63 protein-coding genes and 2 tRNA genes (2 of these 65 only partly in view) are annotated in these 53,087 nt (G+C 68.1%); 36 read left to right on the forward strand and 29 right to left on the reverse strand.

The window, feature by feature from the left end:
* From parC to ACK4I0_RS00350, 10 genes are all read left to right on the forward strand, one after another.
* Nucleotides 1–893 carry the final stretch of a DNA topoisomerase IV subunit A gene (gene parC, locus ACK4I0_RS00305; protein ID WP_409606921.1) on the forward strand. The gene continues 1,309 nt to the left of window position 1, outside the view, so 893 of the gene's 2,202 nt are visible here — the last part of the coding sequence; its start codon lies off the left edge, out of view; the stop codon is at nt 891–893.
* Between the two features lie 69 nt (nt 894–962).
* Nucleotides 963–2,246 (forward strand): serine hydroxymethyltransferase, encoded by a 1,284-nt coding sequence (gene glyA, locus ACK4I0_RS00310; RefSeq protein WP_409606922.1) that lies wholly within the window; start codon nt 963–965, stop codon nt 2,244–2,246.
* Nucleotides 2,247–2,253: 7 nt separating this feature from the next.
* Nucleotides 2,254–2,721, forward strand: coding sequence for a transcriptional regulator NrdR (gene nrdR / locus ACK4I0_RS00315; protein WP_409606923.1), 468 nt, complete (start codon nt 2,254–2,256; stop codon nt 2,719–2,721).
* Nucleotides 2,721–3,341, forward strand: a complete 621-nt coding sequence (locus ACK4I0_RS00320; RefSeq protein ID WP_409606924.1) for a RibD family protein — start codon at nt 2,721–2,723, stop codon at nt 3,339–3,341. Before nrdR ends, ACK4I0_RS00320 begins: the two co-directional genes overlap by 1 nt.
* A gap of 1 nt (nt 3,342) precedes the next feature.
* Nucleotides 3,343–3,933, forward strand: a complete 591-nt coding sequence (locus ACK4I0_RS00325; RefSeq protein WP_409606925.1) for a riboflavin synthase — start codon at nt 3,343–3,345, stop codon at nt 3,931–3,933.
* Entirely contained in the window at nt 3,933–5,066 is a 1,134-nt protein-coding gene (gene ribB / locus ACK4I0_RS00330) for a 3,4-dihydroxy-2-butanone-4-phosphate synthase (RefSeq protein WP_409606926.1), read from the forward strand. The genes ACK4I0_RS00325 and ribB overlap by 1 nt, the downstream gene beginning before the upstream one ends.
* The gene (gene ribH, locus ACK4I0_RS00335) at nt 5,063–5,536 is read left to right on the forward strand and encodes a 6,7-dimethyl-8-ribityllumazine synthase (protein WP_409607305.1); all 474 of its coding nucleotides are present in this window, start codon (nt 5,063–5,065) and stop codon (nt 5,534–5,536) included. Before ribB ends, ribH begins: the two co-directional genes overlap by 4 nt.
* The gene (nusB, locus tag ACK4I0_RS00340; protein ID WP_135063725.1) at nt 5,533–6,060 is read left to right on the forward strand and encodes a transcription antitermination factor NusB; all 528 of its coding nucleotides are present in this window, start codon (nt 5,533–5,535) and stop codon (nt 6,058–6,060) included. Before ribH ends, nusB begins: the two co-directional genes overlap by 4 nt.
* Before the next feature lie 5 nt (nt 6,061–6,065).
* The gene (gene thiL / locus ACK4I0_RS00345; protein ID WP_409606927.1) at nt 6,066–7,049 is read left to right on the forward strand and encodes a thiamine-phosphate kinase; all 984 of its coding nucleotides are present in this window, start codon (nt 6,066–6,068) and stop codon (nt 7,047–7,049) included.
* Complete coding sequence (locus tag ACK4I0_RS00350; RefSeq protein WP_409606928.1) at nt 7,042–8,040, forward strand: NAD(P)/FAD-dependent oxidoreductase; 999 nt, start codon at nt 7,042–7,044, stop codon at nt 8,038–8,040. Before thiL ends, ACK4I0_RS00350 begins: the two co-directional genes overlap by 8 nt.
* Here the strand turns inward: ACK4I0_RS00350 and ACK4I0_RS00355 are convergent.
* Nucleotides 8,037–8,705: a TonB family protein gene (locus ACK4I0_RS00355; RefSeq protein WP_409606929.1), complete on the reverse strand. Its 669-nt coding sequence runs from the start codon at nt 8,703–8,705 to the stop codon at nt 8,037–8,039. The two genes, ACK4I0_RS00350 and ACK4I0_RS00355, sit on opposite strands and share 4 nt — an antisense overlap.
* Nucleotides 8,706–8,941: 236 nt before the next feature.
* Between ACK4I0_RS00355 and ACK4I0_RS00360 the strand changes: the two genes are divergently transcribed.
* Together ACK4I0_RS00360 and ACK4I0_RS00365 are read left to right on the forward strand one after the other, a co-directional pair.
* Nucleotides 8,942–9,739, forward strand: a complete 798-nt coding sequence (locus tag ACK4I0_RS00360) for a transglycosylase SLT domain-containing protein (protein ID WP_409606930.1) — start codon at nt 8,942–8,944, stop codon at nt 9,737–9,739.
* A gap of 74 nt (nt 9,740–9,813) precedes the next feature.
* Complete coding sequence (locus ACK4I0_RS00365) at nt 9,814–10,950, forward strand: DUF2336 domain-containing protein (RefSeq protein WP_409606931.1); 1,137 nt, start codon at nt 9,814–9,816, stop codon at nt 10,948–10,950.
* Nucleotides 10,951–10,956: 6 nt separating this feature from the next.
* Here ACK4I0_RS00365 and ACK4I0_RS00370 read toward each other — a convergent pair whose 3' ends face one another.
* From ACK4I0_RS00370 to ACK4I0_RS00380, 3 genes are read right to left on the reverse strand one after another with little or no spacing between them, the layout of a single operon-like run.
* Entirely contained in the window at nt 10,957–12,039 is a 1,083-nt protein-coding gene (locus ACK4I0_RS00370) for a L,D-transpeptidase (RefSeq protein WP_409606932.1), read from the reverse strand.
* A 38-nt stretch (nt 12,040–12,077) separates the two neighbouring features.
* The gene (locus ACK4I0_RS00375; protein ID WP_409606933.1) at nt 12,078–12,827 is read right to left on the reverse strand and encodes an SGNH/GDSL hydrolase family protein; all 750 of its coding nucleotides are present in this window, start codon (nt 12,825–12,827) and stop codon (nt 12,078–12,080) included.
* The gene (locus tag ACK4I0_RS00380; RefSeq protein ID WP_409606934.1) at nt 12,824–12,994 is read right to left on the reverse strand and encodes a hypothetical protein; all 171 of its coding nucleotides are present in this window, start codon (nt 12,992–12,994) and stop codon (nt 12,824–12,826) included. Before ACK4I0_RS00380 ends, ACK4I0_RS00375 begins: the two co-directional genes overlap by 4 nt.
* Nucleotides 12,995–13,121: 127 nt before the next feature.
* Between ACK4I0_RS00380 and ACK4I0_RS00385 the strand changes: the two genes are divergently transcribed.
* From ACK4I0_RS00385 to ACK4I0_RS00395, 3 genes are all read left to right on the forward strand, one after another.
* On the forward strand, nt 13,122–14,261 hold the full coding sequence (locus ACK4I0_RS00385; RefSeq protein ID WP_409606935.1) for a GNAT family N-acetyltransferase: 1,140 nt from the start codon (nt 13,122–13,124) through the stop codon (nt 14,259–14,261).
* A complete protein-coding gene (locus ACK4I0_RS00390) occupies nt 14,258–15,169 on the forward strand; it encodes a transcriptional regulator (RefSeq protein WP_409606936.1) in 912 nt (303 codons plus the stop codon). The genes ACK4I0_RS00385 and ACK4I0_RS00390 overlap by 4 nt, the downstream gene beginning before the upstream one ends.
* An 89-nt stretch (nt 15,170–15,258) precedes the next feature.
* Complete coding sequence (locus ACK4I0_RS00395) at nt 15,259–16,119, forward strand: hypothetical protein (protein WP_409606937.1); 861 nt, start codon at nt 15,259–15,261, stop codon at nt 16,117–16,119.
* A gap of 3 nt (nt 16,120–16,122) precedes the next feature.
* Here the strand turns inward: ACK4I0_RS00395 and ACK4I0_RS00400 are convergent, their stop codons facing one another.
* On the reverse strand, nt 16,123–17,553 hold the full coding sequence (locus tag ACK4I0_RS00400; RefSeq protein ID WP_409606938.1) for a serine hydrolase: 1,431 nt from the start codon (nt 17,551–17,553) through the stop codon (nt 16,123–16,125).
* A 264-nt stretch (nt 17,554–17,817) separates the two neighbouring features.
* On the opposite strand from ACK4I0_RS00400, the gene ACK4I0_RS00405 reads away from it, so the two are divergent.
* Nucleotides 17,818–18,288, forward strand: coding sequence for a phasin family protein (locus tag ACK4I0_RS00405; protein ID WP_409606939.1), 471 nt, complete (start codon nt 17,818–17,820; stop codon nt 18,286–18,288).
* A 53-nt stretch (nt 18,289–18,341) separates the two neighbouring features.
* On the opposite strand, the gene ACK4I0_RS00410 is transcribed toward ACK4I0_RS00405, so the two are convergent.
* Complete coding sequence (locus ACK4I0_RS00410) at nt 18,342–19,031, reverse strand: HAD-IA family hydrolase (protein ID WP_409606940.1); 690 nt, start codon at nt 19,029–19,031, stop codon at nt 18,342–18,344.
* A gap of 72 nt (nt 19,032–19,103) precedes the next feature.
* Here ACK4I0_RS00410 and glmU point away from each other — a divergent pair, with 72 nt between their 5' ends.
* Both glmU and rpiA read left to right on the forward strand, forming a co-directional pair.
* On the forward strand, nt 19,104–20,450 hold the full coding sequence (gene glmU / locus ACK4I0_RS00415; RefSeq protein ID WP_409606941.1) for a bifunctional UDP-N-acetylglucosamine diphosphorylase/glucosamine-1-phosphate N-acetyltransferase GlmU: 1,347 nt from the start codon (nt 19,104–19,106) through the stop codon (nt 20,448–20,450).
* The gene (rpiA, locus tag ACK4I0_RS00420; protein ID WP_409606942.1) at nt 20,447–21,130 is read left to right on the forward strand and encodes a ribose-5-phosphate isomerase RpiA; all 684 of its coding nucleotides are present in this window, start codon (nt 20,447–20,449) and stop codon (nt 21,128–21,130) included. The genes glmU and rpiA overlap by 4 nt, the downstream gene beginning before the upstream one ends.
* Here rpiA and ACK4I0_RS00425 read toward each other — a convergent pair.
* The 4 genes from ACK4I0_RS00425 to ACK4I0_RS00440 are packed head-to-tail and all read right to left on the reverse strand — an operon-like array spanning nt 21,127 to nt 24,039.
* Nucleotides 21,127–21,483, reverse strand: a complete 357-nt coding sequence (locus tag ACK4I0_RS00425; RefSeq protein WP_409606943.1) for a hypothetical protein — start codon at nt 21,481–21,483, stop codon at nt 21,127–21,129. The two genes, rpiA and ACK4I0_RS00425, sit on opposite strands and share 4 nt — an antisense overlap.
* A complete protein-coding gene (locus tag ACK4I0_RS00430) occupies nt 21,446–22,117 on the reverse strand; it encodes a hypothetical protein (protein WP_409606944.1) in 672 nt (223 codons plus the stop codon). Before ACK4I0_RS00430 ends, ACK4I0_RS00425 begins: the two co-directional genes overlap by 38 nt.
* Nucleotides 22,118–22,142: 25 nt before the next feature.
* Nucleotides 22,143–23,081, reverse strand: a complete 939-nt coding sequence (locus tag ACK4I0_RS00435) for a hypothetical protein (RefSeq protein WP_409606945.1) — start codon at nt 23,079–23,081, stop codon at nt 22,143–22,145.
* A gap of 28 nt (nt 23,082–23,109) precedes the next feature.
* Complete coding sequence (locus tag ACK4I0_RS00440) at nt 23,110–24,039, reverse strand: hypothetical protein (RefSeq protein WP_409606946.1); 930 nt, start codon at nt 24,037–24,039, stop codon at nt 23,110–23,112.
* A 135-nt stretch (nt 24,040–24,174) separates the two neighbouring features.
* On the opposite strand from ACK4I0_RS00440, the gene gor reads away from it, so the two are divergent.
* Nucleotides 24,175–25,560: a glutathione-disulfide reductase gene (gene gor / locus ACK4I0_RS00445; protein ID WP_409606947.1), complete on the forward strand. Its 1,386-nt coding sequence runs from the start codon at nt 24,175–24,177 to the stop codon at nt 25,558–25,560.
* A gap of 4 nt (nt 25,561–25,564) precedes the next feature.
* Here gor and ACK4I0_RS00450 read toward each other — a convergent pair whose 3' ends face one another.
* From ACK4I0_RS00450 to ACK4I0_RS00465, 4 genes are read right to left on the reverse strand one after another with little or no spacing between them, the layout of a single operon-like run.
* On the reverse strand, nt 25,565–27,151 hold the full coding sequence (locus tag ACK4I0_RS00450; RefSeq protein WP_409606948.1) for an EAL domain-containing protein: 1,587 nt from the start codon (nt 27,149–27,151) through the stop codon (nt 25,565–25,567).
* Nucleotides 27,152–27,186: 35 nt separating this feature from the next.
* Nucleotides 27,187–27,618: a flagellar basal-body protein FlbY gene (locus tag ACK4I0_RS00455; RefSeq protein ID WP_135063679.1), complete on the reverse strand. Its 432-nt coding sequence runs from the start codon at nt 27,616–27,618 to the stop codon at nt 27,187–27,189.
* Nucleotides 27,615–27,914 (reverse strand): rod-binding protein, encoded by a 300-nt coding sequence (locus ACK4I0_RS00460; RefSeq protein WP_135063677.1) that lies wholly within the window; start codon nt 27,912–27,914, stop codon nt 27,615–27,617. The genes ACK4I0_RS00455 and ACK4I0_RS00460 overlap by 4 nt, the downstream gene beginning before the upstream one ends.
* Nucleotides 27,914–29,017, reverse strand: coding sequence for a flagellar basal body P-ring protein FlgI (locus ACK4I0_RS00465; protein WP_409606949.1), 1,104 nt, complete (start codon nt 29,015–29,017; stop codon nt 27,914–27,916). Before ACK4I0_RS00465 ends, ACK4I0_RS00460 begins: the two co-directional genes overlap by 1 nt.
* 136 nt (nt 29,018–29,153) lie before the next feature.
* Here ACK4I0_RS00465 and ACK4I0_RS00470 point away from each other — a divergent pair, with 136 nt between their 5' ends.
* Together ACK4I0_RS00470 and dksA are read left to right on the forward strand one after the other, a co-directional pair.
* Nucleotides 29,154–29,624 carry a flagellar assembly protein FliX gene (locus ACK4I0_RS00470; protein ID WP_409606950.1) on the forward strand — a complete coding sequence of 157 codons (471 nt, stop codon included), beginning with the start codon at nt 29,154–29,156 and terminating at the stop codon, nt 29,622–29,624.
* A gap of 163 nt (nt 29,625–29,787) precedes the next feature.
* Nucleotides 29,788–30,222, forward strand: coding sequence for an RNA polymerase-binding protein DksA (gene dksA / locus ACK4I0_RS00475; protein WP_409607307.1), 435 nt, complete (start codon nt 29,788–29,790; stop codon nt 30,220–30,222).
* Nucleotides 30,223–30,225: 3 nt separating this feature from the next.
* Here dksA and alr read toward each other — a convergent pair whose 3' ends face one another.
* From alr to ACK4I0_RS00515, 8 genes are all read right to left on the reverse strand, one after another.
* Complete coding sequence (alr, locus tag ACK4I0_RS00480) at nt 30,226–31,260, reverse strand: alanine racemase (protein ID WP_409606951.1); 1,035 nt, start codon at nt 31,258–31,260, stop codon at nt 30,226–30,228.
* A gap of 149 nt (nt 31,261–31,409) precedes the next feature.
* Nucleotides 31,410–31,622 (reverse strand): cold-shock protein, encoded by a 213-nt coding sequence (locus tag ACK4I0_RS00485; RefSeq protein ID WP_003164457.1) that lies wholly within the window; start codon nt 31,620–31,622, stop codon nt 31,410–31,412.
* Between the two features lie 171 nt (nt 31,623–31,793).
* The gene (locus ACK4I0_RS00490) at nt 31,794–33,287 is read right to left on the reverse strand and encodes a replicative DNA helicase (protein ID WP_409606952.1); all 1,494 of its coding nucleotides are present in this window, start codon (nt 33,285–33,287) and stop codon (nt 31,794–31,796) included.
* A 108-nt stretch (nt 33,288–33,395) separates the two neighbouring features.
* The gene (locus ACK4I0_RS00495; RefSeq protein ID WP_409606953.1) at nt 33,396–33,776 is read right to left on the reverse strand and encodes a hypothetical protein; all 381 of its coding nucleotides are present in this window, start codon (nt 33,774–33,776) and stop codon (nt 33,396–33,398) included.
* Between the two features lie 128 nt (nt 33,777–33,904).
* Nucleotides 33,905–34,489, reverse strand: a complete 585-nt coding sequence (gene rplI / locus ACK4I0_RS00500) for a 50S ribosomal protein L9 (RefSeq protein ID WP_135063669.1) — start codon at nt 34,487–34,489, stop codon at nt 33,905–33,907.
* A 1-nt stretch (nt 34,490) separates the two neighbouring features.
* Nucleotides 34,491–34,766, reverse strand: coding sequence for a 30S ribosomal protein S18 (gene rpsR / locus ACK4I0_RS00505; protein WP_135063668.1), 276 nt, complete (start codon nt 34,764–34,766; stop codon nt 34,491–34,493).
* An 11-nt stretch (nt 34,767–34,777) separates the two neighbouring features.
* On the reverse strand, nt 34,778–35,164 hold the full coding sequence (gene rpsF, locus ACK4I0_RS00510; RefSeq protein WP_409606954.1) for a 30S ribosomal protein S6: 387 nt from the start codon (nt 35,162–35,164) through the stop codon (nt 34,778–34,780).
* A 182-nt stretch (nt 35,165–35,346) separates the two neighbouring features.
* Complete coding sequence (locus ACK4I0_RS00515) at nt 35,347–36,912, reverse strand: carboxylesterase/lipase family protein (RefSeq protein WP_409606955.1); 1,566 nt, start codon at nt 36,910–36,912, stop codon at nt 35,347–35,349.
* Nucleotides 36,913–37,066: 154 nt separating this feature from the next.
* Here ACK4I0_RS00515 and clpS point away from each other — a divergent pair, with 154 nt between their 5' ends.
* Together clpS and clpA are read left to right on the forward strand one after the other, a co-directional pair.
* Complete coding sequence (gene clpS, locus ACK4I0_RS00520; RefSeq protein ID WP_409606956.1) at nt 37,067–37,396, forward strand: ATP-dependent Clp protease adapter ClpS; 330 nt, start codon at nt 37,067–37,069, stop codon at nt 37,394–37,396.
* Between the two features lie 13 nt (nt 37,397–37,409).
* A complete protein-coding gene (clpA, locus tag ACK4I0_RS00525) occupies nt 37,410–39,719 on the forward strand; it encodes an ATP-dependent Clp protease ATP-binding subunit ClpA (protein WP_409606957.1) in 2,310 nt (769 codons plus the stop codon).
* Between the two features lie 80 nt (nt 39,720–39,799).
* Here the strand turns inward: clpA and ACK4I0_RS00530 are convergent, their stop codons facing one another.
* The 5 genes from ACK4I0_RS00530 to ACK4I0_RS00550 all read right to left on the reverse strand — a co-directional run bounded on the left by ACK4I0_RS00530 (nt 39,800) and on the right by ACK4I0_RS00550 (nt 43,418).
* Nucleotides 39,800–40,105 carry a CsbD family protein gene (locus tag ACK4I0_RS00530; RefSeq protein WP_135063658.1) on the reverse strand — a complete coding sequence of 102 codons (306 nt, stop codon included), beginning with the start codon at nt 40,103–40,105 and terminating at the stop codon, nt 39,800–39,802.
* 107 nt (nt 40,106–40,212) lie between these two features.
* Nucleotides 40,213–41,217 carry a cobaltochelatase subunit CobS gene (gene cobS, locus ACK4I0_RS00535; RefSeq protein ID WP_409606958.1) on the reverse strand — a complete coding sequence of 335 codons (1,005 nt, stop codon included), beginning with the start codon at nt 41,215–41,217 and terminating at the stop codon, nt 40,213–40,215.
* A gap of 123 nt (nt 41,218–41,340) precedes the next feature.
* On the reverse strand, nt 41,341–41,646 hold the full coding sequence (locus tag ACK4I0_RS00540) for a hypothetical protein (protein ID WP_409606959.1): 306 nt from the start codon (nt 41,644–41,646) through the stop codon (nt 41,341–41,343).
* A gap of 81 nt (nt 41,647–41,727) precedes the next feature.
* A complete protein-coding gene (locus ACK4I0_RS00545) occupies nt 41,728–42,156 on the reverse strand; it encodes an organic hydroperoxide resistance protein (RefSeq protein WP_409606960.1) in 429 nt (142 codons plus the stop codon).
* Between the two features lie 56 nt (nt 42,157–42,212).
* Nucleotides 42,213–43,418 (reverse strand): pyridoxal phosphate-dependent aminotransferase, encoded by a 1,206-nt coding sequence (locus ACK4I0_RS00550; RefSeq protein ID WP_409606961.1) that lies wholly within the window; start codon nt 43,416–43,418, stop codon nt 42,213–42,215.
* A 138-nt stretch (nt 43,419–43,556) separates the two neighbouring features.
* On the opposite strand from ACK4I0_RS00550, the gene ACK4I0_RS00555 reads away from it, so the two are divergent.
* The 3 genes from ACK4I0_RS00555 (at nt 43,557) to ACK4I0_RS00565 (ending at nt 46,161) form a co-directional block, all read left to right on the forward strand.
* Nucleotides 43,557–44,279, forward strand: a complete 723-nt coding sequence (locus tag ACK4I0_RS00555) for a TVP38/TMEM64 family protein (protein WP_409606962.1) — start codon at nt 43,557–43,559, stop codon at nt 44,277–44,279.
* A gap of 36 nt (nt 44,280–44,315) precedes the next feature.
* Nucleotides 44,316–44,933: a glutathione S-transferase family protein gene (locus tag ACK4I0_RS00560; RefSeq protein WP_409606963.1), complete on the forward strand. Its 618-nt coding sequence runs from the start codon at nt 44,316–44,318 to the stop codon at nt 44,931–44,933.
* 193 nt (nt 44,934–45,126) lie between these two features.
* On the forward strand, nt 45,127–46,161 hold the full coding sequence (locus ACK4I0_RS00565) for a rod shape-determining protein (protein ID WP_409606964.1): 1,035 nt from the start codon (nt 45,127–45,129) through the stop codon (nt 46,159–46,161).
* 73 nt (nt 46,162–46,234) lie between these two features.
* On the opposite strand, the gene ACK4I0_RS00570 is transcribed toward ACK4I0_RS00565, so the two are convergent.
* On the reverse strand, nt 46,235–46,696 hold the full coding sequence (locus tag ACK4I0_RS00570; RefSeq protein ID WP_409606965.1) for an RcnB family protein: 462 nt from the start codon (nt 46,694–46,696) through the stop codon (nt 46,235–46,237).
* Between the two features lie 156 nt (nt 46,697–46,852).
* Nucleotides 46,853–46,927 (reverse strand) — tRNA-Thr (locus ACK4I0_RS00575).
* A gap of 98 nt (nt 46,928–47,025) precedes the next feature.
* On the opposite strand from ACK4I0_RS00575, the gene ACK4I0_RS00580 reads away from it, so the two are divergent.
* From ACK4I0_RS00580 to ACK4I0_RS00625, 10 genes are all read left to right on the forward strand, one after another.
* The gene (locus ACK4I0_RS00580) at nt 47,026–47,211 is read left to right on the forward strand and encodes a hypothetical protein (protein WP_409606966.1); all 186 of its coding nucleotides are present in this window, start codon (nt 47,026–47,028) and stop codon (nt 47,209–47,211) included.
* Between the two features lie 102 nt (nt 47,212–47,313).
* Nucleotides 47,314–48,603, forward strand: coding sequence for a UDP-N-acetylglucosamine 1-carboxyvinyltransferase (murA, locus tag ACK4I0_RS00585; RefSeq protein WP_409606967.1), 1,290 nt, complete (start codon nt 47,314–47,316; stop codon nt 48,601–48,603).
* Nucleotides 48,593–49,078 (forward strand): DUF2948 family protein, encoded by a 486-nt coding sequence (locus tag ACK4I0_RS00590; protein WP_409606968.1) that lies wholly within the window; start codon nt 48,593–48,595, stop codon nt 49,076–49,078. Before murA ends, ACK4I0_RS00590 begins: the two co-directional genes overlap by 11 nt.
* Complete coding sequence (locus ACK4I0_RS00595; protein WP_409606969.1) at nt 49,075–49,539, forward strand: UPF0262 family protein; 465 nt, start codon at nt 49,075–49,077, stop codon at nt 49,537–49,539. The genes ACK4I0_RS00590 and ACK4I0_RS00595 overlap by 4 nt, the downstream gene beginning before the upstream one ends.
* A gap of 102 nt (nt 49,540–49,641) precedes the next feature.
* On the forward strand, nt 49,642–49,860 hold the full coding sequence (infA, locus tag ACK4I0_RS00600; RefSeq protein WP_003164348.1) for a translation initiation factor IF-1: 219 nt from the start codon (nt 49,642–49,644) through the stop codon (nt 49,858–49,860).
* 13 nt (nt 49,861–49,873) lie between these two features.
* Complete coding sequence (locus ACK4I0_RS00605) at nt 49,874–50,452, forward strand: Maf family protein (protein ID WP_409606970.1); 579 nt, start codon at nt 49,874–49,876, stop codon at nt 50,450–50,452.
* Nucleotides 50,449–51,456: an RNA-binding protein gene (locus ACK4I0_RS00610; RefSeq protein WP_409606971.1), complete on the forward strand. Its 1,008-nt coding sequence runs from the start codon at nt 50,449–50,451 to the stop codon at nt 51,454–51,456. Before ACK4I0_RS00605 ends, ACK4I0_RS00610 begins: the two co-directional genes overlap by 4 nt.
* Nucleotides 51,457–51,458: 2 nt before the next feature.
* Nucleotides 51,459–51,635, forward strand: coding sequence for a DNA gyrase inhibitor YacG (locus ACK4I0_RS00615; protein WP_409606972.1), 177 nt, complete (start codon nt 51,459–51,461; stop codon nt 51,633–51,635).
* 63 nt (nt 51,636–51,698) lie between these two features.
* A tRNA-Phe gene (locus ACK4I0_RS00620) sits at nt 51,699–51,774 on the forward strand.
* Between the two features lie 408 nt (nt 51,775–52,182).
* Nucleotides 52,183–53,087, forward strand: partial view of a MotA/TolQ/ExbB proton channel family protein gene (locus ACK4I0_RS00625; protein WP_409606973.1) — the 5' portion only. It continues 1 nt past the right edge of the window; the window shows 905 of its 906 coding nt (coding positions 1–905); the start codon lies at nt 52,183–52,185; the stop codon is cut by the window's right edge — 2 of its three bases fall inside, at nt 53,086–53,087.

Raw genomic sequence — 53,087 nt, forward strand, 5'->3', positions numbered from 1 at the left:
GGATCGAGGAGATGGCGATCGAGAACGAGTTCAAGGCGCTTTCCGAGGAGCTGGCCCAGCTGAAGGCGCTGACGTCGTCCGAGGGCAAGCAGTGGAAGGCGATCGGCAAGGAGCTGGAGGCGGTGCGCAAGGCGCTGGTCTCGCCGCGCCGCACCACCATCGGCGAGGCCGTCGACGCCTCGAACTTCGCGCCGATGGAGGCCTTCATTCCGCGCGAGGCGATCACCGTCATCCTGTCCGAGCGCGGCTGGATCCGGGCCGCCAAGGGCAAGGTGGACGACCCCTCCGAGCTGAAGTTCAAGGAGGGCGACAGCCTGGGCTTCCTCGTGCCGGCCTACACGACCGACAAGCTGCTGGTCGGGGCGTCGGACGGGCGGATCTTCACCATCGGGGCCGACAAGCTGGCTTCGGGCCGGGGGCATGGCGAACCGCTGCGGCTGATGATCGACCTGGACGAGAAGGCCGAGATCATCAACGTCGTGGCGCATGAGCCAGGCGCCAAGCTGCTGGTGGCGTCCAAGGCTGGCTACGGCTTCGTCGCGCCCGAGAACGAACTGCTGGCCCAGAAGCGCGGCGGCAAGCAGGTGCTGAACGGCGAGATGCTGGCCATGTGGCGGGTGACGGGCGACCACGTCGCCACCATCGGCGAGAACATCAAGGCGCTGATCTTTCCAATCGCCGAGCTGCCCGAAATGGGCCGCGGCAAGGGCGTGAAGCTGCAGAACTACAAGCAGGGCGGCCTTGCCGACGTGGCGATCTTCAACGCCGAGACCGGCCCGGAGTGGGCCGACGGCGGCGGGCGTCGCCGCAACTGGCCCGACTGGAAAGACTGGCTGGGCAAACGCGCCGGCGCCGGACGGCAGGGGCCCAGGGGCATGCGCAAGTTCCGCTAGGCACAAGATGTTGTGGTGAAGCGCCCCGAGGCCTAGAACGAGCCTCTATCTAGAGTCTCGGGGACGCCAGTGACCGCCTTCACCCACGACGCCTTCTTCGCCAAGACGCTTTCGGACGCCGATCCCGACATCTTCAGGGGCATCCAGGGCGAACTGGGCCGCCAGCGCGAGCAGATCGAACTGATCGCCTCGGAAAACATCGTCTCGCGCGCCGTGCTTGAGGCGCAGGGCTCGGTCCTGACCAACAAATACGCCGAGGGCTATCCGGGCCGTCGCTACTACGGCGGCTGCGAGTTCGTGGATGTCACCGAGGACCTGGCGCGCGAGCGGGCCAAGCAGCTGTTCGGCGCGGCCTTCGCCAATGTGCAGCCGCACTCGGGCGCCCAGGCCAACCAGGCGGTGTTCATGAGCCTGCTTCAGCCCGGCGACACCTTCCTGGGCATGGACCTGGCCTGCGGCGGCCATCTGACCCATGGCTCGCCGGCCAATCAGTCCGGCAAGTGGTTCCGGCCTGTCACCTACAAGGTGCGCGAGGAAGACCACCTGATCGACTACGACCACGTCGCCGAAATGGCCGAGCGCGAGAAGCCCAAACTCATCCTCGCCGGCGCCTCGGCCTACAGCCGTCACATCGACTTCAAGCGGTTTCGCGAGATCGCGGATTCGGTCGGCGCATATCTGATGGTCGACATGGCCCACTACGCTGGCCTGATCGCCGGCGGCGCCTATCCCGATCCGGTGCCGCACGCCCACGTCGTGACCACCACCACGCACAAGACCCTGCGCGGCCCGCGCGGCGGCATGGTGCTGACCAACGACGGCGACATCGCCAAGAAGATCAACTCCGCCGTCTTCCCCGGCCTGCAGGGCGGCCCGCTGGAGCATGTCATCGCCGCCAAGGCCGTCGCCTTCGGCGAGGCGCTGAAGCCCGAGTTCAAGGCCTATGCGGCCCAGGTGGTGAAGAACGCCCAGGCCCTGGCCGGGGTCCTGGTCGAGCGCGGCCTGGCGATCGTTTCGGGCGGCACCGACAGCCACCTGATGCTGGTCGACCTGCGCCCCATGGGCGTGACCGGCAAGGCGACCGAGCACGAGCTCGAAAAGGCGCTGATGACCTGCAACAAGAACGGCGTGCCGTTCGACACCGCGCCTTTCACCATCACCTCGGGCGTGCGCCTGGGGACGCCTGCGGGCACCACGCGCGGCTTCGGCGAGGACGAGTTCAGGCAGATCGGCCACTGGATCGCAGACGTGGTCGCCTCGATGAAGGGCGGTGACGAAGCCGATCCGGCCGTGGCGGCGGGCGTCGCGGCCCAGGTGCGCGAGTTGACGCACCGCTTCCCGATCTACGGATAAGCTGCTGATGAAGTGCCCCTTCTGCGGAAATCAGGACACTCAGGTGAAGGACAGCCGGCCGTCGGATGACGGCGCGGCCATCCGGCGCCGTCGGTCCTGCCCGCAATGCAACGGGCGCTTCACCACCTTCGAGCGGGTCCAGCTGCGCGAGTTGGTGATCCTGAAGCGCAACGGCCGGCGCACGCCGTTCGACCGCGACAAGCTGGAGCGATCGCTGGGCATCGCCTTGCGCAAACGCCCGGTCCAAGCCGAGCAGGTCGAACAGCTGGTCAGCCGCATCGTTCGTCAGTTGGAAAGCCTCGGCGAAACCGAAATCCCATCCAACGTCGTCGGCGACTTCATCATGAAGGCGCTGAAGTCGGTCGATGAGGTGGCGTACGTCCGCTACGCCTCGGTCTACAAGGACTTCCGCCACACGGGCGACTTCGCCAAGTTCCTGGGCGACGAAGGGCTGGACGAGCCCGGACGCGGCTGATGCGCGTCACCCTGAAACTGGCCACCTCGCTGGATGGCCGCATCGCCACGGCGAGCGGCGAATCCAAATGGATCACAGGCGAGGCGGCGCGCGCTGAAGGCCACCGCCTGCGCGCTGAACACGACGCCATTCTTGTGGGGGTGGAGACGGTGTTGGCCGATGATCCCGAGCTGACGGTTCGGCTCTCGTCGCCAGCTGCGTCCAGAAATCCGTTGCGCGTCATCCTCGACAGCCGTCTGCGCACGCCTGACAGCGCCAAGGTCGCCGCCGCGAACACCCTGATCTTAACGACCGCCTCCCCGCGATCCGTCGGCCAGGCGGAGGTCGAGCGCGTGGCCGACGCAGGCCGCCCAACCCCTGAGGCCGCGCTCGCCGCCTTGTCGCGCAGGGGGCTGACCTCGGTTCTGATCGAAGGCGGCGGCCAGGTGGCGGCGTCTTTCCTGCGCGCAGGACTGGTCGACCGCATCGAGTGGTTTCGAGCGCCGATCCTGCTGGGCGGCGACGGGCGACCCGGCGTGGCGGGGCTGGCGCTTGCGAAACTGGCCGCTGCCCCCAAGTTCCGGCGTCTGTCGGTCGAAGCCCTCGGCCACGACCTGTGGGAACGCTACGAGAGGATCTGACGTGTTCACAGGCATCGTCACCGACATCGGCCGCGTCCGCAGCGTGCGCCAGACCGAGCGCGATCGGCGCTACGAGATCGAAACCGCGTGGGACACCGCGACCATCGACCTGGGCGCCTCCATCAGCCACGCCGGCTGCTGCCTGACGGTGACAGAGACGGGCCCCGGCTGGTTCGCCGTCGAAGTGTCCGGCGAGACGCTGTCCAGGACCACGCTGGGCGATTGGGCTGAAGGCGGGCGCGTCAATCTGGAGCGGGCGGCGCGGCTGGGCGACGAGATGGGCGGCCATGTCGTCTCGGGCCACGTCGACGGCCTGGGCCGCATCGTCTCGATCACGCCGGAGGGCGGCTCGCACCGCGTCGAGATCGAGGCGCCGGAGCCTCTGCACCGCTACATCGCGCCTAAGGGGTCCATCACCGTCGACGGCGTGTCCCTGACGGTGAACGGCGTCGAAGGCCGCCGTTTCGGGGTCAACATCATCCCGCATACGTGGACGGCGACCACGCTGGGCGCGCTGAAGGCCGGCGATCCGGTCAATCTGGAGATCGACATGCTGGCGCGATACCTCGCCAGATGGCAGGAGACCGCGTGATGCAGCTCGCGGCGAACATGAACGACAGTCCCATCAGCCCGATCGAGGATATCCTGGAGGACGCCCGCAACGGGCGGCCCTATATCCTCGTGGACGCCGAGGACCGGGAGAACGAGGGCGATGTCATCATCCCCGCCCAGTTCGCCACCCCCGACCAGATCAACTTCATGGCCCGCCATGCGCGCGGCCTGATCTGCCTGGCCATGACGTCCGAGCGCGCGCGTCAGCTGCGCCTGCCGCCCATGGCCGCCGAGAACCGCACCTCGATGGGCACCGCCTTCACCGTCTCGATCGAAGCGCGCGAGGGCGTGACCACCGGCATCTCGGCCGCCGACCGGGCGCGCACCGTCCAGGTCGCCTCCGATCCGACCAAGGGCGCCGACGACATCGTTTCGCCGGGACACATCTTCCCGCTGGTGGCGCGTGACGGCGGGGTGCTGGTCCGCACCGGCCACACCGAAGCGGCGGTCGACATCAGCCGCATGGCCGGGCTGACGCCGGCGGGCGTGATCTGCGAGATCATGAACGAAGACGGCACCATGGCCCGCCTGCCGGACCTGGTCGCCTTCGCCCAGCTGCATGGGCTGAAGATCGGAACCATCGCCGACCTGATCGCCTATCGCCGCCGCACCGAGCGGTTTGTGGAGCGGGTCATGGACACGCCCTTCGACAGCGTCCACGGCGGGCCGTTCCGCCTGATGCTGTACCGCAACGCCATCGAGGGCGCCGAGCACATCGCCCTGGTCAAGGGCAAGGTCGAGCCGGGCAAGCCGACCCTGGTGCGGATGCACCAGGTCGACTTCGCCGCCGACATCCTGGGCCATGTCGAGGCGCGTCAGGACTATGTGCCGCGCGCCATGCGGTCCATGGCGGCCCATGACGGCCCCGGCGTGGTCGTCTTCCTGCGCGACCCGGACCTGCACGGCCTGGCCGAACGGCTGGCCGGCGGCGACAAGCCGCGCGGGGGTGAGCGCGTGCTGAGAAACTACGGCGTGGGCGCCCAGATCCTGCTGGACCTGGGCGTGCGCGACATGATCGTGATGAGCTCGACGCGACCCGAGCCGACCGCGCTGGAAGGCTACGGCCTGCGCATCGTCGGCTGGCGCGACATGGACGGAGAAGACCAATCCTGACCGACCCCCACCGCGTCCTCATTGTCGAGGCGCGCTTCTATGACGATCTGGCCGACGCGCTTCTGGAAGGTGCGAAGGACGCCCTGCGCGCGCGCGGCGTCCAGTTCGACGTCGTCACCGTGCCCGGCGCGCTGGAAGTGCCGACAGTCATCGCCCTGGCCGAAGAGGCCGGCCGCTATCCGACCGCGCCGCGCTATGACGGCTATGTCGCCCTGGGCTGCATCATTCGCGGCGAAACCTACCATTTCGAGATCGTGGCCGATCAGTCGGCCGCCGGCCTGCGCAACCTGGGCCTCAAGGGCCTGTGCATCGGCAACGGCATCCTGACCACCGAAGACGAGGACCAGGCCTGGGCCCGCGCGCGCCTCAGCGAAGGCGACAAGGGCGGGTTCGCCGCGCGCGCCTGCATGGACCTGATCAATCTCAAGAAGCGCCTGCGGCACGGCCTGGGTGAAGGAGCGTCGGCATGACCGAACCCAACAGCCTGGCCTCGGTCATCGCCCAGCTGGAAGAGGCGGACAAGGCCCGCCGCGAGCCCCAGCTGAACAGCCGCCAGCGCCGCGCCCGCACCGTCGCGCGCCTGGCCGCCGTGCAGGCGCTGTACCAGATGGAGCTGGCCGGCGAGGGGGTCGACACCATCATCCGTGAGTTCCAGAACCACCGCTTCGACGGCGACATCGACGGCGAGATGCTGGCCGAAGCCGACGAAGCCTGGTTCGCCGAGATCGTGCGCGGCGTGGTTGAAGGGCAGCAGTCCATCGACGCCGCCATCAAGGCGCGGCTGGCCTCGAACTGGCGCATGGAGCGGCTGGACGCGACCCTGCGCGCCCTGCTGCGCTGCGGCGCCTATGAGCTGCGCGAACAGCCCGACACCCCGCGCGAAGTGGTGATCGACGAATACGTTGAGCTGGCCAAGGCCTTTTTCGACGAGGCCGAGGCCAAGTTCGTCAACGCCGCCCTGGACGGCGTGGCCCGCGACGCGCGGGACGCCTGACGACGGTGGTCGAGCCCGCGGGCGAGTTCGAAACGATCCGCGAGCTGTTCGCGCCGCTGGCCCATCCTGACTGGGGCCGAGGCCTGGTGGACGACGTCGCCGTGGTGCCTTCGCGCCCGGGCTTCGACCTGATCGCGACCAAGGACGCCATCGTGGAGGGCGTCCACTTCCTGCCCGACGATCCGATGGACACGGTGGCGCGCAAGCTGCTGCGGGTGAATCTATCGGATCTGGCGGCCAAGGGGGCCGAGCCGTTCGGCTATCTGCTGGCCTGCGGCTGGTCGCCCCGCCTGGACTGGCCCGAGCGCCAAGCCTTCGCCGACGGGCTGAAACAGGATCAGGCCGCCTTCGGCGTGCATCTGCTGGGCGGCGACACCGTCTCCACGCCCGGACCTGCCAGCTTCTCCCTGACGGCCTTGGGTTGGGCTCCGGCGGGCGCGGCGGTCTCCCGCGCAGGGGCGCGGCCGGGCGATGTGGTCGTGGTCACGGGCCAGATCGGCGACGGCTGGCTGGGACTGAAGGCGGCAAGAGGCGGCCTCGTCCTCGATCCTGACCGGCTCCAGGCGCTGACCGCCCACTATCGCTCGCCGGAACCCAAGACGGCGCTGGCGGACCTGGTGCTGGCTCACGCCACGGCGTCGGTCGATGTATCCGACGGTCTGCTCGCTGATCTGACCCATGTGCTGGAGGCGTCGGGCGTCGGGGCCGACCTGGCGCTGGAGCGGCTGCCCCTGTCGCGCGCGGGTTCGGCCTGGATGGAGGAGCGGGTCGATCCCGAGGCCGCCCTGTTGGATCTAGCCACGGGCGGCGACGACTATGAGATCCTGATGACGGTGCGGCCGGGCGCGGTCGAGGCCCTGCGCCGCGAGGTCGAACGCCGCCACGACCGATTAACGGTGCTGGGCGAGATCACCGCCCGGCGCGGTCTGCGTGTGAGCCACCAGGGCCAGCCGGTCGCCGTCGGCCGCACGGGCTGGCGTCATGGCTGAGATTGACGTGCTGGTGATCGGGGCAGGCGTCCTGGGCCTGTGCTGCGCGGTGGAGCTCGAGCGTCGAGGTCACGGCGTCCAGGTCGTCGATCCGGGCGGGCGCAACGCCTCCTGGGTGGCGGCGGGCATGATCGCCCCGGCTCTGGAGTCCGCGATCGAGGACGTGACCCCGGCCCGCGCCGCCCTGCTGCGCCGCGCGCGCGACCTCTGGCCCGACTTGGCGGAAGCGAAGGGGATTGAACTCCACCGCCGCCCGGCCGAATGGCGCGGCGAGGGCGCGGATGTGATCGCGGATCGCCTGGCGGCTCTGGGCTTCTCGGTCTGCCATGAGCGCGGCCGCGTCGTGACCGACGACGACTGGCAGGTCGACTGCCCGGCCGCGCTGGACGCCCTGCGCAAGGCGCTGGGCCGCCCCGTCATGGCCGCGAAGATCGAGGCCCTGGCGGCTCATGACGGCGGCTGGAGCGCAACTCTTTCTGACGGCGGGTCGCTGGCGGCGCGAACCATAATTCTGGCGACGGGCGCGGCCGAGGCAATCCGCGGTCTGCCCGCCCGCGTGGCGGCTCTGGTCTCCGCCGTCGAGCCGGTTCGGGGCCAGATCGGATGGACGGCCGCTGCGCTGGCGGACCATGTCGTGCGCGGTCCCGGCGGCTATCTGGCGCCGCAGGGGGGCGGAACCCTGATCGGCGCCACCATGGATGCCAGACGGCGCGATCAAGCGCCGGACGCCGCCTCGAGCGAAGCCCTGGTAGCCGCCGCGGCTCGCCTAGCCCCCCTCGATCCGGTCGCACCGATTGACTGGCGCGTAGGGGTTCGCGGCGCCACCTCGGACGGCCTGCCTCTGGCCGGGCCGAGCGGCGAGCCCGGTCTGCACCTGGCCCTGGCGCCCCGTCGCAACGGCTGGCTGCTGGGTCCGCTGGTCGGCCGAGTGGTGGCCGATGGGATCGAGGGTCGGCCCGGTGAGCCCGCCCTCGATCCGCTCAGGTTCTAGTCCGCCAGGGCGAAGCGCACGCCGAAGGTCACGCGCGCGCCGTCGACAGCCTGACCGTCCACGGTCTGCGGGCTCATGCGGAAGTAGCGCCCCAGACTTTGGGCCGCGCGGCCGAACCCGCGCCCCGCCGGCGTCTCGGACGCCACGGTGCAGCCTGTCAGGGTGCCGTCAACCCGCACGCGGCATTCCAGCATGGCCAGGCCGGTCTGTCCGCGTTCCAGGGCCGCCGACGGATAGGCCCGCATCAGTTGATCGCCCGATGGCCGGCTGACCCAGTCGGGTTGGGTGATGACGGGCGGCCCGACCGGCGCCGCCTCGACAGGCCGTGTCTCGGTTCCGTTGGGCACGGCGTGCGGCTGTGGCGTGGCGATTGTGATTGGCCCAGGCGTCGAGATCGGATTGTCGCTGAGGGGCGCGATGAGGGGCGGGACGGGGCTCGGCAGGGGGATCAGACGGTTAAGCGGAGGGTTGGGCGCCGGCGGCGTCGTGCTGACCACGACCGGCGGCTTGGGACGCGGTACGAAGGTCAGCTTGGTGACGGGCGGTTCCGGCGCGGGCGGCGTGAGAGCGACCGGCGTCTCGAACTTCTGATAATAGAGCCAGGCCGCGCCGCCGGCGTGCACCAGCACCGACACGCCGATCGCGGCCAACATCCAGCGAGGCATCGGCCGCCTACGGTCCGAATAGTCCAGCGGAGAACCATGTCCCGGGCCGCCCGCGGTCTGCATCATCATCATCGCCGTCTCTCCCTTTTTGGGCCCTCCCCAGACCCCAAGGCGAAGCTTGCCGCTTCCGTTGCGGCAACTTTAGGGCGTAACCGCGAGCGTTGAACCTTGCTCGATCTGTGGAGCGCCGGCGCGGCGTTAAGGCTACGTTAACCGCGATTCACAAAGGTTAACGCATGTCCATAGGTGCGATTCCCTCGGCGGGCGGCGTGGAGGCGGCGATACGCCGAGCCTCCAGCGCGACCGGCGTGGACTTCGACTTCCTGATGAAGACGGCGCGTCGCGAGAGCGCCATGAATCCCCTGGCCAAGGCACGCACTTCGTCCGCGGCGGGCCTGTTCCAGTTCATCGAGCAGACGTGGCTGGCGACCGTCAAGCAGCACGGCCGCAAGCATGGCTATGGACAGTACGCCGATCTGATCCAGCGCGGGTCTGACGGCCGCTGGCGCGTCGAGGGGTCGGCCCGCAACATGGTTTTGGACCTGCGCTTCGATCCGCAGGCGGCCTCGACCATGGCGGCGGAATTGGCGTCGTCGAACGCCGCCTATCTGCGCGGCCGCACGGGCAAGGAGCCGGGCGCGGGCGATCTGTACGCGGCGCACTTTCTGGGGCCGGCCGGCGCAGCGGGATTGATGGAGGCCATGGCCACCCGCCCAGGCGCCAGCGCTGCGAGTCTTTTTCCCGAGGCTGCGCGGGCAAATCGACCGATCTTCTATCGCGAAGGCCGCGCCGCCACCGTGGCCGAGGTGCACGCCAATCTGCAGCGCACGGCGGGAGCCGGCCCCGCGATCGGAGCTCCATCTCAGCCTCCTTCGGCAGGGCTGCCGGAACTGAGCGAAAAGGAACGCATGCTGGCCGCTCGGCTGGACCGGCTGAAACAGGACCAGAGTCTGCTGGCCTTGCTGCTGGGCCAGGACGGCCAAAGCTCGGGCGGCGGCTTCGGAAAGGCGTTTTCGCCGGGGGATGCGGCGTGATGGTAAACCGGACGTTAAGCATGTCAGGCTGATGGTCTGGGCGCTTCCAGCTTCGGAACCGCCGAGATCCGCCTATGACCGCCCACCGCGCTCGATTGACCGAAATGGACATCCGTCGGCTGATCAAGGCGGACGACGAAGACGAACGCGCCTCGGCTGCGCACAAGCTGTGCCGCAGCATGGAGCGCCTGCCTCTGGACGAAGAGGGGCGTGCGGCCGCCGAAAAGATTTTGCGTCTGCTGGCCGAGGATTCGGCCGAAATGGTCCGACGCGCCATGGCGGTCACCTTGAAGTCGTCCGACCTGATCCCCCGCGACCTGGCCCGGCGCCTGGCCGCCGACATCGAGACGGTTGCCCTGCCGATCATCGCTTGTTCGCCCGCCTTCCACGACGAGGACTTGATCGAGATCGTAAGGGCGGGCTCGGCGGCGCGGCAGGTCGCGGTCGCTGGTCGGCCGTCTGTCTCGCGCGATGTCGCGGACGCGGTGGCCGAGCATGGCGCGCACGAGGCGGTGCGCACCTTGGCGTCGAATGACAACGCCGACCTGTCCGAGCGCGCCCTGGAGCGTGCGGTCGAGCGGTTCGGTCGGGTGGACGACGTCGTCGCCGCGCTCGCCTACAGGCAGGTGCTGCCATTGCACATCACCGAACAGCTTATCGAGATCGCCTCGGAAACGGTGCGCGAGCACCTTGTCAGCCGACACGCAATAGCGCCGGAAACGGCTGTCCGCCTCACCCAGTTCGCGCGCGAGCGGGCGACGGTGGACCTGATAGACCAGGCGGCCGGTCAGGCGGACTTGGCGGACTTCGTCGCCCAGCTGAACGCTCGCAAAGTGCTGAACGCCTCGCTTCTGCTTCGCGCACTTGCGCGCGGGCGCATGACCCTGTTCGAGCATGGTCTGGCTGAACTGGCGCAGACGCCGCACCAGCGGGCCTGGCTGATGGTGCACGACGGCGGCCCTCTTGGGCTGAAAGCCCTCTATGACCGCGCTGGACTGCCGCCGCGCCTGTTCGCGGCCTTCAGGGCTGGGGTCGACACCTGGAAGGCCTTGCAGGGGGAGGGGGCGGACACGTCGGGCGAGGCGTTCCGCGAGCGGATGCTGGAGCGGTTTCTAAGCCAGCGCCCCGCCGTGGCGCGCGAGGACCTCGCCTATCTGATGGAGCGCCTGGACCGGCCTATGGCGACAAGCGAGCATCAACGCGCCGCCTGACGCGCGTCAGCCGACGAAGCGGACCTCGACGCCCGGCTTGACGGCGGCCGCCAACTGCTCGGCATCCCAATTCGTCATGCGCACGCAGCCGTTCGACGCCGTTTTGGCGATCTTCGACGGATCCGGCGTGCCGTGAATGCCGTAGGTGTCACGCGACAGGGCGATCCAGACCGAGCCCACCGGATTGTTCGGGCCGGGCGGCACCAGGATGCGGCGCGGGCCCCGATCGTACGTCACGCGCGAAGGATCGTAGGCGTAGTCGGGGTCATTGGCGACGCCCACCACCGTCAGGGTTCCCGACGGCGCCGGCCGCTCGGTCGACCCGATGGTGGCCGGGTAGAAGGCGATCAGCCGATCCGAACCGTCAAAGGCGCGCACCGAACTCTCGGTCTTGTCCACGACGACGTAGGCGACTTCGGAAGGGAGCTCGCGCGCGCCGACTGCGGCCACCACCAAGGTTTTGCCGACCAGCCCTTGCGCCGTGCCAAAATCGACACCGGGGTTCAGTGCCTGAAGCAGAGCCTCGGTCATCTGGAAGCGCTCGGCCAGACCTTCCAGAGGCGTGGCGTAGCCGACCCGGTCCAGTTCCGACATCGCCTCCAGATCGGTCGGCACCGTGCCTATGAAGGGGCCTTCGACGTCCTGGGCGGTCACGACGTGATCCGCCAGGACCGGGCTGCTGTCGCCTGAGGTGAGGCGGTCGAAGACCTGCTGATCCAGGACGCCGTCTTCGGTCAGACCCGCGGCCTTTTCAAAGGCGGCGATCGCTTGGCTGGTGTTTTCGCCGCCAAGACCGTCGATGATGCCCGGTGAGAAGCGGGCGCGGCCGAGCAGGATCTGAGCGCGGATGACGGCCGGATCGGGCTGAGCTTGCAGGGGCGGCGCAGCTTGGCCTTCCACGGCCGCGGGCGCTGGCGCGGGCTGGGTGAAGACGGCCCGTTCGATGGCGTCGCGTGACAGTCCGCCCTGGGCGGATTGGCGGCTCTCCGCCGGCGCCTGCGGCTGTCCGCGATCACAGGCGGCGATGGTGAGGGGAAGAAGCAGGGCGAGGGCGGGGGCGACGTAACGCGCCGTACGGCTAAGGCTCATGACCGGCTCAATGCCTTGATCCGGCTTGTGTTCCGAAGTCAGCGCAGGGCGGCTGCGAGACCTTCCGCAGTATTGGCCGACCAGCAGGCGTAGCCAGGGTCGTTCAAATGCAGATCGTCGGGACCGACGCCGCCGCGATCCAGGCCGGACCAGCCGCTCATGGCCGCAAACCGGTGCTGAACGCCATAGCCGACGCGCCCGCCTTCAAGAGCGATCAGGCGCGAAATCTCGGACAAGGCCGGGTTGCGCCCCTGGAAGGCCGGATTGCGCGCATTGTCCGGCAGGCGCTGCGGGTCGATCAGGACGACGTCGACGCCGGCCTCGTCCAGCACGCCCTGACCCCGACGGAAGTCGGCGAAGAAGTCGTCCATGGAGCGATCGCGCAACACGTCATTCGTGCCCAGCTGCCACAAGACAAGATCGGGCCGACTGGCCACGATCTCACGCTCCAGCCTGTCCGCGGTCTCCTTGGCGGTTTCTCCGCCTATGCCCTTGTTGACGACAGTGATTTCGACGCCTGGCAACCGCTCGCGAAGGCCCTGTTCAAGCAGCGGAACAAAGCCCAGCTCCCGGCGGCTGGCGCCGATACCCTCGATGCTGGAAGAGCCCATGGCCAGCACGGTCAGGCGGCCTTCCCGCACGGCGGCGCGGGCGCGCGAAAGTCCGTCGTTGGAAACGATGTTCTCGGCCTTCACCGGGCAGGCGGCAGGAACCGTCTGGGCTTGCGCCGCCAAGGGGGTAGCAAGCGTCAGGCTGGCGGCGGCGAAGGCGAGAACTGCGGATTTCACGGATTAGGTTCTCCGGTTGCGGGGTCGGTTTCGGTGTCGCCGGGGTTGGATGAGCCCTCGGAGCCCGGCGGCTCGGTGGCCGGGCGCGGCGGTTCGCCGTCGTGATCCGGCTGACGCTGCTGCTCGGTTTCGGTCTCGCGGGTCGGTGGGCGGCGGGGGTCGGTCATGTTCTGGCTCCGGTCTATGAGGCGGTAGAGCCAGGATCAACGCACGGCCTGTTACAGGGCTCCCGCACGCTTTGTTCACCATGACGCTAAACGTCGATGCAAGGCGGACCCCCTTAACCTCCAGACCATGCACACGACCGCCGATCTGATCGCGCCAGAGGCGCTGACGCCCGAGATGCTGGCCCTGTGGCGGGCCATGGTCGCGGCCGATCCTGTGTTCGACAGCCCCTATTTCGATCCGCGTTTCACCCAGGCGGCCGGCCGGGTCAGCCCTGGCGCCAAGGTGGCGGTTTTCCAGCGCGGGGGTCGGATCGTCGGCTTCCTGCCCCATCAGACGCGCGGTGCCACGGTCCAACCTCTGGGCGCGCCGATGAGCGACTATCACGGCGTGATCGCCTTCGCCGGCGAGGGGCCGGATTTGGAAGAGGCGGCGCTGCTGCTGCGAGCGCCGCGACTGGCCGTCGGCGGCTGGGTCGGTCCCAGCCGCACGGCGGGACAGCGCCCGACGGTGCGCGCCGAGCTGAATGACGATGGCTTTGAGCCCTGGTACGCCGAGCGCCGCGCGACATTCGGCAAGTTCTTCAAGGACAAGGAGAGGGCGCGGCGCAGCATGCAGGCCGAGTTCGGCGATTTGCGCGTCGAGGTGGGGATGAACGATCCGGCCTTGCTGGCCTGGATTTTGAGCATGAAGAGCGAGCAGTATCGCCGCTCGGCCCGCCACGATGTCTTCGCCTGCGGCTGGACGCGCGACCTGCTGGCGGATCTGATGCGCGACGCGGACGCCGACTTCGGCGGCTCCATCGCGGCGTTGTGGGCGGGCGACAATCTGATGGCGGCCGAATACAGCCTGCACGCCGGCTCGAGCCTGCATTTCTGGTTTCCGGCCTATACGCCAGGTTTGGCGCGCTGTTCGCCGGGTATCCTGCTGACGCTGGACACCATTCGGCAGGGCGCGGATCGCGGCTGGAAGGTGTTCGACTTTGGCGTGGGCGAAGAGGGCTACAAGAAATACTTCAACACCGGCTCGCGCATGGTGGGCGAGGCGGTGGTCAATCGGCCCGGCCTGCGGTCGGCGTTGAGCGGCGCCGCCGTCGCGGCGGTGAACCTGGCTGGCGAAGGCCGGGGCGAGCGCCTGCGCCTGAGCGTGCGCCGCCGTCTCGGGGCCATCGAGGCCTGCGAGATCGACGCCCTCAACCAGCTCAAGGGCATGGCGGCGGCGGCCGGGGCCGCGGTGGGAAAGCTGTCGCGCGACCGGGCACCGGCATGAGCCCTCCGGCCGGCACGCGCTATCCAGGGCCGATCCGCCTAGCCGAGGTGCATTCTCATGGCTTGGTCGAACAGGGCTTCGCCGCAGACGAGGCCCTGGCGGAGCTGCTCGACCGCTATCCGGCCGAACTGTTCGACATCAACCTTTACGATTTCGACGATGAGGGGCAGGTCTCGATGCGCACCGGTGCGCGTGGCCGGCTGTCGGGCGCGGACCTGCTGGAGGCGATCAAGCAGGGTCGTCTCTGGGTCAATCTGCGTGAGGTCGAGCGCGGCTGGCCAGAGCTGTGGGGCTCGGCCATGACGGACTTTCATCGCATGCAGGCGGCCTATCCGGGCCTGAAGGCGGCCGGGGCGAGCGGCCAGTTGATCCTCTCGTCGCCCAAGGCGCGCGTGCCCTATCATTTCGACGCGGCGGGGGTGGCCCTGTTCCACCTGCGTGGGCGCAAACGGCTGTTCGTCTATCCAGGCGACGAGGCGCACTTGCCCGAAGCTGCGATGGAGAAGGTCGTATCGCGCCAGACGACCGAGGAGACGCCCTATCGCCTGGCGTTCGAGGCCGATGCGCAGGTGCTCGACTTGGAGCCCGGTCAGATGGCGACCTGGCCCTTCTACGCTCCGCACCGGGTCGAGAACCTGGATCGGTTCTGCGTGTCGCTTTCGATCGAATATCAGACCTGGGGCACGCGGCTGCGCAACGGGGCGCTGTATGTGAACGCCTGGCGTCGTCTGAACGGGGCGCGGCCTGCGCCGACGGATCGCCTCAGCCGTCCGGCCATGGCCGCTCGCTGGGCCGGATCGCTGGCGCTGAAGCGGATGGGTGTTATCGAGAACCGCATCGCCGGCTTGGCGCGGGACTTCGAGCCCGAGATCGGCGCCGCCGATGGCGCAGGCACGCTGAAGAGCTAGAGATTACAACGAGGTCATGACCTCGTTTTAAAGTGACTTGGTCCAGGCCCGGCCGCACCCTTCGATCAGCAATCGAGGGAGACAAGCCGATGAAGACCGCCCTGTTTATCGCCGCATCCGTCGCCGGCCTGACCGCCGCCTTGCCCGCCGCCGCTCAAAGCGTGGAGGTGCGCGACGCCGTGGCTCGTATGGTGGTGATCCCCGAGGATCGCACGGACATCGCCGTGGAGATCGAGCCGGGCCGGGCGGGCCTGCCCATGCCACGCGTCGCGCGGCGCGGCGATGACGTCCGCATCTTCGGCGAGATCGGCCGCAATCCCGTCCGCAACTGCACGTCCGCGTCGTCAGACGCCCGCCAGCCCGGCGAGGGCGCCTCGGTGGAGGTGCGCGGGCATGGGAGGGTCAATATGGAGGACGCGCCGCTGATCGTTGTCCGCACGCCCCGTGATGTGGAGGTGTCAGCGGGCGGGGCGGTGTTCGGCTCGGTCGGCCGTGGGGCGAACTCGCTTGAACTGGCCTCGGGCGGATGCGGCGGCTGGACGGTGGCCAATGTCGCGGGGCCGGCGGCGCTGAACGTCGGCGGGTCAGGCTCCATCCGCGCTGGAGCAACAGAGTCCCTGAAGGCCAACATCGGCGGCTCCGGCTCGGTGCGCGCCGGCGCAACCCGGAGCCTAGACGCCAACATCGGCGGCTCTGGCAGCGTGCGCGTGGCTTCGGTGCAGGGCGACGTCGCGACCGCTATCGGCGGCTCTGGCGGCATCCGCATCGACGGCGGCCGGATCGGTCGACTGACCGCCGCCATCGGCGGCTCGGGCAGCGTCGACGCCAATGCGCCCGTCGGCGATGTGTCCGCCAGCTTCGCCGGATCCGGCAGCGTGCGCGTTGCCAGCGTCAGCGGAAATGTGACCCAGAACAGCTTCGGTTCCGGCCGGGTCGTCGTCGGCCGGTAGCCGTTAGGCCGGTCGGATCACCATGCAGGTGACGCGCCGCTCGGACAGGGCGGCGCAGGCCGCTTCAGCAGCGTCCCGGCTTAGGCCCACGAAGCGGGAGCGATACCATTCGCCTGCGACCTGAACATCGCGGTCGGCCCCATTGAACTGGCTGCGGAAGCGGCGCGCCACCTCGGCCAGCCAGTCGTCCGCCACCTTCTGATCCTTGAAGGCCCCGACCTGGACGGCCCAGCCCCCGGACGATGCCCGCGACGCGGTCTGGCGGTTCAGCGATTCGCGGGGCGTGACCGCGCCGCCGTTCAGAGAGGCGGTCAGCCCTTCCGGCGTCCGCGGGGCCGGAGCCTCCGCGCGAACGACGGGCCGGGCCGACGGCGCGGGCGCGACGCGGTTGGGCAGATTGGCGGGCGCCGGGCCCGAAACGAGAGCCACGCCGGCGCCGATTGGCGCTGACGCGGCGGCCCCGCCGCCGTCCTCGTCCTCGTCGCGCTGCAGGCTTGCGTAGGCGATCGGCGCGGCGTTGTCGGGATTGGAGCCGATGCCGAAGCCACGCTGTTCGAAGAAGGCCTGGGCCACCTGAAGACGCTCGCCACGCTCGCGCCGGCGTTCGACCTCGAACCCGGTGTTCATCAGCTCGGCGACGTGCGCGTTGCGGCTGGCGCTGGAGCGTCCGCCCAGCACGATGGTGATCAGCCGCTTGCCGTTCTCGACCTTCGACGCCGCCAGATTGTAGCCCGAAGCGTTGGTGAAGCCGGTCTTGATCCCGTCATAGCCCGCCATGTTCAGCAGGCCGTTGGTGTTGCGGTAGTCGCGGCCGTTGTAGGCCCAGTCGTGCAGGCCGAAATAGCGATAATACTGCGGATAGTCGCGCATGACGGCGCGGGCCAGGACGGCCAGGTCACGCGCGGTCGTCAGTTGGCGCCCGTCGGGCAGGCCGTGCGGATTGACGTAGCGCGTCTGGGTCATGCCCAGTTCTTCGGCCTTGCGCGTCGCCATGGCGGCGAACCGAGCTTCTGAGCCCCCGATGTGCTCGGCGATCGCCAAGGCCATGTCATTGGCGCTGCGCACGGCGGTGGCGCGCATCGCATTGTCCAGCGTGATGGTCTGGCCCGCCGCAAGGCCGAGCTTTGACGGCGGCTGAGAAGCGGCGCGGGGCGAGACGGTGATCACGTCGTCCAGGCTGACCTTGCCCTCCGACAGCGCCTCGAACGCGAGGTACAGCGTCATGACCTTGGTCACCGAAGCGGGGTAGCGACGGGCGTCCGCGTGACGGGCGAACAGCACTTCGCCGGACGCAGCATCCACCACGACAGCGGCGTAGCGGGCGTTCTCGTTGGATTGCGCGACCGGCGCCGGCCCTGGATTGGGCATGAGTGCGACAAGGGCGGCTGCGGCCAATGCAGGCGCGAAGCGGGCGAGCTGGGCGGGAGTCTTCAAGGTGTTGACCCTCATTCATACTGTGCGCCGGCTGCCCCCGACGCTACGCCATCAAACAGCTAGCATGCCCCGAGGGCGTTTCGTCGCGGTTAACGGGCTGTCAACGTAGATTTGAAGACACGAGCCTGACGGTTTTGTGCGGCGCACAATAAACCTTGACGTGCTTTCGCACTTGCACCATATAGCTTCCATCGCGCCGGAATCGCCTGGTGCGGAAATCATAACGCGGACCACCCGCGAGCCTCGCTTTCAGGAGATCCCGACATGGCTGACGCCAACGAAACCGTGAAGAAGACCGTCGAACAGACCGCCGCCAAGACCAAGGCCCAGGCCGAACAGTTCCAGGCCGCCGGCGCCCAGGCGTTCCGCGAAGGCGTGGACAAGTCCGTCGCCGGCTTCAGCGAAATGAACGCCCAGAGCAAGCGCAACCTGGAAGCCATGGTCGAGTCGGCCTCGGCCGCCCAGAAGGGCGCCGAAGCCCTGTCGCAACAGGCCCTGGCCTTTGGCAAGAAAAGCTGGGAAGACAACATGGCCGCCGCCCAGTCGATGGCGACCGCCCGTTCGATCCAGGAACTGGTCGAGCTGCAGACCTCGTGGGCCAAGTCGGCCTCGGAGGCCTACCTCTCGGAAATGACCCGCATGACCGAGACCCTGACCGCCTCGGTCAAGGACAGCTTCAAGCCGATCAACGAGCGCGTCACCGCCTCGGTCGAGACGCTGCAGGCCGCTCGCTAAATCGGCGATTGACTGAGAAGTTGAAGAGCCCCGGCGGAGACGCCGGGGCTTTTTCATGTCGTGATGGTCAGCCGGTCGATGACAGGCTCCAACTCATCGAAGCGGTCGATGACCGCCTCGACATCCAACTCTCGAACCGGAATGTCGGTGTAGCCGAAGCTGACCAGAACGCAGGGCATGGACGCGTCGCGCGCGGCGCGGGCGTCGGTCGCGCTGTCGCCGATCATCAAGGCGCGGGCCGGATCGCCGCCGGCCTTGAGCACGGCTTCACGCAGATGCGCGCCGGACGGCTTGCGGGCGCTGACGACATCGGGGCCGACGATGGCGGCGAAATGGTGCGTCAGGCCCAGGGCCTCGATCAGGGCGACCGACAGGTCGGTGCGCTTGTTGGTCGCCACGCACAGGATCGCGCCGCGCGCCGCCAGCCGACCCAGCGTCTCGACCACGCCGTCGTAGAGGCGGCTTTCGTCAGCGATGTGGGCCAGATAGTCGTCGATGAAGGCGTCGAACAGAGCGGGCGACGCCGCCTCGTCCCAGGTCGCGCCCGCCTCCTGAAAGCCGTGCTCCAGCAGCGCTCGCGCCCCGTGCCCGACCAGGTGCCGCGCCGAGGCCAGCGGGACTTGGGGCAGGCCACGCTGGGCCAGCAGGCGGTTCAGCGTGCCGATTAGATCGGGCGCGGTCTCCACCAGGGTGCCGTCCAGGTCGAAGGCCAGGGTCCAGCCGGTCAGTTCGTGGCCGCTCATGGGCTCTCCTTGCTCGCGATGCGCAGGCCGTTAGGCTAGATCGCAAGCGCCGACCACCCGCAGGAACGATTCATGACCACGCCGACACGCGCCCGCGCCGCCGTCATTCTGGCCGCCGGGCAGGGCACGCGGATGAAATCGCCGCTGCCGAAGGTGCTGCATCGCGTCGGCGGCCGCGCCATGCTGGACCACGCCATCGATGCGGCAGAGGCGCTGGGCTGCGAACGCGTGGTGGTGGTGGTCGGCGACCATTCGCCCGAGGTACGCGCCCATGTCGTCAAGCGGCTGGGCGAGGCGGCGGTGGCGGTGCAGGACCCGCCGCTGGGCACCGGCCATGCGGTTCTGGCCGCGCGCGAGGCGCTGGCGGACTTCGACGGCGAAGTGGTGGTGACCTATGGCGACGTGCCGCTGCTCAAGGCGTCGGACATCGCACCGGCCTTCGGCGCCGACGGGGTGACGGTGATCGGCTTCGAGGCCCGCGACGCCGGCGCCTACGGCCGTCTGATCCTGACCGACGCCGGGCTGGAGGCCATCGTCGAGGCCAAGGAGGCCAGCGCCGATCAGCTGCGCATCACCGCCTGCAACTCCGGCGTCCTGGCCGCGCCGGCCGGGGTGCTGTTCGACCTGCTGGACCGGGTGACCAACGCCAACGCCAAGGGCGAATACTATCTGACCGACGTGGTGGCCCTGGCGCGCGAGGCCGGCCACCCGACCCGCGCCGTCTTCGCGCCCGAGGACGCGGTGATGGGCGTCAACGCCCAGGGCGAGCTGGCCCAGGCCGAGGCCCTGTTCCAGAAGGTGCAGCGCGAGACGGCCATGGAGAACGGCGTGACCATGGCCGCGCCCGACACCGTTCACTTCAGCTGGGACACCCGGATCGGCGGTGGGGCGGTGATCGAGCCCTATGTGGTCTTCGGGCCCGGCGCGGTGATCGAAGGCGGCGCGCGCATCCGCAGCTTCAGCCACATCGAGGGCGCGCGCGTCGCCGCCGGCGCCGAGGTCGGACCCTACGCGCGGCTGCGTCCCGGCGCGGACCTGGCCGAGGGGGTCAAGGTCGGCAACTTCGTCGAGGTCAAGAACGTGACGATGGCCAAGGGCGCCAAGGCCAATCACCTGGCCTATCTGGGCGACGGCGCGGTGGGGGCGGGGGCCAACATCGGCGCCGGGACCATCTTCTGCAACTACGACGGCTTCTTCAAACACCGCACCGAGGTGGGAGAGGGAGCCTTCGTCGGCTCCAACAGCGCCCTTGTCGCGCCTGTGCGGATCGGCGAGGGGGCCATGATCGGCTCGGGCTCGGTGATCACGCGCGACGTGGGGGCCGGCGACCTGGCGCTGGGGCGGGGCGAACAGACGATGAAACCGGGCTGGGCCGGGCGGTTCATGGCTGCGATGCGCGCGAAGAAGGCGGCCCGATGAGTGATATTCAGAAACGCAACGCCGGCGAGGCCGCCGCACTGCGCGTCGACGCCGGCATGAAGGTCGGGCTTGGCACCGGCTCGACCGCAGCCTGGTTCGTGCGGGCGTTGGCGGCGCGCAACCTGCCTGATCTGCGCTGCGTGCCGACGTCGGAGGCCACCGCCGATCTGGCGCGCGAGCTGGGGCTGACGCTGTCGACGCTGGAGGATACGCCGCGCCTGGACCTGACGGTCGACGGAGCCGACGAGATCGGTCCGGGGCTGGCGCTAATCAAGGGCGGCGGGGCGGCCCTGTTGCGCGAGAAGCTGGTGTGGGAGGCGTCGGACCGCTGCATCGTCATCGCCGACGCGGCCAAGGTGGTGACGACCCTGGGCGCCTTCGCCCTGCCGATCGAGGTGGTCGCCTTCGGCCACAAGACCACGGGCAACCGCATCGCCGACGTCCTGTCCGATCACGAGATCAGCCAGCCCGCGCGGTTGCGTCAGGCCGAACGCGGCATAGTGCGCACCGACGGCGGCAACGTCATCTACGACGCGCGCTGCGGCGCCATCCACGACCCGTCACGTTTGGCCGACGACCTGAAGCTGATCACCGGCGTGGTCGAGCACGGCCTGTTCCTGGACCTGGCCGATGAGGCGATCATCGGCCAGGACATAGGCGTGGAGACACGGGCGCCCTAGTCCTGGGCGTCGCGGTCCTGGCGCAGATCGCGATGGGCGCGCTGGATCGTGCCGATGATCTCGGACCGGTTGGCCCCGGCCAGCTTTTGAGTACGCTGCGCGCTATAGAGGCCGCTGAGATAGGCCTGATCCCAGTCGGTCAGCGTGGTCGCGTAATCCGGCTCTTCGAACAGATTCAGGATGGAGGCATAGCGGCTGGTATCCGCCTCTGGATTGATTTGGGCCAGCGACACCATGGCGATGTAGTCGGCCAACTGCTGCGCCGAGAAACCCTCGACCTTGTTGATGTCAACGATGACGATGACGCGGAACAGGTCATCGACGATCTGGGTGCCGATGCGCCCCCCGGACATCTGGTTGATTATGGGAGCGAAGCCGAGTGCGCTTTGCCCCCCCCTGCTGTGGATCGACGGTGCAGGGTTCCTGGCAATCGCCCGGCAATCTCGCGGCGCGCGCTCCTGAAAACGCATCGGTCGGCATGCTGAGCGCCCACCAGCGCACGGCCTGGTCGCTGTTGCGGAAAGCTCTCAGCGCCGCGCCGCCACGCTCGATGCCGCCGCCCCCAGGGCGAAACACCGAGCGGCGCCGATCAATCATGGCGGCCGCCGTCTGGTTGGGATCGTCGCTGGCCACCACGATGATGTTGGGCGTGCAGCCCGGCGCGCCGGTCCGCAGTCCCACATCCTCGGCCACGGTGGAAACACGATCGACGATGTACTGAGTGGTTTCAGCGCCGAGATGGGCGGAGGTCATCCCCACGCAGACGGGCGCGTTCCAGCGCGCCAGGTTCCGACGCGGATTGGGCGCGGCTACATCGTCGACAAATCCGCGAACTAGATTCTCCAGAGACCGTCCAATGACTTGCACGTCCTCCAGGCGGGTGGGCGTGTCAGGGTCGGGTGACACGGACACGGCCGTAGGCTGGGCTTGCGGAAGAGAGTCGGGCGTGCCGGATGCAATCAGGCCGGCGAGCAGAAGTTCGATCATGGCGTGAGTCCCTGTATATCGGGATTCAGTTTTCCGTCTGGTCGGCTTGTCGGCGCAAGTCGCTATGGGCGCGCCGGATGGTCGCCACGACCTCAGATCGGTTGGCGCCGGCAAGCTGCTGCGTGCGCTGGGAGCCGTAAAGACCGCGCAGATAAGCCTGGTCCCATTCCGTCAGGGAGGAGGCGTAGTCCGGCTCGTCGAACACGTTCAGGATAGAGGCATAGGCGCTGGTGTCGGCCGTCGGATTGATCTGGGATAGCGACACCATGGCGACGTAGTCGGCCAACTGCTGCGCTGAGACGTTATCGATCTTGTTCACGTCCACAATCACGATGACGCGGTTCAGGTCATCGACGATCTGGGTTGAGAGTCGCGACGCCGCGAACACTTCGATCTGTGGCGCATAATGCTCTACTTTGGAACAAGGATCAGCACATTCACCGCGCAGACGCACGGCGCGCTGGCCCGTATGTGAATCGGTCGGCACGCTGACCGCCCACCAGCGGACCGGCCGGTCGCTGTCGCGGAAGGCTCGGAGTTGAGAACCGCCCCGATCCATGCCGGACCCGCCGGGCCTGAACGACAGGGGGCTGCGCTCGATTAGGTCCGACGCCAGGACATTGGGATCGGAGGACGCGATCACTAGGACATTGGGCTTACAGCCTGGCGCGCCGGACCGAAGCCCCAGATCATCGGCCACGGTCGAGATGCGATCAACCAGATACTGAGCCGTTTCGGCCTGGAAATTGGCGGCCCCAATGCAGACCCCGCGATCCCATCGCGCCAAATTACGCCCAGGGTTGGGAGCTGCAACGTCATTGACGAAGTCGCGTATAACGGTCTCCAGCCGTCGCCCGGTGACTTCGATGTCTTCGAGCCGCGTCGGCGTCTCGGGATCGCTGGCGGTCGGCTGTTGCTGGGGCGAGGATGCGGCGAGAATGCCAGCAAGCAGGGGGCCAAGCATCAGACGTTTCCTTGAAAGTGATGGATGATCACGGTTGGGCGTCCCGAAGTTGATGATGCGCGCGCCGGATCGAGGCTGCTACCTCGGCCCTGTTGGCGCCAGGAAGACGGTGAGTGCGTTGCGACCCGTAAATCCCGCGTAGGTAGGCCATGTCCCAGGATGTGAGCGTGTCAGTCGAAGCTGGGTCTTCGAATAGGTTCAGGATGCTGGCGTAGCTGGACGTGTCGGCTTCGGGGTCGATCTGCGTCAGAGACACAATGGCGACGTAGTCGGCCAACTGCTGAGCGGTTATTCCGTCCAGTTGGCTGGCGTCCACGATCACGATGACACGTACCAGATTGTCGACGATCTGAGTGCTGATCCGAGACGATGATGTCAGATGGATTTGCGGAGTGTAGTCGAACACCGACGAGCAGGGGTGCTGACAATCGCCTGGGATGCGGACGGCGCGTTGTCCCGTGTGGGAATCCATCGGCACGCTGATCGGCCACCAGCGTACCGGGCGGTCGCTGGCCTGGAAGGCGCGCAGCTTTGCGTCGCCGTGCTCCATCCCCGGTCCGCCCGGGCGGAAATTCTTAGGACTGCGTGAAACCAGGGTCTGAGCCAGGCCAGAAGGGTCAGAGCTGGCGATCACCATGATGTTGGCCGTGCATCCGGGGGCTCCGGGTCGCAACCCCAAGTCCTCGGCCACCGTCGACACGCGGTCGACCACGTACTGGCCGATCTCGCCTCTGAGATTCGCTGCGCCGACGCACACTCCCTGGTTCCAACGCGCGAAGTTTCGACGGTACACAGGCGCCGCGACGTTCGAGACGAAATCCTGCACAATCGTCTCCAGCCGCCGGCCGGCCACCTCGACATCCTCGAGGCGCGTCGGCTCGTCACGGGCGACAGGGTCTTGGGGTTGAACCTGAGGCGATACGGCCGCCAACCACCCGGCAATGAGCAGCTCAATCATGCGTTCCCCCTAAGGTTGGATAACTTTGCGATTTGAAACCGGCGGTGTCTAGACACAGTTTTGTCACTATCGACGCCGGGTTGTCGCAGGCCCTGTCGGCGCCTAAGTCGGCCACAGGCAGCGATTAGGATCGGCATGACCCAATACGACTACGACCTCTTCGTCATCGGCGCGGGCTCTGGCGGGGTGCGGGCGGCGCGGCTGACGGCGCTGGGCGGCAAGCGGGTGGCGATCGCCGAGGAGTTCCGGGTCGGGGGCACCTGCGTGATCCGCGGCTGCGTGCCCAAGAAGTTCATGGTCATGGCCTCTGAGGTCAGCCACGCGCTGGAGATCGCCGAGGGCTACGGTTGGTCGTTCGACAATGCGAAGTTCGATTGGCCGACCTTCCTGGAGGCCAAGGACGTCGAGATCGCGCGCTTGTCGGGCATCTACGCCGCCAACCTGGGCAAGGCGGGGGTCGATCTGGTGCATGGCCGCGCGGTGCTGAAGGACGCCCATACGGTCGAGATCGTCGGCAAGGACCAGACCATCACGGCTGAAAAGATCCTGATCGCCACCGGCGGCCGGCCGTGGAAGCCCGAGAGCCTGCCGGGCGTCGAGCACGCCATCACGTCGGAAGAAGCCTTCCATCTGCCCGAACTTCCCAAACGCATCCTGATCGCGGGAGGCGGCTATATCGCGGTGGAGTTCGCTGGAATCTTCGCCGGCCTGGGGGTCGAGACGACCCTGATCTATCGCGGGCCGAACATCCTGCGCGGCTTCGACGACGATGTGCGCGCCCACCTGGCCGGCGAGATCGAGAAGCGCGGCATCAAGGTCATCCTGGGTTGCCAGCACAAGTCGATCGAAAAGACCGAGACGGGCCTAGTGAACCACCTGGAGAACGGTCATGCCATTGAGACAGATGTGGTGATGTTCGCCACCGGTCGCGTGCCGCACGTCAAGGACCTGGGTCTGGAGACGGCCGGGGTCGAACTGAACGACGCCGGCGCGATCAAGGTCGACGACCTGTCGCGCACCACGGCCGAGAACATTTGGGCCATCGGCGACGTGACCGACCGCATGAACCTGACGCCCGTGGCGATCCGCGAGGCGGTGGCCTTCCACGAGACCGTCTATCGCGAAAACCCGCAGGCCTTCGACTACGAAGCCGTCGCCACCGCCGTGTTCAGCCAGCCGCCCGTCGGCGTTGTGGGTCTGACCGAGGCCGAGGCGCGGCATAGCTGCGCCAAGGGCGTGGACGTCTACGTCACCCGCTTCCGCCCTATGAAATACGCCTTCACCGGCTCCGACGAGCGGGTGCTGATGAAGCTGGTGGTCGACGCCGACAGCCAGCGCGTCGTGGGCGTCCACATCGTCGGGCCCGAGTCGCCCGAGATGATCCAGCTGGCCGCCATCGCCGTGAAGGCGGGCCTGACCAAGGCTCAGTGGGACGCCACCTGCGCGGTGCATCCGACCATGGCCGAGGAGCTGGTCACGCTGAAAGAGAAGCAGTCGCCTGCGCACATGACGGCCGGGTAGAGCCTCAGCCCCAGCTTTCTACCGCGCCTCGGCGGCGGGCGAAGCCGCCGACGGGGGCCGCAGCCGGCGCCGCGCGCGGTTCCGGCTCGGCCTTGCCGAACAGCCAGCCCTGGCCGTGGGTGACGCCCAGCGCCTTGACGGCGGCGCACTCGGCCTCGGTTTCGATGCGCTCGGCGATGGTGGTCATGTTCAGCGACGTCGCCAGATCCACCACCGACTTCAGCAGGGCGCGCGTCTTGGGCTCTGACTGCAGGTTCTCGACAAAGGCCCCGTCGATCTTGACCGTGTCGACCGACAGGCGGCGCAGATAGTCGAACGAGGCCGCGCCCGCGCCGAAGTCGTCAATGCAGACCTTGATCCCGGCCTGGCGCAGGGCCGACAGGCGCCGGTCGGCGGCCTCGATGTCGGCCAGTGCCGCGCTCTCGGTCACCTCGACGCTGAGGCGGCGTCGATCTTCGGGTTTTGCCGCCGTCATCTTCAGCAGAGCCTGGACATAGCGGTCGTCGGCCAGCGAGGCGCCCGAGATGTTGACCGCCACCTTGGCCAAGCCGAAGCCCGGCTGGCGCATCTTGGACAGGGCCTTTTCGACCACGGCCAGATCGAAGTCCTCGATCAGGGCCAGTTCTTCGGCCAGGTGGATCGCCGCCGCCGGGCTGCCGCCGGGACCAAACCGGGCCAGGGCCTCGAAATGGTGCACGGCCCGGACGTCCAGATCGACGATGGGCTGATAGTGCAGTTGAAACTCGCGCGTGCGGACCATGCCGCGGAAACGGTCGGCGTCGCGCAGCGTCTTCTTCAACGAGTCGGCGAAGGCCATCTCGGGGTTCTGCAGCCCCCCGTCTTTCAGGCAGCCTTCGATGGCGAAGCGCATGGCCCTGAGCGCGCACAGGGGCTCGGTTCCCGGCGCCACCTGGGCGTCGGCGCAGACGGGGGCGAAGGCGAAACCCTCGGCCGCCCCGGCCTGGCGTACCTCGTCGGCGATGTCGCGGCCGTCCTCGGCGTCGCGCAGCAAGGCGAACCGCTCGTCGGTCAGCTGGGCGGCGTTCATGCCGGGAATGGAGGCGGACTGCAGCACCGACCGGACGCGCGCCATGGCCTTGTCGGCCCCGTCGTCGCCGGCGCCCGGCAGGTCGAGGAAGGTGAGGGCGTAGGCCTTGCCCTCGCCGCGGCCCTCGACCAGGGCGCGGCTAGCCGAGGCCATGAAGTCTTCGGCGTCCAGCAGCGGCTCGGGCGCGGCGGCGACGGCGTCGATAACGGGGCCCTCGTAGATGACCGCCAGCGATACGGCGGGCGCCCGCTCGGGCAGGATGAAGGCGCGCACCCACGCGCGCCGGGCCTTGCCCTCCCCGCACGCGATCAGGACTTCGATACGATCGGAACGTGCGCCCGGCGTCAGCCTCGACAGCGCATGAACGGGCGCGGCGTCCACCACCAGATCGGCGAAGGGCTTGCCCTGCCAGGCGGCGGCGATGTTCAGGCCCGAGGTCGGTCCGGCGCCCAGCACGAAGGCCACGACGCCCTTGCCGTCCAGCTCGACCAGAGCGTCGGCGGAGGCGAAGGCTAGGCCCAGAAGGCGCGCGGCGAGCGACATAAACGCAGGCTTAGCGGCGTGGGCTTAAGAAACCGTCAGGCCGTGCGGTTGAAGGCGACCGCGCGGCCGTCGCCCTGAGCGGCGTGACCGCCGGGGCCGTAGGCGGCGGCGGGAGGGCGCGCGGCGGCCACTTCGCCGGCCAGGGTGCGCACCAGGCCTTCGGAGATGGTGCGGGCGGCCTCGACGGCCGAGGCGTGGCGGGCAAGCACGGCTTCAAAGGCGCGCGTGGCCTGGATCAGGGCCTGACGGTCGGCCAGGGGCGCCTGGGCCAGCTGCGATGGATCGGCCTTCAGCTGGGCGGACTCGCGGCGATAGGCGTTGGCCATCTCCTGGGTGGCGGCCAGGCCGTGGGCCACGTCCTGGGGCCGTCGCGCCTCGAAGGCGGCGGTCTCGGCGGCGAGGCGTTCGGTCAGGTCTTCGGTCAGGCGGATCAGGCGATGGGCGCGTGCGACGGCGAGTTCGGTCATTGGCGAGCCTCCTGCATCTTCAGCATCTCGGACATGATGCGGTCCGACAGACCGATGCCGCCCGCCTGGACGGTCTGTTTCGCCATGGCGTCGATCATGAAGCCGCGCCACGTCGCCTCGGCGTTGCCGCCGCCGAAGGGGGCTTCGGTGGACAGGCCCTCGAACATGGGGCGCAGCATCTGGGCCAGAAAGCTAGCTTCGAACGCCTGGGCGGTTTCGCGGACCTTCTCGGTGTTCACAGCAGGGCGCTGGGGCGCGCCGGCCAGCAGGGCGGGAGAGACGGCGAGGTCGCTCATTACATCACCTCGATGTCGGCTTGCAGCGCGCCGGCCGCCTTGATGGCCTGCAGGATGGAGATCATGTCGCGCGGCGTGACGCCGAGCGCGTTCAGCCCATTGACCAGCGTCGACAGATTGGCCCCGCCGCCGATGATGCGCATCTGGCGACCGGTCTCTTCCTCTACGGTGACGTCGGACTGCGGGACGACGACCGTTTCGCCGCGGCTGAACGGCTCGGGCTGGCTGACCAGCGGCGTCTCCTGGACCGAGACCGTCAGATTGCCCTGGGCGATGGCCACGGTGGAGATGCGCACGGCCTCGCCCATGACGACCACGCCATTGACCTCGTCGATGATGACCTTGGCCGGGGCGTCAACCTGGATCGGCAGGTTCTCGACGCGGCTGAGGAAGCCTGCGGCGCCGAAGTTTGCTGGCGGGCGCAGGGCGACGACCGTGCCGTTCTCTGCGAAGGCGGTCTGGGGGAAGGCGGCGTTGATGGCCCCGGCGACACGCTGGGCGGTGGTGAAGTCGGGATTGCGCAGGGTCAGGCGGACCTCCTGCATCTGACCCAGGTTGAAGCCGGTCTCGCGCTCGACCACCCCGCCCGAAGAGATGCGGCCGGCCGTCGGCACGCCGCGCGTGATGGAGGAGCCGGAGCCGCCCGAGGCGGAGACGGCGCCGGTCTGGACCGTGCCCTGCGCCACCGCATAGACCTCGCCGTCCGCGCCCTGGAGCGCGGTGACCAGGACCGTGCCGCCCAGCAGGCTCTTAGCGTCGCACATGGCCGAGACATTGACGTCGATGCGCGCGCCGGGCGTGACGAAGGCGGGCAGGTCGGCGGTCACCATGACGGCGGCGACGTTCTTGGTGTTGGCGGTCGAGCCCCGGATGTTGACGCCCTGTCGCTCCATCATCCCCTCCAGCGACTGGCGGGTGAGGGGGCAGTTCCGGAGGCTGTCGCCGGTGCCGTTCAGGCCGACGACCAGGCCGTAGCCGACCAGTTGGTTGGAACGCACGCCCTCGACCGAAGCGATGTCCTTGATCCGCGACTGGGCCGAGGCGGCGTCAGCCGCCGCCAGAAGGGCGAGGGGGGCGATCAGGGTGGCGAGCAGTTTCTTCATGGTCGAGCCTTCGGACGCGAACGGTCCGCGTTCACCATGCCAGTCCCGTGCCGAGAAAATTGCCGTGTCTTTTCAGCGCCGGGCCAGAGGGAGCTCGGATCGTGCGGGCAGATTCTGCCGGGCCGTTAACCAAGCCTTGACCGACGCGATCGAAGTTCGGGCTCGTGAACTGGAGCGTCCGCCCATGAAGGTCACCGGCCCCACAGGCCCGACCCCCGCCGGTCCCTCGGCTCGGCCCGCCCGCGCGTCGGGCGGCTTCAGCGTGCCCCAGGGCGGTGCGGGCGCCGCGTCGGCCACCACGGCTTCCAACGCCAGCGGCTCTGTCGCCGGCGTCTCGGCCCTGATGGCGCTGCAAGGGGTGGAGGATCCGTTGGAGCGCCGTCGTCGCTCGATCCGGCGCGGCGCGGGCCTCCTGGATCGGCTGGATGATCTGAAGCTTTCGCTGCTCTCGGGCCAGGCGCCCGGACCTGCGCTGGAGCGGCTGGCCCGCAGCGTGCGCGAGGAGCGGGGCGAGGGCGACGGCGATGCGGGTTTGGCCGCCGTACTGGATCAGATCGACCTGCGCGCGGCTGTGGAACTGGCCAAGGCTGAACGCGCGCGCGTCTGACGCCGCGTTCGCGTCAAGGGCGAGTGAGGACGAAATGTCACGCCCGGCGCGTTTACGAAGCTTAACCGGGCTTTGGTGCGAGAACATCGTTGCCGCGACTCGATGACCTGCCTATACGGCTGGCTTGCGCCGCAGGGGGGCGCGAAGAGAAAGCGTGAGTGCGATGAACGCATTAGCGTCTGTTGCCGTACATAACACGGTCGCCTATCGACCGTCCGAGGACGAGCCGTTCATGAATGAGCGGCAGCTGGCCTATTTCAAACACAAGCTGCTGGCGTGGAAGGATGAAATCCTTCGCGAATCTCGCGGTACGGTGGTGAACCTCAAGGCCGAGACCGAAAATCATCCGGACCTGCTGGATCGCGCCTCCTCGGCGTCGGATCGGGCGCTGGAGCTTCGCACCCGGGATCGTCAGCGCAAGCTGATCTCCAAGATCGACGACGCCCTGCGGCGGATCGAGGATGGATCCTACGGCTATTGCGAGGACACCGGCGAACCGATCGGTCTGGGCCGCCTGGAGGCCCGCCCGACAGCGACCCTGTCGGTCGAGGCCCAGGAACGCCACGAGCGCCGCGAGCGAGTCCACCGCGACGAATAGGCGTCAGCGGTAGCGCCGCTCCACACGCGGCGTGACCGAGGTCAGCAGTTCATAGGCGATGGTGCTGGCGGCCGCGGCCGCCTCGTCCAGCATTCGGTTCGGGCCGAACAGCTCCGCGCGGTCGCCCGTCGCGACGTCGGCCCCCGTGACATCCACGGCGATCACGTCCATCGACACCCGGCCCAGGATGGCCCGCAAGCCTCCGCTTAGCCAGACCGCGCCGCGAGGGCTGGACGCGCGCAGCACCCCGTCCGCATAGCCCGTCGCGCAGATGGCGATGCGCAGGGGATGATCCGCCACATGACCTCGCGAATAGCCGATGCTCTCGCCCGCCGGCACGTCGCGAACCTGAAGCACCTCGGCGGTCAGGGTCGCCACCGGGGCGATGCGCGGATCGGGCCGGCCTTCGGGGCCGCCGCCATATAGACAAATGCCCGGCCGCACGGCGTCGAAGGCGAAGTCGGCCCCCAGAAAACAGCCGCCCGAGTTGGCGAAAGACTTCAGCGCCCCCGGATACCGGCTGGAAATCTCGGCGAAAACGTCGCGCTGGCGCCGGTTCATGGGCTCGTCGGGAGCATCCGCACAGGCCAAGTGGCTCATGACCAAGGCAAGCCCGTCGAACGGTTCAGGCGCGTCCTCGGGACGGACGCCCAGGCGGTTCATGCCGGTGTCGATCTGTAACCCGCACGCGCCGCCGCCCGCCGCCATCCAGGCCCGAAGCTGGTCCGGCTGGTTGATCACCGGCCGCAGGTCGGCGTCGCGCAGTTGAGTGGCGGTGTCTGCGGGGCAGCCGTCCAGCACGTATATGACCGGCTCGCCGCCCAGCGCCGTCCGCAGGGCCAGGCCCTCGGCGGGACGCGCGACGAAGAAGGTGCGGGCGCCTTCGGCCATGAGGCGCGCCGCGCAGCGCGCGGCGCCCAGCCCATAGCTGTCGGCCTTGACCACCGGATGCACGGGAGCGCCCGAGATCGCTTCCAGGGCATGGAAGTTGCGCGCCAGGGCGCCGAGGTCGATGTCTAGGGTGGCCGGGGAGGGCATTGGGCCCCTTATGGCGCAACAGGCGTGCGTTGAAACCCCTGCGAAGCATAGCGGCCAAGAAAAAACCCCGCCTCGAGGCGGGGTTTTCCGGGCCAGAATGAACTGGACCAAATGGATCAGACCGACAGGGCCGGCCAGAACCGTCTGGCTTAGCCCTCGGTCTTCAGCTGACCGGCCGATTCCTTGCCGGAGCGGCGGTCGCGTTCGATTTCGTAAGAGACCTTCTGGTTCTCGTCCAGGCCGCGCAGGCCGGCTTGCTCGACGGCCGAGATGTGGACGAAAACGTCCTTGCCGCCGTCATCCGGCTGGATGAAGCCGTAGCCCTTGGTGGAGTTGAACCATTTCACAGTGCCGGTAGCCATTTTCAGGACCTCCGTTAGCAGTTGGCCTCGGGAGACATTCCCGGCGACCTGTCGGTTCTGAATGGAGCGGCCGGAACTCGTGCGTTCGCAGAGAGAGGGCGTTGCGCAGAAAGATCGACGGCCGACATGTGCTCACACATCGCCGGCCCGCGCAAGCGGAGCCTTTCCGCCTCACTCGTAGCTGTGATTGTCGTAGCGCCCATCGTGAGCCAGATTGCCGAACTTGGTGGTGTCGGCGTCGAACGACAGTTTGACGATGCCGATGGGGCCGTGCCGCTGCTTGCCGATAACGACCTCGGCCTGGTTCTGAAGCCGGTCCATGTCCTGCTGCCAGGTCAGATGCTCCTCGGTGCCCTCGCGCGGCTCCGCCCGGCCCAGATAGTAGCTCTCGCGATAGACGAACATGACGCAGTCGGCGTCCTGCTCGATCGAGCCGGATTCCCGCAGGTCGGACAGCTGCGGCCGCTTGTCTTCACGCTGCTCGACCTGACGCGACAGCTGCGACAGGGCGATGATCGGCACCGACAGCTCCTTGGCCAGGGCCTTGAGGCCGCCGGTGATCTCCGACACCTCCTGCACCCGGTTCTTCTGGCTGTTTCCCTCGCCGGTGGTGACCAGTTGAAGGTAGTCGACGATGATCAGGTCCAGGCCGTGCTCCATCCGCTTCAGTCGGCGCGCGCGGGCCGCCAGTTTGGAGATGGACAGGCCGCCGGTGGCGTCGATGTAGAGCGGGCTTTCGCCGATCTCGACCGCCGCGTCGCGGATGCGGCCGAAGTCCGAGGCGTCGATCTCGCCCTTGCGCAGCTTGTCGGACGACACGCCCGAGGCGTCGGCCAGGATACGCATGGCCAGCTGTTCGGCGCTCATTTCCAGCGAGTAGAAGGCCACTACGCCGCCCGACACTGTCTTGCGGCCTTCGGGCGTGGGCTCCCAGCGATAGTTGCGGGCCACGTTGAACGCGATGTTCGTCGCCAGCGCCGTCTTGCCCATCGAGGGACGGCCGGCGAGGATCAGCAGGTCGGACGGGTGCAGACCGCCCAGCTTCTGATCCAGGTCGTCCAGGTTGGTGGCCAGGCCCGCCAGCTTGCCGTCGCGCTGATAGGCCTCCGCCGCCATCTGCACGGCGCCCGACAGGGCGTGGCTGAAGCTGACGAAGCCCGACGAAGGCTTGCCGGTCTCGGCCAGGGTGTAGAGCGACTGTTCCGCCTGCTCGATCTGGTCGATGGCGGGCGTTTCGGGCTGGGGCGCGTCCTTGATGATGTTTCCGCCGATGCGGATCAGGTCGCGGCGCAGCGCCAGGTCATAGACGACGCGGGCGTAGTCGGGCGCGTTGGCCGCCGGCGGCGCGCGGTCCACCAGGTCGGCGAGATAGCGCAGGCCGCCGAACTCCTGGAAGGCCGGATCCTGCTTGAACCGCTCCATCAGGATGGTGGGTTCGGCCAGCATGCCCTGGCGGATGTGGTCTTCGATCGCGTCGTACAGGCGATTGTGGAAGGGTTCGAAGAAGTGCGAGCCGCGCAGCCGGTCGCTCAGCCGCTCGAACACCGCGTTGTCGAACATCAGGGCGCCCAGCAGCGCCTGTTCGGCCTCCAGATTGTGCGGCATCGACGGCACGGCGACGCTGTCGGAGGGTCCGCCGAAATTGAGGGGGGCAAGCGCGTTCATCGGCATGGTGTTAACCCGTGACACGCATCTGCGTCAGACCCGGCCGCAGCCTAGGCGTGGGCAAGTTCGGGACGGCTGTGGACCGCCCCGAATTCTTCAATGATTAGGTCAGCGGCAGGGGTGCAGATCGACCAGCCAGGCGCGGAACCCGTCACGCACGCTCATGCGCGCGCGACGCGGCTGGGGGATAGCGTTCAGGAACGCCAGCACCTGGCGCGCATTGACCTGAACCTTGTCCGGCGGACACGCGCCGTTGGGTCGGCCGGCCGCCTGGGCGGCGCGCGCTTCCTGCACCACTCCGCCCATGGCGTCGGTCGCCTCATTCATGATCCGTCGCGCGCTGGGCCTCACCATGGCGGTCGGATTCATGGGAATGCGGTTGGCCTCGGCCACAAAGGCGTCGAGGGTGCGCGCCGGCGTCTGAGCGGCTCCCGGCATGGCGATGGCGAGGACGGCGATCGCCGCCCCCAGGCTGAGTGTTTTGAACATGGTCCCTCCCGTTCGCGATAACGCTGATTGCCAGAGATGGCGAAATCAGGGCTGAACGACGGGTGAACACCCACGAAAAAGGGCGCGCTCCGAAGAACGCGCCCAAATCATTCGACCTAAAGGTCGGCTCAGGCTTCTTCGCCCAGGCCTTCCTGTTGGCCGGCGCCGCCGGCGACCATGTCCTTGGCCGCGTCTTCAGCGGCTTGACGCTCGTCGTCGAACTGGCTGCGGATGACGTCTTCACCCTTGGCCTGACGCTCGGCTTCGTCAGCCGAACGGGCGATGTTGATCTTGACCGTGGCGCGGACCTCTGCGTGGAGGCGAACCGCCACTTCGTGGACGCCCAGCGTCTTGATCGCGGTGTTGAGCACGACCTGCGAACGCTCGACCTTGCCGCCTTCGGCCTGGATGGCCTCGGCGACGTCGCGCGCGGCGACCGAACCGTACAGCTGGCCGGTTTCGCCCGCCTGACGGATCATGATGTAGCTCTGGCCGTCGATCTTGTCGGCGACCTTCTGCGCGTCGGCCTTGTTCTTCTCGTTGCGCTGCTCGATGGCGGCGCGGTCGAGTTCGAAGGCCTTCAGATTGGCTTCCGTGGCCCGGCGAGCCTTGTCGCGGGGCAGCAGGAAGTTGCGGGCGAAGCCGTCCTTGACGGACACGACGTCGCCGATGGCGCCGAGATTCTCGACGCGTTCGAGCAGAACGACCTTCATCTTACTTCACCACGTACGGCAGGAGGGCCAGATAGCGGGCGCGCTTGATGGCCTTGGCCAGTTCGCGCTGCTTCTTCTGGGAGACGGCGGTGATGCGCGAAGGCACGATCTTGCCGCGTTCGGAGACGTAACGCTGCAGCAGCTTCACGTCCTTGTAGTCGATCTTCGGCGCATTGGCGCCCGAGAACGGGCACACCTTGCGGCGACGGTGGAAGGGGCGGCGAGCCGGGCCGGAGCCGGCCGGAGCGCCCGGGGTCGGGGCGGTGGTGTCGGTCATGATCCGGTTCCTTATTCCGAAGCCGCAGGAGCGTCGTCGCGCGGGCCGCGTTCACGCTCGCGCTCGCGCTCGCGTTCGCGGCGGGCCAGCAGGGGCGACAGTTCCATGTCGAGTTCCTCGACGCGGATCGTCAGCCAACGCAGCACGTCTTCGTTGATCGACAGCTGACGCTCGACCTCGGCCACGGCGGCGGCCGGGGCGTCGATGGCGAGCAGCGAATAGTGAGCCTTGCGGTTCTTCTTCACGCGGTAGGTGAGGTTGCGCAGACCCCAGTACTCGATCTTGGCGACGGAGCCGCCGCCTTCTTCGATCAGAGCCTTGATGGTGTCGTTCAGCGCTTCGGCCTGTTGCGCCGAGATATCCTGGCGCGTCATGACCGTGTGCTCGTAAAGAGCCATGCGGGTCGTCTCCCTTGGTGGGCGTCGGCATGGAGCGGCCGGGTAGCCGGTTCCACGATGGCTCCCGATGCGGCGGCCGGACCGATTGTCCGAACCCTTTGAAATCCGCGCCGGGACCGAAGCCCTGGAAAGCGGGGGCCTATAGGGGAAAAGCGCCGTCGCGGCAAGGCGCGAGGCAGAGCTCAGTCGGCCTGCAGTCGAGGAGTCTCGCCGCCCAGCACCACATCGGCCCAAAAGGCGCAGTTGTGGCGGCGCGCGAAGCTGTCGTCCAGGCGATCGCCTTCGGGCGAGAAGATCCGAATAGGCGCGTCTCCGCCCTGTATCGCAGGCCAGTCGGACAGGTCGCCGGCCCAGGCGCGACGCATACGGTCCGACAGCGCCGCCTGCTCTAGGCTGAAGCCGCCAGCGTCTTGAAGCGCCCAGCTTGCGCCGAACACCGCAGCCAGTTCGCTGGCGTGAAAGGCGCCCATGTCGCCGGTCGCCCAGCGCGGTATGCGCACTGGCGCGTCCGCGTCGGCGAACTCGTAGCCGCGCACGGGGACGTGCGGCGACAGGGCGAGGCGCATTCGGTACGCCGGGCAGGCGAACAGGGCGTCGGTCAGGCTGGCGGCCATGGAGGCACGGTAGTCGCCGTCGATCACCGGATAGAGCTCCAGCACGGCCTCTGCATCCGCGCCATAGGACCAGCGCATCTCGCGTTCGAACCGTTGGCGGTCGCGAACCGCGACGGTGAACAGGCGCGCCTCGTCGGTGTTCGACCCGACGATCACGGGCACGTCGGCGATCTGACCCGCCGCATAGGCGGCCTCGATGTTCATTGGCGTGCGCGGCCCGCCGTAAACGGGCCCCCAAGAGCCCGGGCCGTTGATGCCGCGGCGAGGCGAGGCGACGCGGGCGATGCGCCAGGCGGGCAGGGCGCGCAGGCAGTCGGCGTCCGCGCAGCCCAAAGCTTCGGCAAAACGTCTGCCGTCAGCCGCCGCCTGGTCGACGGGGGTCTGGGTCGAGCGTTCGAAACAGCCTGCGCTCTGGATGATGGCCGACTGGAACAGGCCCCTGGCCTGGGGCGAGGCGAGCAGGTGGCACAGGCCCCAGCCGCCCGCGCTTTCGCCAAAGACAGTGACCTGGCCGGGATCGCCGCCGAAGGCCGCGATGTCGGTCTGCACCCAGCGCAGCAGGGCGATCATGTCCATCAGGCCGAAATCGCCGCCGGCGTCGCCGGGCGCGGCCAGATCATCCAGCGCCAGCCAGCCCAGGGCGCCGAGGCGATAGTTGAAGGTGACCACCACGCGGCCTTGGTTCTGCGCCAGGCGGCTGGCGTCATACTGGCCGCCCGATCCCAGGGTGAAGGCTCCGCCGTGCAGGAACACCATCACGGGCCGCGCACGCTCGGGCTCGCCGGCAGGGGCGTAGATGTTGGCGTAGAGGCAGTCTTCGGACCCCGCCACCACCCCGCCGCCGCCGCCCAGCACGGCCTTGGGACTGAGCGCCTGGATACAGCCTCGGCCCAGTCGCGTGGCGTCGCGGACGCCGCTCCAGGCCTTGGCCGGCGCAGGGGCGCGCCACCGGTTCTCTCCGACAGGGGGCGCGGCGTACGGCACGCCGAGAAAGGCGCGCGCTCCGTCGCCCTCGACCCCACGGACAACGCCCGCCTGCGTCCGCGCCAGCACGGGTTCGGCATCCCTGGCGAAGCGCACGCGATCGACCTGTCCCGGCGTCAGCACACACCCCGCCGTCATCAGCGAAGCCATTAGAAGGATCAGAAGACACAGACGCATCGGCGACGAAAAGCGCCAGACGGCTTCCGGTTCTGCGGTTTCACGCAAGCTGTGACTGGACGCCTCTGTAAATCAGGCCATCATTCCCTATCTCAGGGTCCGACTCCCCCAAGGATACGGAAGACGAATGCCCAACAGACGGCCCGGTGAACAAGGCGGAGGCTCAGGCGCCGCAGTCGTCACCGAAACCAAGCCGAAGCTTCAGCGGCCCTCGCTCTATCGGGTGCTGATCCTGAACGACGACTACACGCCGATGGAATTCGTCATCTACGTGCTGGAGCGGTTCTTCCAGAAGAGCCGCGAGGACGCGACCCGCATCATGCTGCACGTGCATCAGCACGGCGTCGGCGTGTGCGGGGTGTTCACCTACGAGGTGGCCGAAACCAAGGTCGCCCAGGTGGTGGAAACCGCCCGACGTCACCAGCACCCCCTGCAATGCACGATGGAAAAGGACTGAGAGGAACCTCCCCATGCCCTCATTTTCGCGTCCTCTCGAAGAGACCCTGCACCGCGCGGTCCATTACGCAAACGAGCGCCGGCATGAGTATGCCACGCTCGAGCACCTGCTGTTGGCCCTGATCGACGACCCGGATGCGTCCGGCGTCATGACGGCCTGCAACGTCGACCTGTCGGCGCTGAAGGCGGCGCTGACCCTGTATGTCGACAACGACCTGGCCGCCCTGGCCACGGCCGACGGCGACGACGCCAAGCCGACCGCCGGCTTCCAGCGCGTGATCCAGCGCGCGGTCATCCATGTCCAGTCCTCGGGCCGGGAAGAGGTGTCGGGCGCCAATGTCCTGGTCGCCATCTTCTCGGAGCGCGAGAGCCACGCCGCCTATTTCCTGCAAGAGCAGGACATGACGCGCTACGACGCGGTGAACTTCATCGCCCACGGCATCGCCAAGAAGGCGGGCGCCGGCGACACGCGCCCGGCGCGCGGGGCCAGCCCCGAGGAGGCCGAGGACGGCGCGGTCGTCAAACAGGGCGGCGAGGCGCTCGAGGCCTATTGCGTCGATCTGAACGAAAAGGCCCGCAACGGCCGGATCGATCCGCTGATCGGGCGCCAGGCCGAGGTCGAGCGCTCGATTCAGATCCTGTGCCGCCGCACCAAGAACAACCCGCTGCTGGTCGGCGACCCGGGCGTCGGCAAGACCGCCATAGCCGAGGGCCTGGCGCGCAAGATCGTCAATGACGAGGTGCCGGACGTGCTGAAGGGCGCGACCATCTTCTCGCTCGACATGGGCGCGCTGCTGGCCGGGACCCGCTATCGCGGCGACTTCGAGGAGCGGCTGAAGCAGGTCGTCAAGGAGTTGGAGAACCACGAGAACGCGGTCCTGTTCATCGACGAGATCCATACGGTGATCGGCGCGGGCGCGACTTCGGGCGGGGCCATGGATGCGTCCAACCTGCTGAAGCCGGCCCTGGCGTCGGGCACCCTGCGCTGCATGGGTTCGACCACTTACAAGGAGTATCGCCAGCACTTCGAGAAGGACCGCGCCCTGGTGCGGCGCTTCCAGAAGATCGACGTCAACGAGCCGACGCTCGAGGACTCGGTGAAGATCCTCAAGGGGCTGAAGACCACCTACGAGGGTCATCACAAGCTGCGCTACACCGACAGCGCCATCCGCACGGCGGTCGAGCTTTCGGCCCGATACATGACGGACCGCAAACTGCCGGACAAGGCGATCGATGTGATCGACGAGGCGGGCGCCAGCCAGATGCTGCTGCCCGAATCCAAGCGCAAGAAGGTCATCGGTCAGAAGGAGGTCGAGGCCGTCATCGCCAAGATGGCGCGCATCCCGGCCAAGTCGGTGTCCAAGTCCGACACCGAGAGCCTGAAGGACCTGCACAAGGACCTGAACCGCGTCGTCTTCGGCCAGGAGCAGGCCATCGAACAGGTCTCGTCGGCCATGAAGCTGGCCCGCGCGGGCCTGCGCGATCCGCAGAAGCCGATCGGGGCCTTTCTGTTCTCGGGCCCGACCGGCGTGGGCAAGACCGAGGTGGCGCGCCAGCTGGCCGCCACCCTCGGCATCGAGATGCAGCGCTTCGACATGTCGGAATATATGGAGCGCCACACCGTCAGCCGTCTGATCGGCGCGCCTCCGGGCTATGTCGGCCACGACCAGGGCGGCCTGCTGACCGATGCAGTCGATCAGCATCCGCACTCCGTGGTGCTGCTGGACGAGATCGAGAAGGCGCACCCGGATGTCTACAACATCCTGCTCCAGGTGATGGACAACGGCATGCTGACTGACGCCGTCGGCAAGAAGGTGGACTTCAGGAACGTCATCCTGATCATGACAACCAACGCCGGGGCCGCCGACAACGCCCGCGCCTCCATCGGCTTTGGCCGGGGCAAGGTCGAGGGCGAGGACGAAAAGGCCATCCAGCGCCTGTTCGCGCCGGAGTTCCGCAACCGTCTGGACGCCATCGTGGCGTTCAAGCCGCTGGGCACCGACACGATCAAGTCGGTGGTGACCAAGTTCATCCTGCAGTTGGAAGCCCAGCTGGCGGATCGCAACATCACCATCGAACTGACCGACGAGGCGGCCGACTGGCTGGCCAAGAACGGCTTCGACGAACTGTACGGCGCGCGCCCCCTGGCCCGTGTCATCCAGGACTCGATCAAGAAGCCGCTGGCCGACGACATCCTGTTCGGACGCCTGACCCGCGGCGGCCACGTGAAGGTGGAGCTGAAGGACGGCAAGATCGCCTTCGACATCACCCCCGCCAAGGGCCCGGCCGCCAAGGCCGTGGAAGAGGAGGAGGCGGCGGACTGATCCCGCCGCCGACCTTCGAGCATTAGAAAAGGCCCCGGAGTCTCCTCCGGGGCCTTTGTCTTGTCAGGTGTGGCTAAAACTTAGCGACGACGACCCAGGCCGCCCAGCAGCACGGCCAGACCGGCCACGATGCCCGTAGTCAGCAGCGGCTTGCGGCGGGCGAAGTCCAGACCCGAGCGGGCCTTGCCCTGCACGCTGGCCGGAGCCTTGTCGACCAGGCCGTCCAGGCCGTCGATGACGCGGCCGTAGGCGTCCTTGGCGTGGCCCTTGATCTCGTTGATCTTGCCGTCGGCTTGAAGCTTGGTGTCGCCCGTCAGGCGGCCAAGGCCGTTCTGAAGCTTGCCGCCGACCTTGTCGGCCGTGCCTTCGATACGTTGGTCAGTCATGGAAAATCCCTTCCGTTGGAACTGCGCCGGGGAGGCTTGCCGTTAGAGCGCAGAGAGGGGCGGGGAGTTCCGTTTTCCGGGACGCGGCGGGCGGTTTCGCCGCAGGCCTAGCCGACCTTCACTCGCGTGGCCGCCTCGGGAAGGTCTTCGCCGAACGCGCGCTGATAGAATTCGGCGATGGTAGGCCGTTCCAGCTCGTCGCACTTGTTCAGGAAGGTGAGGCGGAAGCTGAGCGCCAGGTCGCCGTCGAAGATCTGGGCGTTCTCGGCCCAGGTGATGACGGTGCGCGGGCTCATGACGGTGGAGATGTCGCCGTTCATGAAGGCGTTGCGGGTCATGTCGGCCACACGGACCATGGCGGCGATCTTGCGACGGCCCTCGGCGTCGCGCCAGGCGGGCGCCTTGGCGGCCACGATCTCGGCCTCGACGTCGTGGTCGAGGTAGTTCAGCGTGGTCACGATCGACCAGCGGTCCAGCTGGGCCTGATTGATCTGCTGGGCGCCGTGATACAGGCCGGTGGTGTCGCCCAGGCCGACGGTGTTGGACGTGGCGAACAGGCGGAACCAGGGATTGGGCCGGATGACGCGGTTCTGATCCAATAGGGTCAGGCGGCCTTGCGCCTCCAGCACGCGCTGGATCACGAACATCACGTCGGGGCGGCCGGCGTCGTATTCGTCGAACACCAGGGCAATGGGGCGCTGGAGCGACCAAGGCAGCATGCCTTCGCGGAATTCGGTGATCTGCTTGCCGTCCTTCAGGACGATGGCGTCCTTGCCGATCAGGTCGATGCGGCTGACGTGGCTGTCCAGATTGATGCGCACCAGCGGCCAGTTCAGCCGCGCCGCCACCTGTTCGATGTGCGTCGACTTGCCGGTGCCGTGATAGCCCTGGACCATGACACGGCGGTCGAATGCGAAGCCGGCGCAAATCGAGAGGGTCGTCTGCGGATCGAACTGATAGGCCTCGTCGATCTCGGGCACATGGCTGTCGCGCTCGGCGAAGCAGGGGACCAACATGTCGCTGTCGACGCCAAAGGCTTCGCTGACCGTCACCTTGCGGTGCGGCTCGAGCGTCAGCAGCGGGTCGGGCGTGGAGTCGAGGGGGGAGGCCATGGGTTCATCTAGAGGTCGGCGGGGCCGCGCTCAAGACGGCGCGAGACGCGAAAACGCCCCTCCACCAGCTGGCGAAGGGGCGTCTTCATGAACCGTCTGAAGGACGACGGTTCAGATCGGCGATCAGTTGGCCGGGGTGGCCGCGTCGCGCACGTCGTCGGCGCGGGCGTCGGCGCGTTCACGGACCTGGTCGGCCTGCTGGTTCAGGTTGTCGGCGCGCTGCTCGTTGGCGACGGTGGCCGATTCGGTGTTGGCCATGTCGGCGCGCTCGTCGGCGCGGTCGGCCTGGCGTTCCAGTTGGTTGGCTTCCAGGTTGGCCTGATCTTCGATAGCCGCGGCTTGACGGTCGGCTTCGTTCTCGGCCGGGGTGTTGTTGCCGCAGGCGGCGAGGGTCAGGGCGCCAACGGCGATCAGAGCGTATTTCATCATGGTTCGTATCCCTTCCTTGGGGTGTGGAGCGTCGATAACGCAGCGCTTGGAAAAGGGTTCACGCTTCCGTGATGTTTCGCCTCATTCCGCGCTCAATCGCACATCGACGTTGCCGCGCGTCGCGTTGGAATAGGGGCAGACCTCATGCGCCTTCTGGATCAGGTCGTCGATGTCGGCCCTGTCCAGACCGTGATCGGTGACCTTCAGTTCGATGTCCAGGTTGAAGCCTTCGCCCTTGGTGTTCTTGCCGAAGCCGACGGTCGAATGCACCCGGGTGTCGGGGCTGACGGCCTTGCCCGCCTTGCCGGACACCAGCCGCAGCGCGCCCAAGTAGCAGGCAGCGTAGCCCGTCGCGAACAGCTGCTCGGGATTGGTCCCGTCGCCGCCCTTGCCGCCCATCTCGGTCGGCGTGGACAGCTTGACATCGATCTTGCCGTCGTCGGTGGCGGAGCGCCCGTCCTCGCGTCCGCCCCCCGAGGCTGTGGCGTGGGCCTTGTACAGAACGTCCATCGTCATCTCCTTTGGTGGAGATCACGACATGGGCGCCCGACGTCGCCCGGCAAGGGTCAGGTCAGGCCGGCGCAGAACTCCTGGATGCGCTCGCAGGCCTGGCGCAGCGTGTCCTCGTCCGTCGCATAGCTGACGCGGAAATAGGGGCTGAGGCCAAAAGCGGCGCCATGCACCACGGCCACGCCGGCCTCGTTCAGCAGTTCGGTGGCGAAGGTCTCGTCGCTGTCGATGACCACGCCGCCCTGGGTCGTCTTGCCGATCAGCCCCTCGATCGAGGGATAGACGTAGAAGGCGCCCTCGGGTGTCGGGCAGCGGACGCCTTCGGCCTGGTTCAGCATCGACACCACCAGGTCGCGGCGGCGCTCGAAGGCCTCGCCACGCTCGGCGATGAAGTCCTGCGGTCCGTTCAGCGCCTCGACCGCCGCCCACTGGCTGATGGACGAGGGGTTGGAGGTGGTCTGGCCCGCCACCTTGCGCATCAGGTCGATCAGCGGCTTGGGCCCGCCCGCATAGCCGATGCGCCAGCCGGTCATGGCGTAGGCCTTGGACACGCCGTTGACCGTCAGCACCCGGTCGATCAGGTCCGGGGCCACCTGCGCCAGGGTGGTGTATTCGAAGTCGCCGTAGATCAGGTGCTCATACATGTCGTCGGTCATCACCCAGACGTCGGGGCGACGCCGCAGCACCTCGGCCAGGGCTTCCAGCTCGCCCCGCGTATAGGCCGCGCCGGTCGGATTGGAGGGCGAATTCAGGATCAGCCAGCGGGTGCGCGGGGTGATCGCGGCGTCCAGCGCGGCAGGCTTCAGCTTGAAGCCATCCTCCTCGTGGCCGATCACGACCTTGGGCTCGCCGCCCGCCAGCAGCACCATGTCGGGATAGCTGACCCAATAGGGGGCGGGCACGATCACCTCGTCGCCAGGCGACAGGGTGGCGACCAGGGCATTGTACAGCACCGCCTTGCCGCCCGGCGCGACGTGAATCTGGGCGGTCGAATAGTCCAGGCCGTTCTCGCGCTTGAACTTGGCTGCGATCGCGGCCTTCAGCTCGGGCAGGCCGTCGACGTCTGTGTATTTCGTCTCGCCGCGCTGGATGGCGTCGATGGCGGCGGCCTTGATGTTCTCCGGCGTGTCGAAGTCCGGCTCGCCCGCGCCCAGGCCGATCACGTCGCGGCCCTCGCGTTTCAACTCGCGCGCCCGGGCGGTGACGGCCAGCGTGGCCGACGGCTTGACGCGGGCGAGGGCGGACGACTGCAGATCGGACATGGCTTGGCCTTCGGCTGGCGCGCGTTGGGGGAGAACGGCGAGGCTTCTTTAGGGCGGGTTTGGGCGTGTGCAAACCCGACGCCCGCGATGGGCTGCGAGGCGGTTCCTTCCGATCCGCCCCGCGTGTAGGGAAAATCAATGCGCGGCGTGCTCGATTTCATTCTCAACATGGAAGGTCGGCGGTGGCGGACGCTGCTGGCGAGCCTGCTGCTGCTGGGCGCGGTGCTGGCGGTGTTCGCCTTCGGCAAGAGCCATTTCGCCCTGGAGGCCGAGGATCAGCTGGAGGCCTGGTTGGGCGGCTTTCGGGCGGGGCCGTGGGGGCTGGCGGCGGCGGTTGCGGTGTTCACCCTGTCGGCTTTCCTGGGCGTGCCGCAGTTCATCCTGATCGCGGCCTGCGTGGTGGCGTTCGGCCCCTGGTACGGCTTCCTGTTCAGCTGGATCGCAACCGTCTGTTCGGCCGGGGTGACCTATTGGCTGGGGCGGGGACCGACGGCTCGGACGCTGGAACGGTTCGGCGGTCGCACGACGGCGCGGCTGAAGCGGTTCGTGGGCGACAACGCCTTCTCCGCCAGCTTCATCATCCGAAACGTGCCGTCCGCGCCCTTCATTGTCGTGAACATGGCGTTCGGCGCCGCGCGCGCCCGGTTTTGGCCCTATCTGGCCGGGTGCGCCCTGGGCGTGCTGCCCAAGACCGCGCTTGTGGCCTTCTTCGGCGGATCCTTCATGGCGGCGGTGTCGGGCGACGGTGTCTGGACGTCACTGATCCTGGCCGGGGTGGCGGTGGTCTGGCTGGCGCTGATGCTGGTCGTGCGCGAGCTGGTCCGGCGACGCGAGGCGGCTCGGGAGCCCGAAGCCCTCTAGAGCATTCCACAGTCCCGCCCTGAAGGAGCGATCCCCATGCTGAAGCTGTATTACTCCCCCGGCGCCTGCGCCATGGCCTCGCACTTCGCCCTGGAGGAGGCGGGCGCGGACTATCAACTGGTCAAGATCGATCTGAAGAAGGGCGAGCAGAAGACGCCCGAGTATCTGGCGATCAATCCGGCGGGCGTGACGCCGGCCCTGGTCACCGATCGGGGCGTTCTGACCGAGAACGTGGTCATCGTCGGCTATGTCGCCCAGACCCACCCGGACACCAAGCTGGCCCCGAACGACGACAGCTTCGCCTTTGGCAAGATGCAGTCCGTCAACGCGTGGCTGGGCTCCAGCCTGCACCCCGCCATCGGCAAGGTCCTGTTCGGCCGTCCGCCGCTGGAGGGCGAGGCGCGCGAAGCGGCCGTGAAGCTGGCGCTGGAAAAATACGACCTAGCCGAGCAGCATCTGCTGACCGGACCGTGGGTCACCGGCGAGACCTATACGGTGGCCGACGGCTATCTGTCGGTCTTCACGCGCTGGGCGCGCCAGGCCGATCTGCTGGACAAGGGCCGCTACCCCCGGCTGAACGCCCATCTCGACGCGGTCCAGAGCCGCCCGGCGGTCATTCGGGCGCTGGAAATGGAGGGTCTTCAGCGCGTCTGAAGCGCCCTGCGTCATTAAGGCTGTCAAAGGGGTTGTAATCGCCCCGGCATGAAGGCAAACGGGCCGACGGTCGGCTAGGCGACACGATCAGGAACGGCTCGGGCGAGGGGATGCGCACGGGCCGGGGCGTCGCCGCAGCGGGCCGATGTGACAGTCGCCCTGACCGGCCCGAACCGAACGGTATCCCAAGCCCATGCATCTCTTCGGCATGATCTCGAACGACATCGCCATCGACCTCGGCACGGCCAATTGCCTGATTTATCAGAAGGGCAAAGGCATCGTGCTGAACGAGCCGTCGGTGGTGGCTCTGCGCAACGTCGGCGGCCGCAAGGTCGTCCACGCCGTCGGCATCGAGGCCAAGCAGATGCTGGGCCGCACCCCCGGCCACATGGAGGCGATCCGCCCCATGCGCGACGGCGTCATCGCCGACTTCGAAGTCGCCGAGGAAATGATCAAGCACTTCATCCGCAAGGTTCACAACCGCAAGGGCTTCGTGAACCCCAAGGTGATCGTGTGCGTGCCCTCGGGCGCCACCGCGGTCGAGCGCCGCGCCATCAACGACAGCTGCCTGAACGCCGGCGCCCGCCGCGTCGGCCTGATCGACGAGCCCATGGCCGCCGCCATCGGCGCCGGTCTGCCCATCCACGAGCCGCAGGGTTCGATGGTCGTCGACATCGGCGGCGGGACCACCGAGGTGGCCGTGCTGTCGCTGTCGGGCATCGTCTATTCGCGTAGCGTGCGCGTCGGCGGCGATAAGATGGATGACTCCATCATCAGCTACATGCGCCGCAACCATAACCTGCTGATCGGCGAGACCACCGCCGAGCGGATCAAGAAGGACATCGGCACCGCCCGCATTCCGGCGGACGGCGAAGGCCTGTTCATCGAGGTCAAGGGCCGCGACCTGATGCAAGGCGTGCCGCGCGAGGTGCGCATCTCCGAGCGTCAGGCCGCCGAGGCCCTGGCCGAGCCGGTGACCCAGATCGTGGAAGCCGTGAAGGTCGCCCTGGAGCAGACGCCGCCGGAACTGGCCGCCGACATTGCCGACAAGGGCATCATGCTGACCGGCGGCGGCGCGCTGCTGCGTGGTCTGGACGTCGAGATCCGCGATCACACCGGCCTGCCGGTCCAGGTCGCCGACGATCCGCTGTCCTGCGTCGCCATCGGCTGCGGCCGGGTGCTCGAGCATCCGCGCTGGATGAAGGGCGTGCTCGACTCCACGCTCTGAGCCTTCAGACAATCCGACCAGAAGACGCCCCCGGAAGCCGGCTTCCGGGGGCGTTGTCGTTTTCGATGCGGCCTTAGTTGAACAGGCCGGCGATGACGGCGGTGATCAGGCCCGTGGCGACGGCGGTCAGGACCACGTCATTGCCGCTGCGGACATACTGGTAGCCGCGGGGCGGGGCGCGCAGGCCGTAGCGATTGTAGTCGTTCACCACATAGGCGTTGCTGCGATAGTGCGCGGGCATCCGCTGACCATAGCTCCAGCTGCGCACCTGATAGCCGCGCGGCGCGACATAGCGCGGAGCGGAATAGCGGCGCTGCGACTGCTGCCAGCGGCCATAGGCGGCCGGCGGGGCGTGCCGCACTTGCGGCGGAGGCGCGTGGCGCACGTGCGGCGGCGGACCGCGGCGGGCGTGCTTCTGAGCATGAGGCGGCGCGGCGTGCGGACCCCGGTGCTGAGCGGTGGCGGCCGAAGCGGCGCCGAGGGTGGAGACGGCCATCACGGCGGCCAGGGCGGAGGTGACGATCTTGCGGTTCATGGCGGTGTCCTTTCGATCCATGACCCCACACTAGGCGGCCGGGACTGAGCCTTGCCTGAACCGGCGCGGCCAGGCGCCGTTCACCTGAGCGCCCTCTCGCCGCCGTAATCGGCCAAACGAAAAGGCCCGGCTTTTCAGCCGGGCCTTCGTTCAGAGTGGTGCCGCCGGGGGGAATCGAACCCACGACCTCAGCCTTACCAAGGATGCGCTCTACCACTGAGCTACGGCGGCGAAATCTGAGGAAGCGGCCGTATAGCCAAAGCCCTTCGGGGGGGGAAGCCCAAAATGGAGGCTTGCTCAGAATCTTTTGCGCGGCGCATCATCGTTCCATGAGCAAGCCCGAAGCGCCCGAAGAGCACGCCCCGTCGGCCACCGCCGGTCGGCCGGCCCACACCCCCGAACAGCGGGCCAAGCTGGATCGCGCCGCGCGCCTGGCCTCGGCGCTTCGCGACAATCTTCGCCGCCGCAAGGCCGCCGCCCGCACGCCGTCGGATGCGGACAAGCGCCGCAACTGAATGTCATCCGGCGCAGCACGGGCGGGCTTTCGCCCTGGCCACGCGGCTTGCTAGATAGCCGATCCGCCGAGGCCTTTCGCCTGGGCCGCGTTCAGGAACGACATGGACCGCATCGCCATCCAGGGCGGCGCCACGCTTCACGGTGAAATCCCGGTCAGCGGCGCCAAGAACTCCGCCATCAAGCTGATGGCCGCCTCGATCCTGACCAATCAGCCGCTGCGGCTGACCAATATGCCGCGCCTGGCCGACACCCGCTTTCTGGGCCAGTTGCTGCGCCAGTTCGGCATCGAAGTGACCGAGACCGACGGTCCCGACGGGCAGGAGACCCTGTTCGACGGGCGCGACATCCGCTCGACCTTCGCGCCGTATGAACTGGTCCGGCAGATGCGGGCCTCATTCAATGTGCTGGGGCCGCTGCTTGGCCGTACGGGCCATGCCAAGGTCTCCCTGCCGGGCGGCTGCACCATCGGCGCGCGGCCGGTCGACCTGCATCTGATGGCCCTGTCGGCCATGGGCGCCTCCATTGAACTGGAGGAAGGCTACGTCTCGGCCCACGCGCCCAAGGGACTGCGCGGCGCGGAGATCGAGTTTCCGTTCGTGTCGGTGGGCGCAACCGAGCACGCCCTGCTGGCCGCCGTTCTGGCGCGCGGCACGACGGTGCTGAAGCGCGCGGCGCGCGAGCCCGAGATCGGCGACCTGGCCCGCTGCCTGATCGCCATGGGCGCCAGGATCGAGGGGTTGGACACCGACCAGCTGGTGATCGAGGGCGTGACCTCGCTGAACGGCGCGGACTGGTCGGTGATTCCCGATCGAATCGAGATGGGCAGCTACGCCGTCGCCGCCGCCATGGCGGGCGGCGAAGTGCGCCTGACCAAGGGCCGCGCCGATCTGATCCAGGCCCTGACCGACAAGATGGTCGAGGCCGGCGTGGAGGTGACCCCGACCGACGACGGCGTCATCGTCAAGCGCGATCCCAAACAGCGGCTCAAGGCCGTCGACGTGACGACCGAAATCTATCCCGGCTTCGCCACCGACCTGCAGGCCCAGTTCATGGCCCTGATGACGACCGCCGAGGGCGAGAGCGTCATCAACGAGACCATCTTCGAGAACCGTTTCATGCATGCGCCCGAGCTGGCGCGCCTGGGCGCCGACATCAGCGTCCACGCCGGCGAGGCGCGGGTGCAGGGCGTCGAGACGCTGACCGGGGCCCCGGTGATGGCCACCGATCTGCGCGCCTCGGTCTGTCTGGTGATCGCCGGGCTGGTCGCCGAAGGGCAGACGGTGGTGGACCGCGTCTATCACCTGGACCGCGGCTTCGAGCGTCTGGAAGAGAAGCTCGGCGCCTGCGGGGCGCAGGTCACGCGTCTGAAAGGGGAGGGCGATGAGCACTGATCTGGACGCTGCTCCGGTCGAAGCCCAACCCGACACGACGGCGCAGCCGCTGGAGCGCCTGCGTCTGCTTGCTGAGGACGCCGCCGACCTTCAGATCATCTCGGCGGCGCTTCAGGACGCCATCCTGCGGCCGGTGGACATCAAGTGGGAGCGGTCAGCCCGCACCCTGACCCTGGCCCTGTCGCGCTTCTGCTGGGAATGCGGCGGGACGCGGGTCATGGCGGCCATGCAGTTCGGCGACGTTCAGGGCGTGCAGAGCCGCCGCCTGCCGCGTCAGCCCGACACGGCGCTGGAGCTGCTGGCCATCGATTTCGAGCCCGGCGAGGCGCCGGGCGGGCGCGTCCTGCTGATGTTCGCGGGCGGTGGCGACCTGAAGATCGACGTGGAGTGCCTGGACGCGGTCCTTGCCGACCTGTCTGACCCCTGGCCGGCCAAGGTCGAGCCCGCGCACGACGACGAGGCGGTCACGCCATGAGCGATCATCGCCTGACCGCCGTCGAGCTGGACGCCCAGTCCCTGCCGGCCGCCAACGCCGAGATCGAGCATGAGCGGCGTGTCGCCATCTTCGACCTGGTCGAGAAGAACAGCTTCCACCCCGCCGGCGCCGAGCGGGGGCCATATCGGCTTAAGCTGTCGTCGCAGGAGAATCGGCTGGCCTTCGACATCGAGGGACCGGACTTCGCGCGGACCTATGTGCTGTCGATGTCGCCGCTGAAGGCGGTGATCCGTGACTACCAGCTCATCTGCGACAGCTATTATGAAGCGCTTCGGGGCTCCTCGCCCAGCCAGATCGAGTCAGTCGACATGGGCCGGCGCGGCCTGCACAACGAGGGTGCCGAGGCGTTGACCGCGCGCCTGGACGGCAAGGTCGCCATCGATCATGAGACCGCGCGCCGGCTCTTCACCCTGGTCAGCGCCCTGCATCGGCGCGGCTGATCTCGACTAGCGACGTATTTTCGGGCATTAGGCGCCCTCCTGAAGGCCCCGCCCACGCCCGGCGCGGGCCTGAATCCGTTTCAACTGGGCGTGAGAGGCCGCATGGCTAAGGAAGAACTTCTAGAGTTCCCGGGCGTCGTCAGCGAACTGCTGCCGAACGCCACGTTCCGCGTGACGCTGGAAAACGACCACGAGATCATCGCTCACACCGCCGGCAAGATGCGCAAGAACCGCATCCGCGTGCTGGCCGGCGACAAGGTCCTGGTTGAGATGACGCCCTACGACCTGACCAAGGGCCGCATCACCTACCGCTTCAAGTAAGGACGGGCTCGCCGTGAGCCGTCCTGAACTGGTGCTGGCCTCGGCCAGCCCGCGCCGCATCGAATTGCTGGCGCAACTGGGCGTGACGCCCGACCGCATCGACCCTGCCGACATCGACGAGACGCCGCTGAAGGGCGAGACGCCGCCCCGTCTGGCCGAACGCCTGGCGCGCTCCAAGGCCGAGGTGGTGGCCGCGAGGGCGCCTGAAGCCCTCGTGCTGGCGGCGGACACCGTGGTGGCCGTCGGCCGTCGCTTCCTGGAAAAAGCCGCCGACGAAGCGGAGGCCGCGCGCTTCCTGCGCCTTCTGTCGGGCCGCAATCACCGCGTCTTCACCGGCGTCGCGCTGGCGCGGAGCGAGACGGTCACGACCCGGGTGGTCGAGACGCGGGTGTCCTTCAAGACGTTGTCCGAAGCCGAAATCGCCGCCTATGTCGCCACCGGCGACTGGCGCGGAAAGGCGGGGGCCTATGGCATCCAGGGGCCGGCGGGCGCCTTCGTGCGCCGCATCGTCGGCAGCCACCCCGCAGTGATGGGCCTGCCGTTGTACGAGACCGCCAATCTTCTGACCGGGGCCGGCTGGCGCGCGTCGTGAGCGGGCTCGAGGTCTTCCTGGACGGTTCGCCGGGAGAGACGCGCGGCGTCGTGATGCGCGACGGCTTGGCGCACCACCTCATTATTCATAGAGATGACGACGAGCCCCGGCATCGCCTGGGCGCCCGAGTGGTCGGCCGCGTCGCGCGCGTGGAGGCGGCCTTCGGCGCCGCCTTCATTGATATGGGCTGCGGCGAGCCGTTCGGTTTTCTGTCGCTGTCCGGCGGCGCGCCCGTCCGCGAGGGCGATCGGCTGCGGGTCGAGGTCACGGCCGAGCCTCGCGACGGCAAGGGCCCGGCTCTGCGCCGCCTGGGCGCGGGCGACGGCGAGCCCCGCCTGATCTCGGAAGGGCCCGCGGTGGTCGAGATCCTGGCCGAACTGGCACTGGGCGTCGCGCCGATCGAGGGCGCGCCGGCAATCGAGGCCATCTGGGCGGCTGAGGAAGAAGCGCTAGAAGTCCGGCACCTATTCAATAACGTGGGCGTCGATCTAGCGCTTCAGCGCACCCGCGCCCTGGTGGCGGTCGACATCGATCACGCCGGCCAGGCGGGGAGAGACCCGAAACAGGCCCGCGCGCGCGCCAATCGCGAAGGTCTTCGCCAGGCGGCGCGGCTGGTTTGTTTGAAGAGCTGGGGCGGTCTGGTGGCGATCGATCTGGTGGGAACACGCTTCAATCCCGAGCAGGCGTTGGCTGATATCCGCGGCGCTTTCGACCAGCCGCATGCGGCCTATGGTCCCGTCAGCCGCTTCGGCCTGGCTCAATTGAGCCTGCCCTGGCGGCGCCAGCCTATCGAAGCGCGGCTGCGGGGAGGGGAGGCGATCGCCGTCGCGCGGGCGTTGCGTCACGCCCTGCTGACCCAAACCCAGGCGCCGCGCCTGGTCGCGCGCTGCGCGCCGGACCTGGCGGCCGCTGTCGCTCCATTGGCCGCGCGGCTCGGCCCGCGCGCAGGCGTTGCCGTCGAGCCGACCTTCGCGGCCGGCCGCTTTGAGATCCAGGAGGCCTGATCATGGTCCAGTCGACGGGCCGTTGCCCGATCTGCCGCAAGAACCCGACGGCCGAAGCCTACAAGCCCTTCTGCTCGAAACGCTGCGCTGACCTGGATCTCCAGCGCTGGCTGACCGGCGGATACGTCCTGCCGGGCGGCGCCGACGACGTGCCGCCAGACAATGATGAAGAAGGCTGATCGAGGCGCTGGACAGCCCCCGGCGGCTCGCTTATAGACGCCGCTCTCGCGCAGCAGCGCCGGGCCTGAGTAGCTCAGTTGGTAGAGCAGCGGATTGAAAATCCGCGTGTCGGTGGTTCGAATCCGCCCTCAGGCACCACCTCTTTTCCCTACAGAATGAAAATCGTCGCGGCCCTGGCGGCTCGCCGGGTGCTCGTGCACGGGCGATCATGAAATTGTCTTGTTCTCTGGTCATTTGTTGCGCGTGACGCGACGGTAATCCTTGGGGCGAAAAGCGGCCTTGCGCTCTTGACGCTCTGGTAAGGGTTCGCCAAAGGAGCTTGACCGCTTTCCTCAACAGGGAGGTCGCATGTCCTCGACGGTCTTTCGAGACCGCCACGGGCGTCCGGAGCGACGGACTTCTTATTGAAGGACGTTGTGAAGGGGAGTGTCGGACGCGCAGGCCAATCTGGCCGAGGCGGCGGCGAAATTTCATTGAGAGGCGGCCGAACATCGGTCCGCTTCTTGGGTTTCATGAGTCAGACCAAAAAGCAGGAACTGGCGAGCAATGCTGATTAGCAAGAAGACGAACATCCTCCTGGCCATGGCCGGCGCCGCCGTGCTGATGGCTGGCGCGCCAGCCCTGGCCCAGGACGCCGCGGCTCCGGCCACCGCTCCGGCCGCCACGGCCACGGCTCCGGCCGCGACCACCCCGGCTCCGGCCGTGGACGCCGCCGCCCCCGTTGAAGATCCCGCTTCGCTGACCGAGTCGGTCGGCGGCGGTCACGGCAACCTCACCCCCATCACCATGTTCATGATCGCCCACCCGGTCGTGAAGGTGGTCATGATCGGCCTGGTCCTGGCCTCGGTCTTTTCGTGGACCATCCTGCTGATCAAGCTGCTCGAGTTCGGCGCCCTCAACAAGAAGACTGACCGCTTCCTGGAAGCCTTCCGCGGCGCTCGCACCGTGGCCGACATGCGCCGCGTGGCCACGTCGGAAGAGTTTGACGGCAATCCGCTGGCCGACATGGCCGCTGCGGCGACCGAAGAAATCGAACTGTCGCGTCAAGCCGGCCTGTCCATCACGGGCGACCACCGCGACACCGCCCTGCTGCGCACCCAGACCGCCGTCTCGGCCGTGCAGTCGTCGGTCGCCAGCCGCCTCTCGGGCGGTCAGCAGTTCCTGGCTTCGGTCGGTTCGGGCGCGCCGTTCATCGGTCTGTTCGGCACCGTCTACGGCATCATGAACTCCTTCATCGGCATCGCCGAATCGAACACGACCAACCTGGCCGTCGTCGCTCCCGGCATCGCCGAGGCTCTGCTGGCCACCGGCATCGGTCTGTTCGCGGCCATTCCGGCGGTTATGTTCTACAACTACTTCAACACCCGGATCGCGGCTTACGGTGTGCGTGCGGACGGCTTCGGCGCCGAACTGATCAACGGCATCTCGCGTCAACTCGACAAGGGAGCGTA

It is taken from the genome of Brevundimonas sp., from assembly GCF_046295775.1.
Taxonomy (GTDB): domain Bacteria; phylum Pseudomonadota; class Alphaproteobacteria; order Caulobacterales; family Caulobacteraceae; genus Brevundimonas.

Bases quoted from the DNA above. Each gene is read 5' to 3' on its own strand.
- nrdR (WP_409606923.1), top strand. From the start codon at position 2,254: ATGAAGTGCCCCTTCTGCGGAAATCAGGACACTCAGGTGAAGGACAGC.
- ACK4I0_RS00320 (WP_409606924.1), top strand. From the start codon at position 2,721: ATGCGCGTCACCCTGAAACTGGCCACCTCGCTGGATGGCCGCATCGCC.
- ribB (WP_409606926.1), top strand. From the start codon at position 3,933: ATGCAGCTCGCGGCGAACATGAACGACAGTCCCATCAGCCCGATCGAG.
- nusB (WP_135063725.1), top strand. From the start codon at position 5,533: ATGACCGAACCCAACAGCCTGGCCTCGGTCATCGCCCAGCTGGAAGAG.
- ACK4I0_RS00350 (WP_409606928.1), top strand. From the start codon at position 7,042: ATGGCTGAGATTGACGTGCTGGTGATCGGGGCAGGCGTCCTGGGCCTG.
- ACK4I0_RS00355 (WP_409606929.1), bottom strand. From the start codon at position 8,705: ATGCCTCGCTGGATGTTGGCCGCGATCGGCGTGTCGGTGCTGGTGCAC.
- ACK4I0_RS00360 (WP_409606930.1), top strand. From the start codon at position 8,942: ATGTCCATAGGTGCGATTCCCTCGGCGGGCGGCGTGGAGGCGGCGATA.
- ACK4I0_RS00365 (WP_409606931.1), top strand. From the start codon at position 9,814: ATGACCGCCCACCGCGCTCGATTGACCGAAATGGACATCCGTCGGCTG.
- ACK4I0_RS00370 (WP_409606932.1), bottom strand. From the start codon at position 12,039: ATGAGCCTTAGCCGTACGGCGCGTTACGTCGCCCCCGCCCTCGCCCTG.
- ACK4I0_RS00380 (WP_409606934.1), bottom strand. From the start codon at position 12,994: ATGACCGACCCCCGCCGCCCACCGACCCGCGAGACCGAAACCGAGCAG.
- ACK4I0_RS00385 (WP_409606935.1), top strand. From the start codon at position 13,122: ATGCACACGACCGCCGATCTGATCGCGCCAGAGGCGCTGACGCCCGAG.
- ACK4I0_RS00390 (WP_409606936.1), top strand. From the start codon at position 14,258: ATGAGCCCTCCGGCCGGCACGCGCTATCCAGGGCCGATCCGCCTAGCC.
- ACK4I0_RS00395 (WP_409606937.1), top strand. From the start codon at position 15,259: ATGAAGACCGCCCTGTTTATCGCCGCATCCGTCGCCGGCCTGACCGCC.
- ACK4I0_RS00405 (WP_409606939.1), top strand. From the start codon at position 17,818: ATGGCTGACGCCAACGAAACCGTGAAGAAGACCGTCGAACAGACCGCC.
- ACK4I0_RS00410 (WP_409606940.1), bottom strand. From the start codon at position 19,031: ATGAGCGGCCACGAACTGACCGGCTGGACCCTGGCCTTCGACCTGGAC.
- glmU (WP_409606941.1), top strand. From the start codon at position 19,104: ATGACCACGCCGACACGCGCCCGCGCCGCCGTCATTCTGGCCGCCGGG.
- rpiA (WP_409606942.1), top strand. From the start codon at position 20,447: ATGAGTGATATTCAGAAACGCAACGCCGGCGAGGCCGCCGCACTGCGC.
- ACK4I0_RS00425 (WP_409606943.1), bottom strand. From the start codon at position 21,483: ATGTCCGGGGGGCGCATCGGCACCCAGATCGTCGATGACCTGTTCCGC.
- ACK4I0_RS00430 (WP_409606944.1), bottom strand. From the start codon at position 22,117: ATGATCGAACTTCTGCTCGCCGGCCTGATTGCATCCGGCACGCCCGAC.
- ACK4I0_RS00435 (WP_409606945.1), bottom strand. From the start codon at position 23,081: ATGCTTGGCCCCCTGCTTGCTGGCATTCTCGCCGCATCCTCGCCCCAG.
- ACK4I0_RS00440 (WP_409606946.1), bottom strand. From the start codon at position 24,039: ATGATTGAGCTGCTCATTGCCGGGTGGTTGGCGGCCGTATCGCCTCAG.
- gor (WP_409606947.1), top strand. From the start codon at position 24,175: ATGACCCAATACGACTACGACCTCTTCGTCATCGGCGCGGGCTCTGGC.
- ACK4I0_RS00450 (WP_409606948.1), bottom strand. From the start codon at position 27,151: ATGTCGCTCGCCGCGCGCCTTCTGGGCCTAGCCTTCGCCTCCGCCGAC.
- ACK4I0_RS00455 (WP_135063679.1), bottom strand. From the start codon at position 27,618: ATGACCGAACTCGCCGTCGCACGCGCCCATCGCCTGATCCGCCTGACC.
- ACK4I0_RS00460 (WP_135063677.1), bottom strand. From the start codon at position 27,914: ATGAGCGACCTCGCCGTCTCTCCCGCCCTGCTGGCCGGCGCGCCCCAG.
- ACK4I0_RS00465 (WP_409606949.1), bottom strand. From the start codon at position 29,017: ATGAAGAAACTGCTCGCCACCCTGATCGCCCCCCTCGCCCTTCTGGCG.
- dksA (WP_409607307.1), top strand. From the start codon at position 29,788: ATGAACGCATTAGCGTCTGTTGCCGTACATAACACGGTCGCCTATCGA.
- alr (WP_409606951.1), bottom strand. From the start codon at position 31,260: ATGCCCTCCCCGGCCACCCTAGACATCGACCTCGGCGCCCTGGCGCGC.
- ACK4I0_RS00485 (WP_003164457.1), bottom strand. From the start codon at position 31,622: ATGGCTACCGGCACTGTGAAATGGTTCAACTCCACCAAGGGCTACGGC.
- ACK4I0_RS00490 (WP_409606952.1), bottom strand. From the start codon at position 33,287: ATGAACGCGCTTGCCCCCCTCAATTTCGGCGGACCCTCCGACAGCGTC.
- ACK4I0_RS00495 (WP_409606953.1), bottom strand. From the start codon at position 33,776: ATGTTCAAAACACTCAGCCTGGGGGCGGCGATCGCCGTCCTCGCCATC.
- rplI (WP_135063669.1), bottom strand. From the start codon at position 34,489: ATGAAGGTCGTTCTGCTCGAACGCGTCGAGAATCTCGGCGCCATCGGC.
- rpsR (WP_135063668.1), bottom strand. From the start codon at position 34,766: ATGACCGACACCACCGCCCCGACCCCGGGCGCTCCGGCCGGCTCCGGC.
- rpsF (WP_409606954.1), bottom strand. From the start codon at position 35,164: ATGGCTCTTTACGAGCACACGGTCATGACGCGCCAGGATATCTCGGCG.
- ACK4I0_RS00515 (WP_409606955.1), bottom strand. From the start codon at position 36,912: ATGGCTTCGCTGATGACGGCGGGGTGTGTGCTGACGCCGGGACAGGTC.
- clpS (WP_409606956.1), top strand. From the start codon at position 37,067: ATGCCCAACAGACGGCCCGGTGAACAAGGCGGAGGCTCAGGCGCCGCA.
- clpA (WP_409606957.1), top strand. From the start codon at position 37,410: ATGCCCTCATTTTCGCGTCCTCTCGAAGAGACCCTGCACCGCGCGGTC.
- ACK4I0_RS00530 (WP_135063658.1), bottom strand. From the start codon at position 40,105: ATGACTGACCAACGTATCGAAGGCACGGCCGACAAGGTCGGCGGCAAG.
- cobS (WP_409606958.1), bottom strand. From the start codon at position 41,217: ATGGCCTCCCCCCTCGACTCCACGCCCGACCCGCTGCTGACGCTCGAG.
- ACK4I0_RS00540 (WP_409606959.1), bottom strand. From the start codon at position 41,646: ATGATGAAATACGCTCTGATCGCCGTTGGCGCCCTGACCCTCGCCGCC.
- ACK4I0_RS00545 (WP_409606960.1), bottom strand. From the start codon at position 42,156: ATGGACGTTCTGTACAAGGCCCACGCCACAGCCTCGGGGGGCGGACGC.
- ACK4I0_RS00550 (WP_409606961.1), bottom strand. From the start codon at position 43,418: ATGTCCGATCTGCAGTCGTCCGCCCTCGCCCGCGTCAAGCCGTCGGCC.
- ACK4I0_RS00555 (WP_409606962.1), top strand. From the start codon at position 43,557: ATGCGCGGCGTGCTCGATTTCATTCTCAACATGGAAGGTCGGCGGTGG.
- ACK4I0_RS00560 (WP_409606963.1), top strand. From the start codon at position 44,316: ATGCTGAAGCTGTATTACTCCCCCGGCGCCTGCGCCATGGCCTCGCAC.
- ACK4I0_RS00565 (WP_409606964.1), top strand. From the start codon at position 45,127: ATGCATCTCTTCGGCATGATCTCGAACGACATCGCCATCGACCTCGGC.
- ACK4I0_RS00570 (WP_409606965.1), bottom strand. From the start codon at position 46,696: ATGAACCGCAAGATCGTCACCTCCGCCCTGGCCGCCGTGATGGCCGTC.
- ACK4I0_RS00580 (WP_409606966.1), top strand. From the start codon at position 47,026: ATGAGCAAGCCCGAAGCGCCCGAAGAGCACGCCCCGTCGGCCACCGCC.
- murA (WP_409606967.1), top strand. From the start codon at position 47,314: ATGGACCGCATCGCCATCCAGGGCGGCGCCACGCTTCACGGTGAAATC.
- ACK4I0_RS00590 (WP_409606968.1), top strand. From the start codon at position 48,593: ATGAGCACTGATCTGGACGCTGCTCCGGTCGAAGCCCAACCCGACACG.
- ACK4I0_RS00595 (WP_409606969.1), top strand. From the start codon at position 49,075: ATGAGCGATCATCGCCTGACCGCCGTCGAGCTGGACGCCCAGTCCCTG.
- infA (WP_003164348.1), top strand. From the start codon at position 49,642: ATGGCTAAGGAAGAACTTCTAGAGTTCCCGGGCGTCGTCAGCGAACTG.
- ACK4I0_RS00615 (WP_409606972.1), top strand. From the start codon at position 51,459: ATGGTCCAGTCGACGGGCCGTTGCCCGATCTGCCGCAAGAACCCGACG.